We start from the raw sequence: 57,671 nt of genomic DNA, 5'->3' as shown, positions 1-57,671 counted from the left end.
AAAACCCTGGGCGGTGCCCCCCAGATAGCTGCTGTTTTCACGCCCTGAATAACCCGCGAACATGACCTGACGGTTGATGCCCAGCATATCCCATGAATATGTTGCGCCCAGTCGCAGGGCCAGACGTCCCCAATGCGTCCCGGCATAGCCGCCAACCGACACATTGTTGCTGTGGCCTGAAGATGAGCGACTGCCGACATCAAAGCCGGAGTGGCCATAACTGACCAGCCCACCAATGCGCCATGTGCTAAATACGGACGTATCCGCCCCCAGCACGAAGCCGCCGACACTGTGGTGCATGGAACCGGCATTGTCATCGCCCGCATTATGGCCCCAGCCACCATAGGCTTCACCCCACATTGCCGCACCTTCGGACTGGCAGGTGCCATCGGTGCGGCGGCCTTTCATGGTCGCGGTGGACTGGGTGCCCGCACCGGGATCGCATGCAGCCCCGCGCAGGCGGTCAATCGCGGCATTGCGCACATAAAAACTGTCCTGGATCAGTTCCGTGCGGGCGGACGCATGGATTTCACCAGATGTCGCATTGAATGCCTGCCGGGCCTGAGCACTGTTTCCGACAAGGCCGACATCATCCTTCATCGCGCCCGCTGTCATGCTGTCCAGAGCATGTGCCACGGCACTTTCGTTACGGGTGTGGGCAACATCGGCAAAGGAACGGACCTGCTCCAGGCGCAGATATACGTCGTTTGCGTCCGAACCTTCTGTCACGACATCGAAAGCGGATATCTGCGTATTGCCAACCAGTGTGGTATAAGTCCCGCTCAGTCCCTGTGACGCGGTCAGGACCCGGTATATCCCGGCTTCATCTGATTTGCGGAAACCATTGGCTATGCCCGCAGTGGATGCCATGACCAACTGCGTGTTCGATCCGATCTGTGCCTGTCCGCTTACGGATACATGCCCGCCATTCACGATATAGGACGACCCGGCCTGCTGCTGCAGGTTGCCATTTACCTTGAGGGTGCCTGCCTTGGCGGGGGTACCTGCCATCAGGGTGGCGTTGTCCTTAACTATTACGCTTCCGACCGTGCCATTACCATCCAGCATTGTGTTCGACTGGGCCGTTACCGTGGAAGAGGCGATGGAGCCATCAACCGTCAGGGTGCCTGCCTGAATATCGGTAGCGCCGGTAAAGGAACTGCCATTATTGGCCGTCAGGACCAGATCGCCGCTGCCTGATTTGATAATGTCGCCATTGCCTATAATGTGGTTGTCCATATTATAGGTTGAATCAACACTGAAATTTATATTTCCATAATTTTCTATATCACCAATAATCCGGGATCCGCTTGCCATGTAAATGGACGTATTGTAATCGGAAAAGTTCAGGATGGCATCGGTCCCGCCGGATATGGTTCCGTAATTATATAATGATGTGGTCGATGGCCCAATAATCCAGCTTGCCAGGGCGGCATATCCACTCGTTATGGCACCATAATTATATATGGAAGTTTGACCGCTGACACCGACCCCAATATTGTCTCCGTGGACTGTGCCATAGTTATGGAAAGTAAATGGACTGTCAGAGCAGCACATGGTTATCCCACTCTGGACGGACGTGATCAGTGCGCCTTTTTCATTAATGACCGTGCCGCCTCCGGTTAAGGCGAGGCCTTCGGATATGTTTGTCTGGTTTTGTGCATCTACGCCGGAAGCGCCTTCAGCACGGATGGTGCCCCAGTTGTCAATATACGCAGCACCATCAATATCGACCCCATCGCCATCTCCGGTACCGGATCCATTATAGCCGCCTATGATCGTGCCATAATTTACGACCTTGCCGGTGCCATCCGACCCGACGCCTGACCCGTTCCGCCCAATGATCGTAGCGCCCGCAGCATTATAGACATCGACATAGCCACCTGTCGTGATGCCATGGCGTTCACCGGAAATCAGGCCGCCACTCTGATTGATGACCGTGCCGGTGGGGGCTTCCTGAAAATCAATCCCGTCATGCTTGTCCCCGACGGCCCCATCGGCATAGATGGTCCCGGAATTGACAACCGTGGCGTTTGTACCCGGGCGGATGCCATCATCATTATCCGCTTTTATGACGCCACTTGCGGTATTCGTGATGGTTGTTCTGTTGGACGTACCCGTAATGTCGTTCAGATCAATGGCCTGTCCATCAGTAGTGCTTTCAATGGTGCCGCTATTGGTAATGGATACCGTTCCCTTAGTGGCGCTTCCGGCATGGATTGCGTCATCGGAGGAGGTGATGCTCGCGCCCTGATCGACCGTGACAGACAGATTGTCTGGTTTTTTCAGGGAAATACCCTTGTCGTCATCCGCAACCACACTTTCTCCGGATGTTAAGGTAAAGTTGTCGTTTCCTGAAATCGTTGTCGCCATTGCCATGGTGGGAAGGGAGACAGGCGCAACCAACATAAAAAAAGCGTTTAATGAAGTATTGAAAAAGGTATTACTGTTTCCCACAATATATCTGCCTGAATATTTTATATAATTTCAGGTCAAGATTATGAAATTTTTGTTAAGAATAAAAGGCCGATATGGGGCGGAATATATTTCAAAATATGTTTATCTGCGGCATATGGCGCTGCCAGCGATCGTTTTACCTTTTTTTCAACCTATTACCTGTCAGAAAGAATTTTTTCCAGACGATCGTGACGGGTTGCAGGACCTGTTGCAGACAGTTTCTGGTAATGCTGCGGTGTTCCCATCTGGCGCGAATCCATACGATCTTACGGATTCCGGTTGATCGAAAAGGGAAGCTGGGCCAACGACCCGATGCGCATTGGTGATTGTCGGATAACTGACCACTGCGGCACCCGGTATGGCCAGCGCCAGAAAGACGATTTTCTTTATCATGTCTGTCTTCCTCCAGATGAGAGGAATTCTTAACTGTTATGCGTATCAGAATACGTGTCTGGAAAATATCATTTTGTATCAGGGGAATAAGGAAATTTTTAAGGGGCTGTTAAAAATGATACTTTGCTGAAAAGTAATAAAGGTTTTATGGGGGCCGCTTTTTCAAAAAGCTGGCGTCTGGTGAAGCTTCCTGAAAAAAGCTTCATCCAAAACGTCTTTGAAATTTACAGGAAATTTCAAAGTCAGGCCTGTTGCATGCAGTCTTCCGCATATGCCTTCAGGATTGCTTTGCGATGTAAAAGAACGTTCCTTGCATTCATGGGGTCTGTCCATCTCGCGCGCTACGATCCGGTTATGTTGAATGCAGGCAGCCCCTAACGCATCAGGTCGGACAGCGCATCCATCTTGTCGGCCACCATGGCGATGGTGGCGCGGATGTCAGCGGTCACCGTCTGTGCGTTGTCCACTGTTTCGGACAGACGTTCGAGGTCGGCGCGGATCTCGTGCACCAGAACCTTCCGTTCGGTTACGATGCCGTCTTCGTCTTCCATATGCCGTCTCCCGTGTTTTGATATGCCGGTGGCAAGGATGCGGATCTTTTTCCGGTTTTACAAATACAATATGCCCACGCTTTGTCAGGATTCCGTTGATACGGCATGTCGTGAAGGGCCCGCTACGGTTTTGCCTTCGACCCATCTTGCGATACATCCCGCCAGCAGGGGCGTGAACAGGGAGAACACAGGTTGAAGCAGCAGGCTGAACAGTGGATGTGGCGGATTGCAACCGGCCTTGTCGTCCCCATGCCGGTGCTGCTGCTGTATGCGCTGGCACCTGCTGAAATCGTGGTGACGGTGGTGGCGGTGCTGTTCGGGGCCCGTAGCATTGTAACCCGGCACGGGAACTGGTTGCGGCAGCCCTGGGTGATCGTGGCGGGATTGCTATGGGGACAGATCATCCTTTCCTCCATGGTCATGGGGGATGGTCATGGGCGCGCGCAGGCCGTGTGCTTCGGGCGATATTTCCTGTTCATCGCCGCCCTGCAGGTGTGGATACTGCCCGCTGCGCGCATACGTGCCGTGCTGGCGCGGGTGTATGGGAGCGTTGCCATATGGCTGGTTGCGGGATGCTGGCAGCAATACATATGGGGGTACAACATATGGGGTTACGGCCGGTGGGCGGATGGCGCGCTGCTGGGGCCGTTATGGGCGCCGCGCGCGGGATCAGGGCTGTTCATGACGGCGTTGCCGGGACTGTTTCCCGCCGCCATACGGCTGTCACAGCGTGAGGGCGCGCGGGGGCGGGTCATGGCGGCGGCCATGCTGCTGGGACTGGTGCTGACCATGGTGCTGGTGGCGCAGCGCATGCCGCTGTTCCTCATGCTGGGGGGAATGGGCATTGTCGGTGTGCTGGTGCCGCGCCTGCGGGGCGGGCTGGTGGCCGTGGGGCTGCTGGGGGCGGGTAGCGTGGCGCTGTCGCCGGTGCTGGCGCCGCAGGCGTATCACAAGCTGGTCGTGAACTTCATCGCGCACATGCATGCCTTTGCCGACAGCCCGTATGGCATGCTGTTCATCCGCGCGGGCGTGATGATCCAGCAGCACCCGTGGTTCGGGCTGGGGTTTGACGGGTTTCGCCATGCCTGTCCCGATCCGGTGTATTTTCACGGCCTGCCGTGGCTGGGCGTGGCGGAAGGGCCGCATGGCGGTGCGACCGGCTGCAACCTGCATCCGCACAACTATTACCTGCTGATGGGGACCATGGGGGGACTGCCTGCCATGGGACTGTTCATTGCACTGGTTGTCTGCCTGCTGGTGACCATATGGAAGGATGTCGTCCCCACACGCGACCCGCAGCGGCTGATGCTGGCGGTTGTCGTGACACTGGTTTTCTGGCCCGTGGCGTCCACCAGCTCATTACTGACACAGCCCACGGCGGGATGGCTGTGCATGATTGCGGGATGGGCGTTGGCGGCCTCCCCAGTTGCATCCCGGTTGCAATACGTGCATGGCGGGGACTAGCCCCGGCAGGCGTGGCGCATTACAGTGCCCGCCGTGGGATACACGGATGAACGGTGGCAGGGGCCAGTCTGCCGGCCTCCTTCCTCGTCCGTATTCAGTTAGGGGAGCCTGCGCTATCGTTTTCGCCTGTTGTTCCGAGGGCACGTGTCCGGGGCCATCCCGTGCGCGGGTTTTTGTACGTGTGATCACCCATGTCCACTTCTGAACGGGATGCACTCAAGCGCATTTTCGGCAATACCGGTTTCCTGATTGCCGGGCGGGCGACAAATGCGATCTGCAGTTTTGTCTATATCGCATGGGCGGTGCGGGCGCTGGGGCTGTCGCAGTTCGGTGTGCTGATGCTGGTCACGACGTTCGGGGCCGCCGTATCGCAGGCCACGCACCTGCTGTCGTGGCAGCCATTGCTGCATTACGGCACCGAACCGTTTACCAATGGCCGCCAGGCACAGTTTTCGCGTGTGCTGGCGTTCTGCATCCGTGCCGATTACATAAGCGGCGGCGTCGGGTGGCTGGTGGGCACGCTGGGGGTCGCACTGTTCGGTGCCTATATGGGGTGGCCCGCGGCTGACCAGGGGGCGGCCTTTGCCTATATGCTGACCATCGCATTCATGAACACCAGCTGGTCGGCCGGGGTGTTCCGGCTGTGCAATTCCTTCTGGCTGACCATGCTGACCGACCTGTCCGGCGCGCTGGTGCGCACCGTGGGGTCGGGCATCGGGTTCATGTATCACATGGGGCTGGATTACTATCTGCTGGTATGGAGCGTGACACAGCTGGTCATGTTCATAAGCAGCACCATGCTGGGGTGGCTGCAACTGCGCCATACGGGCGCCACGCAGCGTTTCAGCCTGTTTGCCCCGCTGAAGGCGGGTGATGCACCGGGCATATGGCGCTTTACCCTGTCCACCAGTTGCAACCATCTGCTGGGGTCGGTTTTCAACCAGTTCGGCACGTTGCTGGTGGGAGGGATTCTTGGCCCGGCCGATGCGGCGGTCTATCGCGTCTCCCGCCAGATTGGCGAAGGGATCGCCAAGCCGGCACAGCTTATGATGCCCGCGCTGTACCCCGAATTCATCCGCCTGCGTGAAGAACAGGACTGGTATGGCATCAAACGCGTGACGATCAAGCTGTTCCTGATGATCGGCGGGTTTTCCATCCTGCTGATGGGGGTGGCGATGGCGGTGGGCAATATCCTGCTGACATGGATGCTGCATGTCCACTGGCATGGTGGGCGTTCGCTGATCATGCTTATGCTGGGAAGTGCGATACTGGGGCTTGGGGTCGTGCCGCTGGAGCCGCTGCTGACCGTGATCGGGCAGGTGTCGCAGGTGCTGAAAGGGCGGATCATCGTCACCCTGACCTACCTGCCGCTGGTCTATGGCATGACCATGGCGTGGCATCTGGAAGGGGCGGCGGCAGCAGCCGTCGTGGCGGGTCTTATCATGCTGGGTGTCTGCCTGCGTCCGGTCGTGGCATGGTTCCGCCGTATGGCGCCGGGACGCAGGCCGGCAGGAGCGGCGGCAGGAGATGCGTCCCCGGCTACCGTGCCGCCGGTGCCTGAAAAGGGAACATAGCCCCTGTAAATTTAAAGAGGTTTTCGGTGAAGCTTTTTTCAAAAAGCTTCAGGGAACGCCGCCTTTTTCTAAAAAAGGCGGCGTCTGGAAACGTTCTGTTTTTTTATCTGGTCAGAAGTTGGCGGTCAGGCTGACATTGAATGATCGGCCCATGCCCGGCAGCGCACGTAGCACGCCGGTTGCCGCGTTATCGGCCAGCGACCATCCACCCAGCGGCAGTTCGTATTTCTGGTTCAGCACGTTGTCGATGCTGGCATCCAGCGTCATGTAGCGCCAGTGGTACTGTCCCCCCAGTCCCAGCAGGGCATAGCCGGGCGTGCGGGGTTCGTTGCGGACCCAGTCCACGCTGTCCTTGGCCTTCACGAAGGTCATTTCCACCCGGCCGCTCCAGTTCTTCCACCGTTCGTTCAGCGATACGCTGCCATTGGTCGGCATCTGATGGTACAGCCCCGCGCCATTGGTCAGGTCCTGCCCGCGCACCCAGTTGATGTTGGCCACGATTTCCCCACGACCAAAACGGGTGTTCTGCCACAGGCGGTAATTGCCCGAACCGTTTATGCCGTAGCTCTGGGCATTATGGTTGACGAATCCCAGCGTGTAGAACTGCCCGGCCGATGCCAGGCGCTGTGCGTTCACGTAATTGTGGGTATAGGTGTAGTAAGGCTGGACTTTCAGGTCCCACCTGTCGCCGTTCGGGTCATGCCAGTCGGCGGTGATGGAGGCGGTATTGGCGACTTCAGGCTTCAGGTCGGGATTGCCGACATAGCCGTTGCCGTCACCAAACCAGTTGATCATGCTGGTGACCATGGCCGACCGCCCCCAGGCATAGCGTTCGTACAGGTTGGGCGAGCGGGTCTTGCGCGCATAGCCGCCTTCGATCGTAAGGTCACGGCGGGGCTTCCAGCGGACCATGGCCGTGACATCAAAGTTCACGTCCGTCCGGCCCCGGTCGGTGGCATTGAACGCATTGGCCGCGTTGATATTGGCCATGTTCATCATGTTCATGGTTGATGAGTAGCCGGATACCGGCCCCGTATTCATCATGACCAGGTCATTGCGGAAGCCCAGCAGTGTGGTCACGCGCGGAGTCCATGCCGCTTCCCATTCCACAAAATGGCCCAGCCGGTCGCGATGGCCGTCATTGATGCTGTGATAGGTGCCTGGTCCCATCATCATGCTGCCGGCAACAGGCGGCCACCAGTCATTCAGCCCGGAATGGTCGAACGAACTGCCCAGCCGCAGGGTCTGCCCTTCTGCCAGCGGTATCGTGGCCTTGATGCTGTAGCCTGCCATGCGGGCGTTGGTGTTCATGGGCATGTGGGTGGTCTTGTCGCGGTCGGGCAGGAAGTCCATGGCATGGTCCTCGCGCTGCCAGTAGCCGCGCGCCTCCAGTTCGCCCCAGTCAAAGGTGCCGACATACTTGCCGTTCACGAAGGTGGAGCGGTTGTTGGTCATGTCCATGTACTGGTTGGCGAACCCTTCATGCGGGGTGTCCTGCTGCCCGAATGTCAGGGTGAACAGGTGGTTGTCCTTGTGCATGCCAAAGGTCACGGCATGGTTGTAGGTCAGGTAGCTGGTGGAGCGGACCACGCCCGCATCCCCTCCGCCATTGTAATCGCCTGCCTGGCTGTAGGATGCGTTGTAGCGCAGGCTGAACATGTCATTGGCCACCGTCAGGCTGCCCGATGCGCCATAGCCGCCACCATTGCTGCGATAGGTGCCGGTGACATGCCCGGTGACCAGTATTTTGCCATGGCGCGCGAATTGCGGGTCCTTGCGTTCCACATCAATCGTGCCGCCGGTACTGTCGCCCCCCATGCTGACGGGGGTGATCCCGGCAATGGCGGTGGCCGTGTCCACGCTGTCGGGGTCGATGAAGGACAGGGCGGGATTCATGTGGTTGGGGCAGCCTGAGGCAATGCGCACGCCATCGACCACGGTCGCCACGCGGTCATCGGCCATGCCGTTGATGACCGGCAGGGACGCAAGCCCGCCTGCGGAATAGGTGCTGACGCCGGGCTGGTTGCGAAACAGGCTGGCGGTATCAGGGCTGCTCAGGCTGGCTGCCGTGCGGGACGCCTGCGATGGGGAACTGGCCGATAGCAGGCGGTCACCCATGGGGGTGTTCTCGGCCGTGTCCTCGATCGACAGGCCGGGTAGGGTTACGGTGGTTTCGGCCTGCGCCATGACGGGGTACAGGCCGACAGCCAGCATGTAGCCGCCAGCAGCCGCGGCAATGGGCGCGGCCGTTCTTTTTATGGAAGTCACTTTTCATGTCCTGAACAGGGAACGGGAATGCGCACACCCGGTCGGGCATGCGACAGCGCATGGGTTCAGGAAACGGAAGGTGGCCCCCGTGACGGCGGCAAGCCGAGTGGAGAGGATGGGGGCGCGCGGGGCTGTCGCGGCTCATGCCGGGCCTGCCGCCATGCCAGGGATGGCAGCGGCAGGAAGGGCAGGAGTGTCAGCGCAAGGGCGGGCAGGTGCAGAAGCGGGCACAGCGGGCAGCCTTCGGCATGGTCATGGCCCGGATGGGCCGCCATGTCGTGCGGACCGGCAGGCATGCCATCCATCATGGCATGATGATGGGCGGGCCTATGGACCGTGGTGGCCGTATGTCCCGGGGGCGCGATATCGATCCCCGTCAGCCGCATGATGGTGGTCCGGGGCAGTTCCCCCGGCATGCTGCGGCTTTCAATCAGCAACTGTCCCCACAGCCCCATGCACGCGCACAGCACCATGACCCAGCGGATCACAGGCATGTCATGCAGGAAGGGGTGGCGGGCATGGCCCATGATTGAACAGGCTCTTTGTGGTTGTAAGATAAGGCGGTAACAGATTTATGTTCTCGTGGGTGCGTTCCTGTTTGTCAAATGGAACGCAGGCCGCCGTACCGGCTACAATGGATGGAACCGTGCCGCAACAGCAAGACAGAACAGCAGCCCGGCTGCTTGTCCCCGACGGTGCACGGGCGCGTGGGCGCTGGGCGCGCATGGCGGCCGGGTGGGCGGTGCTGCTGGCGGTGCTGGGACACGGCGTGATCGGGGCATGGCTGCTGCCGGGGCACCAGGGCGTGCCTGCATCACCCAGCGAAAAAAATGCCATTCAGGTCTTTTTTGACCGGCCGGAGGTTGCAACGCCCCCCGGACCGGCTACGCCACAGCCACAGCCACAGCCACAGCCACAGCCACAGCCACAGCCACAGCCACAGCCACAGCCACAGCCACAGCCACAGCCACAGCCACAGCCACAGCCACAGCCACAGCCACAGCCACAGCCACAGCCACAGCCACAGCCACAGCCACAGCCACAGCCACAGCCACAGCCACAGCCTCAGTCCACACCCCGTGTGGGGGGCAAGCAGGAAATGCCAGTCATGCGGCATCCCCCCGTCAGCACGCCCGTATCACCGCCGCGGGCATCCGCCCACGCAACGGCCACGCATGCAGAATCTGTCGCGCCGCCTGCACCCCCGCCCGGGTCCCGGACCGATACCGTCCACGCCACGACGGCATCCGGGCATGCGCAACAGGCTGCAACGGCTGCACGGCCTGCCTCCGCATTGCATTGTACGCCACCCGCATGGCGTTATCCCCCCATGGCCCGGCATATGCATGAAGAAGGCAGCGCGCTGGTGGATCTGGTTATTGGCGGACAGGGACAGGTGGTGCAGGCGAACCTGCGCAGCAGTACCGGTTACGACGATCTGGACAGCACGGCCGTTGCCGCCGCGCGCAATGTTCATTGCACTTCTGATGGTGGCACGCTGGAAGGCACGCATCTTACGCTGCCGGTCGTATTCCACCTGAAGGGATAAGGGGACGTGGTACCCTGATTACCTGATGGGGGTAAGGGGGCTGGTACCGGCCCGCACGGCACCAGCCTGCGTGGCGACCAGCTGTTCCGCCCGTTCCATGACTGCCCGGGCCTGAGCCGTTATCGCATTCAGGTTATACGAAGACAGGACCTGCTGCCGGGCAGCGGCCCCCATCCGGGCGCACAGCGCGGGGTTGTCGTACAGCCGCAGCAGCAGGCTGGCGAGGCGTTCCGGCGTCGGAGGATCAAGGAACAGACCGGTTTCCCCATCCCTCACAACGTCCGCCATGGCACCCACGGGCGTGACGATGGATGGCACGCCCGCCTGCATCGCTTCATGCAGGGCGATGCACAGCCCTTCGAACAGCGATGGCTGCACATAGCCATGCAGCCCGGCGCAATATGCGAACGGGTCGGCCTGAAAGCCCGACAGTGTTATATTATCCAGCCCAAGTGCCGTGATCTGCTCCTGTAACTGCGGGGCGAGGGAGCCTTCGCCACCGATATCCAGGTGGATGCGGCAGTGCGGCGCATGATCACGCAGACAGGCCATGGTCTGGATCAGCAGCCCGTAATTTTTCTGGGCTTCCAGTCGGCCCAGCGTACCCAGGCGGAACACCCCGCGTCCGTTACCCGGTCCGGCCCATGGCGCGGCCTGTGGCATGTGGGCCTGTGCGGTGAACAGAGGCCATGTAATCACATCGCGTTCCGGCACATTCAGCTGTCGTGCCGTGCATTTTGCGACAAAGCGGGAATCCGCCACCCACAGATCCGTCAGTCTGTGCGTGGCATGCAGGATGCGTCGATTCCATGGACGAAGATAGGCATTGTGCTGCCAGCTTACCACGGGCCTGCGCAGCACGATGCCCGCCATCTGCCCATACAGGGTCGCGCGTGTCAGGGATGTCCAGATCAGGTCGGGTGCGTGACGACGCACGGCGGCAAGCGTCGTGCGCAAAGAGGCAAATTTTTCGGGATGTGGGGAGAGGATGTCATGGACAATCCCGGCGTCTTTCAGCCAGGCAACCGCATTGCCAGCCTTTCGCGCCAGAGCGAGGACATGGACATCGTGGCCGCGTGCGCGCATTTGCGCCACGATATCGGGCAGCGGACGTTCGGCGCCCCCGCCATTCAGGCTGTTGATGATATAGACAATACGCATGCAAATGATTTTGACACGCAAAAATAAAAAATTAATACAGTTTATAATCGCTGACACATTTTATGTCTCATTTGAAACAAAAAAACGCATATTTGTTACAAACAGATACTTTATTTTCTGTGGCACATATTCTGGTCTTTTTTATGACATGAACTGGAGATTCCGTTTCCTATGCTTTCCCTTCGCAAGGTATCCATTGCGGGTTTGGTCTGACCGGTCGGAGCATGATACCGCGCCAGAGCGCATGCGCCGTCGTGGCGTGATCCAATGGGCTGCATATAAAAACGCCCCCCATCATACGACAGGGGGCGCAATCCGGCAGGGCTGGATCAGGGGGTATGGACCAGTTTGCGGTTCAGGAATTCCTCAATGCCGAATTCCGAAAGTTCACGACCATAGCCGGAGTTCTTGATCCCGCCAAAGGGCAGGTCGGGTGCCGAGCCGGTAATGTTGTTGATGAACACCATGCCCGTATCAATCCGTGCCGCGACGCGACGGCCACGTTCCACATCGCTGGTCTGGATGGATCCACCCAGTCCGTATGGCGAATCATTGGCCATGGCAATGGCTTCGTCATCGCTGCCGACAGAATAGATGATGGCGACGGGGCCAAAGATTTCCTCATAGAAAATGGGGTTGTCCTTGGTGACGCTGGTCAGGATCGCGGCCTTCATGAAAAAGCCTTCGCGGTCGATCTTCTTGCCACCCGCAACCAGTTCCGCCCCGTGGGACACGGCCTTTTCCACCTGGGACACGGCCCGTTCCATGGCGGCCTGGCTGCTCATCGGGCCGTGGGTGACGCCCTGTTCCAGCGGGTCGCCGTACTGGAATTCATTCACTGCCACCTTCAGGCGCGACGTGAATTCATCGACCAGTGACTTGTGCACGATCATCCGCTTGGCTGCAGTGCAGACCTGACCGTTATTGGACATGCGCCCACGAATGGCCATGGGCACGGCCTTGTCCAGATCGGCATCATCCAGCACGATGAAGGCGTCGGACCCACCCAGTTCCATGGTGCTTTTCTTCAGCGCACGCCCGGCCTGTGACGCCACGGCGCTGCCGGCGCGTTCGCTGCCGGTCAGGGCGACACCACGCACTTCGGGGCGTTCGATCAGCTTTTCCGACTGGTCATTGGTAATGAACAGGTTGGTATACGCACCTTCGGGCGCGCCCGCTTCACGGAACAGCTCTTCAAACGCCACGGCGCATTGTGGCACGCTCGGCGCGTGCTTGACCATGACGACGTTGCCCGCCATCAGGTTCGGGGCCGCGACGCGGGCGAGCTGGTAATAGGGGAAGTTCCACGGTTCCACGCAATAGATGATGCCCAGCGGTTCGCTGGTGACGGTTGCATGGCCCTGCGACACCGGCAGTTCGCGCGGTGCAAGGAAGGTTTCGGCCTTTTCCGCGTAATAGGTGAGGATATCGGCCGAAAGTGCGATTTCCCCGATGGCTTCGGGCAGGATCTTGCCCATTTCCATGGAAATCAGGCGGGCATGCTTTTCCTTGTCCCGGCGCAGGATTTCCGCAGCCTTGAGCATGATCGCCTTGCGCTGTGCGATGGAACGGTGCCGCCAGTCGCTTTCCCAGAACTGGTGGGCGGTGGACAGTTTCGCCAGCATTGTCTTGTCGTCATGAAGGTCAAAGACCTTTTCCGTCTTTCCGGTGGCCGGATTGATGGTGCGATAGGGACTGGTCATGTCGTCAGTGTCCTTTGTGGCTGCTTCGTGGGTCATGTTTTCCATAACGGACGAAGGTTTGCGTTGTCTGAACGCACAAACGGGTTGCTAGGCTATGGGATGATCCCGGCTGGCGCGACCCGTCGCGGGAACGCTCTCCCCATCGTGACTATATCCATTGGTATATTGTCAATGCGTGCCAGGAACAGGGCAGGGGCACACTCACTGCGTGGTTTCCGGGCATGGCCAAGGAGGAAAAGCAGTGTGACGGATATGATGCCTGCGTCATCATCACGCGGGTTTGAACAATACGGGACGCTGGCCGGCGGTGCGGGATGCGCTGCCGGTCCGTTCATGTCCCATCACGGCCTCCGGGTCGGTTGTGCGGGGCAATGTCTGGTGTACGATGTGCCCCGTTTTCAGATATTGCAGGAGGTAGGGACCATGCACATTGACCTGACGGGCCGCACGGCCATTGTAACGGGATCAACCGGCGGCATCGGGATGGCCATTGCAAAGGGACTGGTCACCAGCGGGGCGCGGGTGGTGGTGAACGGGCGAAAGGCACCTGCGGTGGACAGGGCGGTGCGGGACCTGTCCGGCCTTGGCGCGGGAAAGGCCGAAGGGTTCACGGGCGATCTGGGCACGGCAGCGGGGTGTGCGGCGCTGGTGGCCGCGTACCCATCATGCGATATCCTGATCAACAATCTGGGGATTTTTGAACCGAAGGATTTTTTTGATACGCCAGACGCGGACTGGAGCCGGTTTTTCGAGGTCAACGTCATGTCCGGCGTGCGGCTGTCGCGTGCCTATCTGCCGGGCATGAAGGAACGGAACTGGGGGCGGATTGTCTTTGTGTCCTCGGAATCCGCGCTGAACATCCCGGTCGAAATGATCCATTATGGTTTCAGCAAGACAGCGCAGCTTTCGGTGGCGCGTGGACTGGCGGAACGGATGGCGGGAACAGGGGTTACGGTGAATTCCGTGCTGCCGGGGCCGACGCTGTCCGAAGGGCTGGCGGATATGCTGAAACCCGAACAGGAAAAGACCGGCAGGCCGCTGGAGGAAGTTGCGGCTGAATTCGTCATGACGCATCGGCCCACATCCATCATCCGCCGTGCGGCAACGGTGGAGGAAGTGGCGAACATGGTGGTTTATCTGTCGTCCCCACAGGCTTCCGCCACTACCGGGGCGTCTGTGCGTGTCGATGGCGGGGTGCTCAGCACAATCTGAAGGTAGCGTCCCGATTGTGGCGACTGTCATGTTTCCGCCTGAGCGCCCGTTTTTCCACAACAGGGGAACGGACGACCAGGCGGGGCGGGATATTTAAATGACTGTCTGAAAAGCCAGTCTGCAAATCATAAAGGAAGTTTTTGGTGAGGCGTTCTTCAAAAAGCTTTGGAGAATGCCGCCTTTTTGAAAAAAGGCGACGCTCGCAAACTTCTGTTTTTTATTTATCAGTGCGCCAACGGAAGCCGGGCAACGTGCCAGGTTACTGGAATGGACTGGCAGTATAGGACGGGGACGTCGTATAGCCTGCGGCTGGTACCGGCATGCTCGGCGTTGGATAGCTGGAGGCACGACTGGTCGGTGCGACATAAGTCGGGCTGGACAATTGCTGTTCGGCGACAGAGGAATGTGCCGTAATGCTGCCTGTGCCTGTGCCTGTGCCTGTGCCTGTGCCTGTGCCTGTGCCTGTGCCTGTGCCTGTGCCTGTGCCTGTGCCCGGATTGACGCCGCTCTGGATATTGCTGCGGGCGGGCATGGTCGTCACCGCCGGGGCAGGACGGTCAGGCAGTATCCTGTCAGGATAGACCGCGCCGGTGCTGTCATAATCTGACGCGTTGTAGCGCCCCACGCAATTCTTGCCGCGTTCGGCCGTATGGACCGCGTCCAGTTCGCCCTTCAGTTGGCCGGGCTGGATATATCGGGTGTGCGCCATGCGCCCTGCATCTGCCGAGGCAAGGGCCTGTGTGTCCGTTTCATCCAGTTGGGCAAGCTGCGCGCAGTTCTGCCGCATGTAAGGTTCGGGGTTCACATATTGCGCATTGATTTCGGCAGGTCTGGTGGCACACCCCGTAACGGCCAGCACGCCCAGACACAGGATCGTTTTTTTCATGGTCTTCCTGTCATGTGATCAATGTCGTTTCACTGTCTTGAATAAAGATGTGAATTCATGGACAAGGTTTTACGTCTGGATTGTTTGTGTATTCATTAATGGAATGAATAATCAGGCTATGGTTTCGGCATGATGAAAAAGTAAATGGTCACATGAATGATCTGTCGTGACCATTATTAATGAAAGCTTTCCATATTCTGGTTGTAATGCGTTCGTAACCATGGATAGGCAACGCATCCCCGCCTGACGGGTTGCGGGCTGGATGCGAATGTAAGACATGACAAAAAACGGCATGCAGTGCAGATGGTATTTGCGGGAGACAAGAGCCTCCCGAAGTTTTTGGAGCCTGTTGGGAATTATCTTGAATTAATGATTGCGCCAACGAGATAGATCATGGCTTCGAATGATCTGTCTGTTTTTTCGCTGCGCATGGCGATGCGCTTGAACTCCTTGAGCTTGCAGAAGAAGTTCTCAATGAGATGGCGTGCTTTGAACAGGGCCCCATCGAACGGGCGTCTGTCGAGGCGGTTTTTGCGCTGGGGGATGGCCACGCAGGCCCCTTGCGCGCGTATGGCGTCCACGATCCAGTGGACATCGAAAGCCTTGTCAGCAAGAATTCCTTTAAAATCAGCTGGTTCGAGAAGAGGCGCAACGCCGACCGTATCGTAATGCTGGCCGGGGATAAGCGTGAAGCGGACCAGATTACCCAAGGCGTCGGTCATGGCGATGATCTTCGTTGACCACCCCGTTACACTCCGCCCTATCGCCTGGCTTCGGGTCCCCCTTTTGCGCCCTGGCCGTGGCGGTGAACCCGGACCACCGTGCCGTCAATCATCGCGTATTCCATGTCGGGATCATCGGAGACAGCCTCGAAAATCTTCTGGAAAACACCGGCTTTCGTCCAGTCGCTGTAGCGCGAATAAACCGAGTTCCAATGTCCGAAATACGTCGGCAGGTCCCGCCACGGACTACCGGTCCGGGCGATCCACAGGACCGCCTCGATGAAGAGGCGGTTATCCTTCCCGCTGCGTCCCTGATCCGTCTTCTTGCCAAGGCACAGCGGTTCCATTTTCGCCCATTGGGCATCCGTCAGTATGAAGCGATCCATATGGTCTTTGAAACACATCATGGCCCTTTAGAAAACTCAATTCCCAACAGCCCCTGGTAAAGATTTTTTTTTAAAGACTTCGAAGAACGCTGCCTTTTTTCGGGGCCGGTTGGAATTATGCTTTTTTCAATCCTCTGAATATAATTCAAAGACCATATGAATCGCGTCATTCTGACCGATGCCCAATGGGCGAAAATAGAGCCGCTGTGCCTTCGCGGCAGATCACTGCATAGGGGATAAGCAGATGGCAGTCGTGTGCCTGACCGGACGAAAGCGTGAATGACAGCGCTCTGTCATGGCCATCTGCAGCTATGCAGTCCCTGATGCCAGAGCCTTCATATGAGCGGTTGAAACTTTCATGCCCGGGACCCGACCAAGAAAAGGCGGACTGCACACCCTGCTCATTACAAACGGACATGCAGTCCGTTCAGTCATTCAGGGCAGTCGATTCCGGCCGTATTGGTTCGAATGCCAGCATTGTAAAGCGGCTGTCACGGCCTATATTCCACGGCTGCCTCGCATAATGTTCATATTCATATTTAAAAGCCGATGCCAGACCCCATCCTATCCGTTGCATGATCAGTATGTATTCCTCGGGGTCACGATTGAATACTGGTGGATTTCCAGAACGGCGCCATCTCCGGTCCATGATCTCTGCGATGATCAGACGTTCGCGGTCCTTTGTGGCTAGCTGGAGAATGTTTTCGATCTCATGATCGGAAACATGCAGAAGGACAGTATAAAACAGTGCTGTTGGACTTTCAGGATATTCGTAACCCTGATCATGAATACGAAACGTATGGTCGGGAAATAACGTCCTGGCCTGTAAAAGTGCGGTTGGATTGATGTCAACGCCAATATATTCGTCCGGCCTGAACAGAGACGCGATCCGACCGACGCCACATCCTATTTCCAGAACAGGAAAATGTCCGTCGACAGATTTTTTCAACGCAGCCTGAACATCAAATCCTTCGGGGAAATTCAGATTGTTTCCCTGATTCGTACCGCTGGTTTCCTCCATGATCCAGAAGAGTTCCTCCGGCTTGCGCCAGAGGCGATTCAACTGACGATCGACCATGCCCTGATCGGTAATCTTAAGGGCAGTGGAATGAGATGTCTTGCGTTCGGCGCGAAGCTGGCGCGAAGCCTGCCAGTGCTTGATGACATCGGCATCTGTTTCCGGCGCGCCTTCGATCTGCAAATAAGCACGTGGCAACCATGCCGTCTTCAGCGGGAGTTTGCTATTTATATCACACCAGGCACTGCATAGATGAACCTGATCCCATGTCATCGGGTCGGCCCGGCATCGCAGCACCCATTGTTCAAGCAGCGCCTTTGTATAAGGAGATTTCCCCAGATAGAGCGTGCCGGAACAGAATTCCCACCCATCATCGGCATGGGCATGATCCCATGTCCATTTATGAAGTGCGATATCAGCATTGATACATGCAAACAGGGAGGGCATGTTTTCAATGGTCGCATCGGCATCGACCCAGACGATCGGGTCGGGGGAGGTAGACCATTCTTCAAGCAGGAACTCTGCTTTCAAGGCGCAATTATGTTCCCATATGCCTTTGCTCCGAATCGGCTTCAAATAGCAATCGAGGCCAAAACGGGCTGCGCTTGTCCGCAGGCGCTCCGCGTATTCTTTGTATATGTTGTCTTCGGTATAATAACAGACGATTTTAAAAGGATGTTCCGGGGAATGACCATCTTTTCCATAAATGGTGACAGGCGGTCGCCCTGTTTCCATATTGCGCCCAAGAAAACCGACCTGTTTTAGTCCGTCAGGTCGAGGATTGAGAGGGGAGGTCAGGACAAAATCCGAAAATTGACCAAGAAATATTTCTTCATCCTGATCGAGTTCTATATTTGTTGCCTCGGACATATATACATTCCATATTCGGATTTCGTATTGAGTATGATATAAAAAACAAAAATCCTGTCAATTGTAATTACAATATATTCCTGTAATGGCTGATATGGAATGTGGTCAAATCCTGCTTTGAATTCACGAAGTTCGGGATCATTACAAGAATAACGGGTGGTTCGGGCTCAATGCCGGAATAGAATATTTCCCAGAACTTACAGGGGGCGGTAAGGCGCCCCTTTCTTCGACCGGTTGCCAGACAGCAGACCCGAAATGCCGACGCGTCAGGTGTTCCGGCCCCGGACGCAAACAGGGGTAATTATCGGAACGTGGTGAATGATTGCGTTATTCTGAGGGAGCAGGGGCGCGGAAAGAGACGCGGAGATCACGCGGCTGAAAGAAAGCGCCCTACCTGATGAAATGACGCCAGACATTGAGGCTGCATTGAGAATTATCTGTTTTCACGCCGCTCCATACGCGCATGCGTTCCGTGTTGCAGGTGTCAATTTCCCCCAAAGCCGAAGCCGGGCAGGCATATGTGATTTTCAAACTGTTACAGGCTATCTTGCGATCGGGGAGCTTTGAAAAGGTCTCCATAGCTTTTCTTGATGAGGCGCACGCAGCATCCGCCGCATCTGGACATCACTTTCCGCTTTCCAGACAGGACGCTTCATGCCGGTCCTTCCGTTCCAGAAGGTCCAGCAGTCCAGCCTGCAGGTTCCATCTGAGATACGGGGCAAGCTGATCCTGACCGGGATGGTTGTTGCGACATGATGCTTCGCGCATTTCCGAACGGGACGGGCGTCTGCGCATAGTCTTGCGGTAATCCAAGACGGGGACGCTGCAGGATGTGCCCGTGGTCTGTTACGTGATCAAATGTGCGTCCGATCGATCAGGAAATGGCAGTCCGGTCGGGCAATGTCGTCGGCCGCATTGGAACCCAGGTCCGCAGCTGCTGGTACCCAGACCGATCGGAAAGAAGTGGGTGCGGCGCAATTTCAGCCGTGCATGGGATCAGGTCATAGCCACAACGCCCCAGATCGCCTTGATCAGCGGCCATGGGATCGATTATTGCCAGCGGATTATCGACACATATCTGCCGCGCCGCACTGATGTCGCGGATATACAGTTGTGGGAGCAGTATCAGCGGCAGGAGACCAGCAAGATGGTCTCGATCGCTGCCGCACGGAGGCTCTGGAGCAGGGCGAAACCGCAATGAGCCATAGTGCACTGCAAACCGTGCAAACTTTTTAGCCGCCAAGTCATTGAAAAGTGGCGCGCCCTGCTGGATTCGAACCAGCGACCCACAGCTTAGAAGGCTGTTGCTCTATCCAACTGAGCTAAGGGCGCGAGCCTGTGGTTGTGCCAGATCGGGCCTAGTGCGTCCAGTTCTGGATCCGGTCATAACGGAAATTATCCGCATAGGCCTTGGGACGACGGATGCGCGGGGTGGGGATTTCGATATCGAAGGTGATCCCTTCGCGCGTGGCGTAAGCAACAGCGCTGTCCTGATCGGGAAACTGCAGGCGCAGTTGCGACGGGGTATCGGCACTGCCGGTCCAGCCCATCAGGGTATCGATATGACGGGGGCGGTTCTGCCCGTAATCCAGCACCCATGTATGGGTGCCTGCCTGCCCTGACTGGGTGGAGGGTTTTGACTGCCTGTAAATCCGGGCTCGCATTGCTATCCGTACTCCCTGGATATGGTCGGGGCGCCCGGACTCGAACCGGGGGCCTCGTGTACCCAAAACACGCGCGCTACCAGGCTGCGCCACGCCCCGCGACCACGAGCGGGAACCTATGTGGCAACTGCTGATCTGGCAAGCACATTCTTGCAAAAAAATACCGCGCCCATCGTCCCTGCGGCAAGCAGTGTGGACGGGCGCGGCGAACAACAAGGCGTGTAATGGGGCGGCGGAAGCCCCGGTCAGGCCTTTTCGACCGATTTGCTGGCCAGCGGCGGGATGAACAGCGGCGCGGTATCCCACGGGAACAGCACCCATGTATCCTGCGGGACCTCGACTACGAAAATATCCGTGATCGGGCGGCCTGCGGGCTTGGCGTACAGGCAGGCGAACACGGCCTTGGGCAGCATCTTGCGTACAAGCTGCGCCGTGACGCCAGAATCGACCAGATCGTCAATGATCAGGAAGCCCTCGCCATCGCCTGCGGCATCGGCGTTCTTGACGACGGAGGGTTCGCCCATCTTTTCTTCGTCATAGGTAACGACGGAAATGGTGTCGATCAGGCGACAGTCCAGTTCACGGGCGATGATCGCGGCAGGGATCATGCCGCCACGCGTGATGGCCACGATTCCCCTGAAGGGACCACGGGCCATCAGCGTGCTGGCCAGTTGGCGGGCATCGCGGTGCAGCTGGTCCCATGTTACGGTTGCGTAGTTTGTGGCCATCAGAAAAGTTTTCCTCCATCGGGGACGCGGCCGTCGGGTCGGATCAGGACGGCCTCTCCATTACTGTCGGGCATGCCCAGCGTCAGCACTTCACTACGCAGCGAACCGACCTGCCGGGGTGGTACGTTGATGACCGCGCAGATCTGACGGCCAACCAGCCGGGCAGGGACATAACGGTGATTGACCTGCACCACCGACGACCGGATCCCGATATGGGGACCGAAATCGATGGTCAGCCGGAAGGTGTGCTGCGGCGTTTCGCGCACGGGGTGCGCATCCACGACGGTACCGGCCCGGATATCAAGCCAGTCGCGGGTCGTCATGTCCCCTTCCGTGCCGGGCACGGCTGCATGCTTTACAGGGTCTGTCATGGAACAGCTTTTGCCTGCGTTGGGGGCGATTTGCAAACACGGGAACGTAATTTTTAAAGGCAAAGGCGTAGGATATTATGCATCGGTGCTGTTAGGATGACGGCATCATGCCTTCCATCCCCGTTTCATCGGCCCCGTCAGGGGGTGAACCGCCGCCGGCCGTCGTGCCCCTGCACCGCCATCCGGGGCTGCCCGCCTTCCTTGTCGCCCGCACGGCTTCGTCTTTTTCCGCCTGCGTGCAGGCTGTCGCGGTGGGCTGGCAGATCTATGCCCTGACCCACAGTACGACGGCGCTGGCGCTGGTGGGGCTGGCGCAGTTCCTGCCCATGGCGGGGCTTTTGCTGCCGGCCGGGCATGCGGCGGACCATTTTAACCGTCGCATGATCGTGGTGACGTGCCAGTGTATCGAGGCGCTGTCGGCCCTGCTTATGGCCATTGGCGCATTGGGCGGCTGGACTACGCCGTGGATGATCTACGCCATGGTCATGGTGTTTGGCGCCGCCCGCGCGTTCGAGATGCCATGCCAGCAGACCTTCCTGCCATCACTTGTACCCGTACATGTGTTTCCGCGTGCGGCGGCGGTTTCGTCCTCGCTGTTCCAGGCGGCGGCGGTAACGGGGCCATCGGTGGGGGGACTGCTGTACGGTGCGGGGGCGGGGGTATGCTACCTTGTCTGCGCCATCGGCTTTGCCTGTGCGTGTGTTGGGACGTTATGCATCCGGCTTGTCTATACACCTCGGCCACGGGTGCCGCTTTCGCTGGCCACGTTTGTGGAGGTCGCACATTTCATGCGCGCCCGGCCCGATATGCTGGGGGCGATCTCGCTGGACCTGTTTGCCGTGCTGCTGGGTGGGGCGACCGCCATGCTGCCGGTCTTTGCCAGTGATATCCTGCATGCGGGGCCGCTGGGGCTGGGGCTGTTGCGGGCCGCACCCGCCATGGGCGCGGTGGTGTGTTCCGTCATACTGGTGTGGCGGCCGCTCAACCGCCGGGCTGGCGCGCGCATGTTCATGGCTGTGGCAATATTTGGCGTGGCGACCTTGGTGTTCGCCCTGTCGCGTTCCATCGCGGTGTCCATCATCGCGCTGGCCGTGCTGGGGGCGGCGGACGTGGTCAGTGTGGTGGTGCGTGGCGCGCTGGTGCAGTTGCGCACGCCCGACAGCATGCGGGGACGGGTTTCGGCGGTGAACATGCTGTTCATCGGGTCATCCAACCAGCTGGGCGAATTCGAAAGCGGGATGGTGGCCAGCCTGATCGGGCCGGTTGGCTCGGTCGCGCTGGGCGGGATCGGCACGCTGGCCATTACGATCGCGTGGATACGGATGTTCCCCGGCCTGTGGCGGCTGGACCGGCTGGATGACATTACCCCGGAATAGGGGGCGCTATTCTCCCGTACGTGGGGCGAACAGCCGGAACAGCGGGCCGGTCAGCGCGGTTGAAATTACCGCCAGCACCATAAGGGAGGCAAAGGCGAAATCTGACAGCATGCCCTGTGCATGCAAAATGGTGGCGGCCACGATTTCCATCAGTCCCTTGCATTGCAGCAGGGCACCCACTCCCAGCGCCTGCCGCCGCGTCAGCCCGGGTGCGGGCGGGAAGACATAGACTGACCCCATCTTGGCCAGAACCGAAATCACCACCAGTAACAGTGATGCGGTGACCGAGGGCCACGTCAGCGCATCGCCATTGATGTGCAGCCCGCTATGGCCAAAGAACATAGGCGCCAGCCAGATCAGGGAAAACCGTCCGACATCTTCCACCGGCAGGCGCGCGACCCAGCGCGGCGGCATGAGCGCACCGGCAAAATACGCCCCGATCAGTTCATGCAGGCCAAGCTGCATGCTGGCCCATGATCCCGCCGCCAGATAGACCGGTACTGCCGCCCAGATGACGAATTGCGGCGGGTTGCGCATGTTGCGGGTCGCCCAGTTACTGGTGATGGCCAGCGCGACGAGCAGGCCGACTGCCACGCCCTCCAGCCCCGTCCAGCCATGCAGGGCCGCAGGGCCGCGGGCCGCGAATTGCAGGATGACCAGCCCGATCCATAATGCCGCGTCATCCACCACCGCCAGCTTGAGCGCAAGCTGCCCGATCGAGCGTTGCAGCGGGGGCAGTTCACGCACAATGCCAATCAGTACCGGCAGGGCGCTGACCGCGATGCACAGCCCGATGGCCAGTGACCCGATCAGCCGGCCGACATGCGGCGGATGCCACCCATGCAGGGGCAGAAAAAAATAATAGACCAGAAAGGAGCCGATAACGAACGGTCCGCCCAATGCCACCAGTGCCCCGCCCAGCAGGCGGCCCAGCGGTGGCGGCGGAATGGTGTGGGCGGATGCATTGGCATCAGGCGGCTGCCACATTTCCAGCCCGGCGGTAAAGGCCAGCACGAGCACGGCCAGCCAGCCGAGATTGTTGCCGTAAATGGACGGGATGCCGATGTCCTGCACAGGCACATGCATGACCGCCAGCATGATCCCGAGCAGGATCGGCAGGACAACAATGGGAATTGCCCTATGTACCAGTCGCCATACCGCCCATGGGAAAATAACAAACAGGGCGGCATCAAGAACAAGTGCCGTAATGTTCGACAACCTCAAACCTTTCTTATCTGGAATTGAAATAGGATATATACAAAAAATTCAAATGTGAACTTTTATTTTTGGTAAGGTTTGGGAATATATGCCGCATCGGGTCGGGTAGCCCTTTTTTGTGTTCTGATGTCCAACTATGCCTATAAAAAATCCAGAAGTTCTTGCGCAGCGGTCAGGCGTCCGCCGTGATGCGACACAAACGTACGGAAACGCTGGTATGAGCCAGGGGTTTGATGATGCGGCGGGGTGAATGCATCACCTTGTTGGCATCATGTTGCGGGTTGTGAGGGTTTCATTACGAAATGATAAGTATATATTATATTCACATGCCGAATGCAACATATTATTCAATAAAATGAATTAATTTCCAAATATAACAGATAAAAAAATCTCATAATTTTATATTTTATATACATATATAGAGAAAATTATTTGATATCTGTCATGGCTGGCCGCGCTTGCGTGCGTGACGGTTGCAGGTAGTGAAGGCGCCCCCACGGGCGGATTCTGATTGGAGAGGACCTGCTGCACCATGCCCAAAAATGTCGTAAATCCCGAGTTCCTGCCGATTCTGGAAAAAATGCCGTCCTTTGATGGCCTGTCCGGTCGTTCACTGCCGGAAGTGCGTGAGATCTTCATGACGTCGGTGCGGCTGATCGAAGGGCGCCCCCTGCCTGATGTCGAAACGCAGGAAGAATACGTGCCAGGCCCCGCCGGGGCGCCGGATGTGCGCGTGCTGATCTATCGCCCCCGTGTGCGGCGGCCCAATGCCCCGGCTATCGTCTATATTCACGGCGGCGGGCTGGTTTCGGGACATCCGGAAGTTGATGATCCGAAATGCCAGGTACTGGCCAGTAAAATGGGGTTTGTCATTGTCTCGGTCGATTATCGGCTGGCGCCAGAGGTAAAATACCCCGGCGCGATCGAGGACTGTTACGCTGTCCTGAAATGGGTGCACGACAATGCGGCCGGACTGGGTATCGACCGTGACAGGGTCGCCGTGGCTGGCGAAAGTGCAGGTGGCGGGCTAAGTGCGGCACTTGCGTTGATGGCGCGCGACCGTAAGGAATACAAGCTGGCGTACCAGTTGCTGATCTATCCCATGCTGGATGACCGCACGGCGACCAGGGTCGATCCTGCGCCTGATTTTGGCGAATATGTCTGGACCCGTTCGGCCAACAAATACGCATGGGAAGCCTATCTGGGGGCTGCGGCAGGGGGGGATGAAACGCCAGCCTATGCCGCAGCCGCGCGGGCAAAGGACCTGTCGGGCCTGCCGCCCACTTTCATCGGGGTGGGGTCGATGGACCTGTTCCTGTGCGAGGATCTGGACTATAGCCGCCGCCTGATGGCCGCAGGGGTCCCGACCGAGGTCGTGGTCGTGCCGGGGGCGTACCATGTCTTTGACATGTTCGTGCCCAACGCGGAACTGTCGCGCCGGTTCATGGATGCTTACTGCGCGGGACTGAAGCGTACGCTTGGCCTGTAATCCCTGAATTGACCTGATCTGGCCCGGTCCTGACGTGACGTCACGGCCGGGTTTCCAAATTCTGGCTGAACCAATGATATGGTGGATTTCCGGGTATTGTAACGGAAAACCCGGCAATCATGGCGCAGGCGGTATATGTTTTGAAATAATTCAAAATGTAAAATCACCCTACTCTATGCCCGGTGATTCTAGGAATTCCCATTTGGAATGATATAACGGTGCAGGTCTGGATGCGACAGTAATCCGGCCAGTAAACGGTATATCTTATGTAGCAGGGGAATTCGGGATAGCTTCCGTAAAGGGATATTTCGATATGGGATGTAGGGAAAAATATTTAAAAAATGTTCAGGAATGCATGGCCTAATATTTTAAATAAAAAAATTCTGTTCATAATTTGTGTTTCGATCATTTTTGGTTTTATTAATTTCTACGTTGCGCGACATGATGCGGATGTCATGAATTCTGTTTCAAAGGAATTCCTGCTGTCCCTCCTGATGCCGCTTCTGGCGTCGCTCGGGTGTTTTCTTTCTCCCATCTTCGTCCCGATCTTGCTGCTGTTCGCGCTGTTTGATTTCTATCTTGCCTACAAATACGGCCTTGTTACCCGGTCGATGCTGCAGGCGATTATGGGTACCAATACCCATCAGGCCATTTCAATGGTCAGTTCCGTCAGCGTTCTGATGCCGGTTGTCCTGCTGCTTGTTCTTGTCGGTATGATGGTGTTCACATGGAAATGCGTACGTTTCCGCCCCGTTGTGCTGTTGGTTGCCGGCGCAGGGGTCACTGTGGCGTTGCATGCGGGCTGGAAGCACAGCCACGGCAGCAACGTGGAACGTCAGAACAGCAATGTTGCTGAAATGGCGGCCAACCTGCGTTTTTTTCTGCCCGGCGTGGTGGGGGATTTCGTGTACATGACCGGTCTGGGGATGAGCGATGACAACAGGCCCGCTATTCCCCATACCCTGATCGATCCCGCCATTACAGGGAAAGCGGAGGGAAAGCGCAAAAATATCATCCTGGTCATAGGAGAGGCCGCGTTTGCCGACCGGCACACCACCTATGGATATACTGCCCAGAACACGACCCCCGATATGAAGGCCATGGCGGATGAAGGGCGTATCTGCGTCATACGGCAGGCCCATTCCTCCGCGAACATGACGCGGGCGGCAGTGCCCATGCTGGTTTCGTTTTATGATCCCGACCATCAGGGCGCGCTGTATGCGGAAAAAAACCTGGTCGAACTGGCGCGGGACAATGGATACAGGACATTCTGGATCGCATCCCAGCCCGGTCGGGGGGAATATTCCCGTACTTTTGGTTATGTGTCCGAATTCAGTGATTATGTGACGCGGCAGGATTACAATAATGCGACCAACCATGTGAACTGGCGTGATGAGTCATTATTGCCTGTCATAAAGGAAAAATTTGCAGATCCTGTTTCACAGAAGTTCTTTGTTATCCACCTTATGGGCAGTCACGAAAGCTATAGTGACGACCGCACGGAAGAAGATATCAAGGCGCTTCCCAATGCAGACCCGTATGACCAGAGCCTGCATCGCACAGACCGTATCCTGCAGCAGATTATCACCATGGCGGATAAGGAGCTGGGGGATTACACCCTGGTTTATATTTCCGACCATGGGGAAATAGTGGGGGAGGGGCATGGAATCCAGTACGGTGGGTATGATCAGTACAAGGTTCCGGTATACATACTGGATAAAGATAAGCATTACTGCAATATGGCAGAAGGGATGCGGAACAATGATAAATACTATACAGCATTAATGACAAAATACCTGCTTCTGGATATGCTTGGATATGATATTGATCAAGATTATATAAAGAGAATTCAGGATAATGACCGCGTATTGCATTCAGATGGCAAGGTGTATGATTATAAGTCCATACCCCGTCGATAGTTTTCATCCAGAGGCATGATAGGTCTGTTATTGCAGGATATGGTGCTTGTTACGGATTGCCGGAAATGTCATAACGCCCCCCTTAAACCTGGGCTGAATTGTATGATGGCATGGGTTTGGTAGGGAAGATTGAGATATAAGCTGTATTTTATGCAAGGACATAAAAAGTGATTAAATGTAAATTATTAATTAGAAAATTTTCTATTTTATTAATGTTTGCATTGTCTTTCTTTTATGTCCTGACTTTCTTTCTTTCGCCTTTTACTGATTGGGATTCCACTTTTTATCCACTGATCGGGAAGGGGATATTCCGTTACCATATACTACCATACGATTATATATTTGATCACAAGCCATACCTTGTTTACGTTTTTTATTACATATGGACGCAGGTTGAACCCATCCTGAATGGGCGTTTCGCCATCCTGGCAATGGTCAGTATGGTTTCCGTGGCGTTTATGTTCAGTTCTGCATATCGAACAGACAAATGGCAGACGTTATTCTATCTGTCCATCGGAGGCATTATCGGGGACTATCTGGGGGGTAATACGGAAGTATTACAGATCCCTCTGGAACTTTCCGTCATTCTCATGCTGTGCAAAGGCGTGCAGGAGCATAAAATCCCCCTGTTTTTTCTGGCGGGGATTGTATCGGCAATCGCCGTCAACATAAATTATCTGGCGGGTTGTGTCCTGTCCCCCATCATTCTTTACCTGTTTCTGGGGCGGGTCTGCACCGTGGTGGAATTCCTGACCTGCGTCGCAGGTGGAATGATTGGGCTGACAGGTATTTTCCTGCCATTCCTGATTGCGGGACATGGGAAACTGGCTGCGTATTTCGACATGCAGCATCATTTCCTCCAGCATTATGGAGGCGCTTCAGACGAGCGTATGTATACGTTCGCGCTGGTTGCGCTGTATATCGTTCCCCTTTGTCCCATGCTTGTCCTGTGGTTTGGCAGAAGGGATGTCTGTTGGGGGAACCTGCGCGAACGCCTGCTTTCGCTCTGGTTTGTCTTTTCAGTAGTGGCCGCGATATTGTCCGGTCATGGATTCTACCACTATTTTTCATTGTTTCTTATTCCCGGCATGTTGATATGCCTGCTTGTGCACCGTGATGCTGGGGGTGCCCTTTCGTGGCGCATGATGCCCTTATATCTTTACGCCGCGTTTTTGATGGTCAGCGGCATTGTCTCAAATATAAATGACATGAAGCGTGCACAACTGACTGACCCCGCACGGGTTTCCCAGATTGTAGGTCATCAGAAGGTGCTGAATATCAATTCGGATCATTCCCTGTACTATCTGTCTGACATGGAGACATTTGATCCGATACTATTCTGTGGTCAGATCGAGATATATTTTGGTCCGCAGGCTGCAGATCATTATCTGGATGACCTGAGACAGCGCCCGCCTTTTGTTCTGATGCCCCATGCCGGCTGCATTAACCATACGGTGGCCCCACAGGTCTGTTCGTGGGTGAAGGATCACTATCACCCTGTATATGAAGCGTATAAGGGAAAAGATCCAAACAGAAATAATGCAAGGTATTATAATCTGTATAAAATAAACTGAATTGATATTTTATATAAATATCAGTTTCATGTTTTTATGGCTGGATGGGCTGCCAGAATGGGTGTTTTTTTAGTAAATTTATCCATAATAAATAATTATAAATGTTTATTTTTAATAATGCGGAGGTTTTTTTTGTGGATATTTAATAAAAATTCTGAATACATCATCTTTCAGGAAAGGCAGCACCTAAAAAGTTTTGTTTTTCTTGTCAGTGATTTGTTTGTAAACAACCTTTCATTTATGTCAGGTCCAGTCTTTATTATCTGTCAATTATCCAGATTGAAGACGTTTTCAGGTGTAGCCTGAATACGGCCAGTGATGGATCAGCTCCGACTATGTCCCGAACGTGCGGCGATAGGTTTTGGCCATGACATCATCAAGGCGCGCGCCTGGTTGAAAATCGGCCATTTCCTTCGGATAGGGTAAGTCAGGAGCCTGGCGGGGGCACAGGGAGGGTTCGCCCAGTATCTGGGTAACCGGGTAGAGTGCCGACCAGGCCGGAACATTGGCGTAATCTTCCTCGTCGTCAGACACATGCGTATCCCGGATCTTGGCGGAGGCAGTCTCGATCTCCATGCGCATCATGGTGGTCGCCTTGAACTCGGCGGTGTTAGGCGGGCGGATGATCCCGGAGCGACCGGGATAGATACGGTCAATCAGCCGTTCCATCAGCGCGAGTTTCTGCGTCGGGTCTTCGACGGCATGCGCCTGTCCGAAGATCATTGCAGAGCGGTAGTTGACCGAGTGATGAAAGCCCGAGCGTGCCATGACCAGTGCATCAAGATGGGTTACGGTCAGGCATAGCGCGATGCCCTGCGCCTGTGCGCGGATCATCCGGCTGGCTGACGAGCCATGCCAGTACAGATAATCCCCCTCGCGCCAGAAGCTGGTTGGCGTGCAATAGGGCCGACCCTCAATAGTATAGGCGATATGGCACAGCAGGGCGGCATCCAGTATGGCGTGGATCGTGGTCCTGTCATAACGGCCACGGGTTGATGCGCGTCTGACCCGGTTGGCGGGGGTTACAGGAAAATCGCCAGTCGCCTGATCCTGGGGCAATGGTGTCCGTACATTCATTGTTGCTGATTCCGGGATGTGGTTACACCCCCAAGGATCGTGCTGGAATGGTCTGGGAAAAAGTGCCAGATAGCGAAAAACAGAATGGACCAGTTATGGGGCGACAGACGCGCGCGGCGGTGCCGCTGGGCATTACGCTGGACGGGAGCGGACCGGATACCCTGTACCAGCAGATCCGCGATCAGATTCGCAGTGCGATCCTGCAGGGGCGGCTTGCCTGTGGGGCAAGGCTGCCGTCTTCACGATTGATGGCAGCTGAACTTGGCTGCTCCCGGGGCACCGTAATGGCAGCACTCGACCAACTCGTGGCGGAAGGCTATCTGGTGGCGCGGGCGGCGTCGGGTCTGTCTGTGGCCCAGGACCTGCCTGATGAAATGCTCGCCCCTACGCCGGTGAACGCGCCACCGGCCGCCATGGGCCCCAGTCCCCCGATGCTGCCGGATCGCACCATGGCAATGCTTGGACCGGCAACCGACCTGGATATGCCGGGGTTCGGCGTGCAGCCTGTTGCATTTCCGATCGGGCAACCGGACCGGGACTCATTTCCGTTTCCGTTATGGGCAAAATTCCTGGAACGTGACTGGCGCAGGCCTGCCTGGGACAGGGCAGGCGCATGCCATCCCTTCGGGCATCCGGGTCTGAGGCAGGCCATCGCATCCTATCTTGGGACTGCGCGTGGTTTCGGCTGTGAACCGGATGCCATCGTCATCACGTCCGGTGTGCGCCATAGTGTATCGCTATTTGCCCGTATCGCGCTGGCAGCGGGGGATCGGGTCTGGATCGAGGAGCCGGGCTATCCCGGCATAGCCGAAGCCCTCCTTGCAGCCGCGGTACAACCCGTTGCGGTTCGTGTTGATGAATCGGGTTTTGCGCTCGAGGATGCACTGGCGGCCGCACCGGATGCCCGGCTGGCGATTGTTACGCCATCCCATCACTTTCCGTTCGGTATGGTGCAGGGACTGCCGCGCCGGCTGGCCCTGTTGGCCTGGGCGCAACGGATGCGCGGCTGGATCATCGAAGATGATTTTGATGGCGAATATCGCTATACCGGTCGCCCCCTGGCCCCACTGCGCGCCCTGGACCGGGCGGGGCGGGTTGCCTATCTGGGCAGTTTTTCCAAACTGCTTTTTCCGGCCCTGCGTCTAAGCTATATCGTTCTTCCTACCTCCCTTATACCGGTGGCGGAGACGGTCATGTCACGAATTTCCACGCCTGCTCCGCTTCTGGGGCAGGGGGCGCTGGCGCGTTTCATTGCTGAGGGGCATCTGATCTCGCACCTGCGCCGGACGCGGCTGCTTTATGCCGGGCGACAGCAGGCGTTGATGGAAGCAGTCGATCGTCACCTTGCCGGTCTGATGACCGTGATACCGGATTCTGGCGGCATGCATGTGGTTGTCCGACCTGCCAGTGATCTGGCTCCGGTATTCGATGACGGTATCGGCATGGTTGCAGCGGCGACCGCAGGCGTGCGGGTCTCGCCCCTGTCTCGATGTTATCGGGGGGCAGACAGGCAGCATGGCTTCCTGCTGGGATACGCAGGCACGCCGGACCATGAGATCGATCCGGCTGTAAGGGTGCTTGCCCGGGTTCTGGAACATCTGATGCCCCGCGCCGGAGCAGCAGGGAAGACTGTCATGAGTAGATGATCGACTGCAGGGCAGGACTGAACCGAGGGGACAGATCTGCGCATTACCGGAAAGGACATTGCCTGTTATGGTTTCAATCGCAGGCCAGATTGCATGCAATCTTCAACCATATGATTTCTAGTGCTAATTTTTAAGGAAAGGTGGCTCCCGAAGTAGGACTCGAACCTACGACCCAGCGATTAACAGTCGCTTGCTCTACCAACTGAGCTATTCGGGATCAGCGTTGAGCAGCTTATAGCCACACTGGTGGGGGGGCGTAAACCCCCCTTTTGAACTTTTTTTCAAAAAGGGGAAAAAGGGAACCTGGACCGGCTAAAAGCGCGGTAATCCCTTCGTGTAGCAGGAGAAACGCTAACCAATGGTCGATGATAACAGGGAAGGGCAGCCGCCACGGCTGCTGCGCCGTGCGGTTATGCCGCTGCTGGTCGGGGCAGGGTGCGCCGTGGTGGGCGCACAGTGGCTGCAAAGTCGGCAGCAGGCCCGTATCGTGCGGCATGATGATGCGCTGCTGGATGGGGAGCCGCATGACCTGACGCTTTCCTGGCCCTTTGCCCAGGTATCGATCCTGTACAATGTCGCACTCCGGCAGGACTTCTTTTCCCAGTTTCGGCTGGATGTGCATCTGCGGTCCGGCGCGGTAACGGGACGTGACGCCATTGCCGACCTGCGGGCGGGACGCAGCATGGCAGCCGTGGCTCCCGTCCTGTCATGGCTGCAGGCATATCAGGCGGATGCGGCCCTGCCTGCGCGGCTGGTCATGGGATTGCAGGCGGGGACATTCCGCCTGCTGGTGCGCCGACGGTTGCGGATTGCCAAGATCGAGGATCTGGTGGGGCGCAGGATCGCCGTGCTGAATGCGGATATGGCAGACCGGCTGTTCTTTTCCGTCATCCTGCGCCGCAAGGGACTGAACCCGGATACGGCGCCCGACTGGGTGATCATGCCGCCAGACCAGATTGATGATGCCCTGGCTGCAGGCACGGTGGATGCCGTGGCCCTGCATGATCCGCTGGCGTGGCAGCTGCTGAACAGCCGGGCGCTGGATCTGGTGGAACTGGTCAATAGTGTGAAGGGGTTGTACGCGGAACGCACCAACCTGGCGCTGGGCATATCAACGGACCTGCTGGCGCGGACGCCGGGTGCCGCCGTGGCCCTTGTGCTGGCGCTGTCGCATGCCGCGCACTGGCTGCCGAAACATATGGCGGAAGCCGCCGCCCTGCTGGATGGACGTGTGGACGGCATGGATCAGGACACGATCCTGCAGATGATGCGCCACGAAGTGCTGGGGGTCAGTCCCGTGGGCAACGACCTGAAAATACAGATCGCGCGGTATGTGGATGAACTTAAACTGCTGGGTGTTTTTCCCGATAGCCTTGATTCGGCTGGTTACGCCCGCACTATTTCAGCCGATATCCTGCATCATGGCCAAAGGGGAGGTCACGGTGCAGGACAGTCGGGATGAACATTTTGATAAATAAAAGTTTTGGGTGTCGCCTTTTTTAAAGGCGACGTTTTCTACAGCTTTTTGAAAAAAGCTTCACCAAAACCATGCGGAATTCGGCCCCCCCCACAAACGCGCGTGCGGTTGTCAGGGACAGAAGATTTACCAGCTAAAGCCAAGGCTTGCCTGCGCGTTCCGGCGTTCGCCGTAATAGCACCATTCCTGATTATAGGATGCGTAGCTCATACAGTTCGCGACATAATTCTTGTCAAACAGATTGCGGGCACTGGCTGCGACCGTCCATCCATGCAGCGAGGAGGAAAGATTCGACAGGTCATAGCGGACTGACGCATCGAACACGGCGTATTGCGGCACCCAGACGCTGCCATAGCTGGCCTCGCCACCATAGGATTTGTTCGAATAACGCATGCCACCACCAAAGCCGAGGCCTTTTACCGGCCCTGAAGGCATGGTGTAGAACGCAAACAGCGATGCATTGCCTGTCCCGGATTGCATCAGGGGCTTGCCCGTTGAATCATCATGGACTTTCTGCACGCTGACCGCAGCCGTGATCATCAGGTTTTTGTACGGCTCGGCATGGGCTTCGAATTCAAAGCCGTCCGAATGCACCAGCCCACTCTGCGTGTTGTAGCCCAGGCCGTTAACAGCCACCAGCACATTGGTCTGTTCGATATGGAAGCCTGCCGCCGTAAACAGCAGCGACGTGCCCGGAAGCTGGTATTTCAGGCCACCTTCAAGCTGCTTGCCAAGGGATGGATCGGCCTGGCGGAATGTCTTGCCGCCATCACTGGACACGGTGCCCGACTGCGGCTGGAACGATGTCGAGTAGCTGATATAGGGCGAAAGACCGAAATCGAAGTGGTACAGGGCCGAAGCACGCCATGTGATCTGGCGGGGACTTTCATGCGTGGACGTATGGTAGATGTATTCGTTCTGCTGTGAACGATACCAGTCATTACGCAGGCTGCCGGTCACGATCAGACCCTTCCAGCGCATTTCATCCTGTGCGTACATGCCGATCTGGTGTGAATTCGTCTGGTAGTGCAGGTACGGGCTCATGGCCGGAATAGCCATGTGATAGTCCGGGTGCAGGACATTCAGATCCGGCGCGCTGCCGTAAAACCCTTCTTCTGATGCGCTCTGCTGCATGTAGTCAAAACCGAACATCATCGTATGCTGCAGGGGGCCGGTGCGGACATGGCCCTTGAACTGGCTGTCAAACGCCAGATTGTGCGTATGTTCGTTCGTGCCGAAGGCAGAGCGGCTGAGCATGTCGTTGCTGGTGTAATAACCGTTGTCATACACACTGCGATAGATGGTCTTTATGTCATCGTATCGCCCGCGACTGCTGAAGCTCCAGTCATTGTTGAAACGGTGGTTGAAGATATAGGTGATCCCGCCCTGCCGGCGGTTGAATTTCTCGAACGATTCGTCACCGTCATAGAAATTCCGGGGCAGGTATCCATAAGATGCGGGCCTGAGTGACCCCACCAGTGGTTCGCCGCCATAGGTGCCATTTTCGGGATCATACTGATAGTTGCCCAGAATGGTCAGCGTGGTCGGTCCGTTACCACCGAATGTGAAGGACGGGCTGATGGAAAAGCGTCGGCTTCCTGTCCGGCTCATCTGGCTGTGCTGGCCGTTGACGGTGCCATACAGACGGTAGCGGACAAGGCCGTTCTTTGTCGCATAACCGCCAACATCGGCATCCACGCGATACAGATCGAACATGCCGCCGGTTGTATTGACACCACCATAGAATTTCTGGTCGGTCGGCAGCTTGCTGGACAGGGCGACAAGGCCACCGGGGCTGGACTGGCCATACAGTGCGGATGCCGGTCCCTTCAGGATCTCGACCCGTTCCAGCCGTGACGTATCGGTCTGCGCCGTGGCATAGCCTGTGGGGCTGTCCTGCAGTTTCAGGCCGTCAAGGAAGGTCGGAACCGTGAAGCCGCGCAGGGCGAACTGGTCATAGCGCGTACCTTCGCCACCACCGCGCAGGTCCGGGGTAATGCCCGCCGTATAGCGCACGGCCTGATTGAGGCTAAGCACGCCGCGCACGTCCATTTCGTTACGGCTGACAACCGTAACCGACTGGGCGGTTTCAATCAGCGGCGTATCGGATTTCGTGGCCGAGGACGCGACAGTCGCCGGCCTGTGCGCATGGACTTCCAGCTTTTCGGCCCGTACGGCATTCGCATCGGGCTGGGTGGCTGTCTTTTTCGCACGTGACGTCCCGGCAGGATGGGGATGGTCCGATTTTTCAACCGGTTCCGCAGCAAGGGCATTCCCTGCCACCAGAAGTGAAAGGGGAAACACATAAAAAACCCTGCTGCGATGCATGTCCGACCTCATTCTTGACGTTTTTCGCCGTGTGGAGATGGGGTCGTATAGTAACTGAGAATCATTTGCAACATGTATCAAAACATGTCCGGATGGACATTCCGGTCGGCTGTAAACGCGCCTTTCCACTGCGCCCGGCATGCCTCAGGTTAAAATGTCACGGGGGAGGAGCGTCTCGGAAACATTGCGTGCGCTCAAGCGGATCAGGTTGTTGCAGAGGCTTTGTATGATCCACATATTATGGATGCATTTTTCCACTGCAGGGTATTATGGATCATATAAATGATCGTTACTGACACGGCAGTCATTCACATGCCGTACATACCATGCACAGGGTAATAATGACTGCAGAACCTTCATCTGTCCGCGGCTCGGCATCGGCAATCAGGCCATTTCAGTTTTCATGAAAAACTGAAATTAAATTAGGACTTCTAAGTAAAAATTGATGATTCCAGTTTGGTGTGGTGCATATATATTTATATATAAATTAATTTATGAAAAAAATAATTAAATATTACTATATTTATTTCATGGTAATTAGTATAATTTTTTTATTTTAAAATATATTCCAGATGTTTGCGCATAAATTGAATCAAGATTTCCGCACCCGGGCAGGAAACCGGAATGGCTGACGTTTAACTGCTACGGAACGTTAATTCAGTGGGATGAAGGGTTGATGGCTGCGGTTGATCAGATCCTGAAACATAAAGCACGTGCAATCGATCCCCATATATTCATCAAGCTTTACGATCAGTATGAACACCAGCTTGAACAGCAGTCTCTGCACCGGTCTTTTCGTGCGATTTCGGCATGGGTCATGCAACTTGCATTGGAGTAATATGACCTTGAAAGCAGCCGTGATGATGTGGGAATCCTGACATCATCCATTGGACGGATGCCTCCTTTTCCTGAAGTGATTGCGACATTGGGAAAAATACGGGAAGCAGATTTCAGGCTCGCGATCATTTCGAACACTGATGATGCAGGCATTGCCGGGAATATTGCCCAGCTTGGGGGCTATATTGACCGTGTTATAATGGCTGAGCAGGCACAGGTCGACAAGCCTGCGCCCCAACTGTTTCAGTATGCATGGAAAACATTGGGTGTTGAGCGTCAGCAGACCGTTTATATTTGTGCCAGTCCGCAACTTGATCTTGTTGCTGCACACGATCTGGATTGACCGCGGTACCGGTCGCAGGCCGTTACCCGATGATATGCCAGCAGCCGTAGTGCCGACGCTTGATTGCGTTTTTGGTCTTCTGGCAACTGCTGGATGGATGAAAGTATAAACAGATCATTCTCGGATCCGGATTTCATCAATGGCGGGGCGCCTGCTGAAAAAGGGAGATCAGATACCGCGTCGCAAAGCATGCACAATGCAGATTACCCGTGGGGGACGGGCAGGAGGCAGATGATTCAGTTATGATCGTGCCCGAAAAACGCTCCCGACCCGCAAGCCTGACCCGGTTTTATGGGGGGCTGGCCGATCCCATACGTCTTATCGATATCGCACAGGAAGATGCCGATACGTTTCTTGTAAATTATCATTACGCAACAAAGTCATGTTTTTACAAGGGATAAGGCATCCATGACGGCAACCATGCGCAACAGTCAAAATTTTATACACGGCATTCGGGTACTGAATGGCTGCTGAGGCGTGTCATAAGCTGATACCGTCTTTTATTTAAAGAAGGCGGCATCCTTCAGCCTCGGAAACATCCTGCAATCATGAGGACGTTTCTGGTAAAACTTTTGCAACATGCTTCAGAATACACCGTCTTTTTTTAAAAGGCGGCACCTAAAAACTGTAACGGAAACGTCTTGTATTTCGTGGAGCATGGCCGGAAATATCTATGCGGTAACAGGGGGACGTCGTGTGTCCAGCAGCATGGCCATCACGACCCGGGAGGCGGTTCTTTATCCGCTTCCCCTGACGATCGCTCGGCCCATGCCGCCCTGTTCATATATCGCCCTGTAAAAACATGGAAAAAACAACGTAGGGGGGATTCCCTGATCCCCCGCACGCCAGCTAGCGCACGTCGCGGTAATAGGGCAGGGCCAGTGCCGCAGGGGCGGCCATGACCCGGCGCATGCGGTGCCAGACCACGACCGGCACGATGATGAAGGCCATGGTGCCCAGATACGGCAGCATGTTCAGGAATGCGGGATCAATCGGCCAGTTATGCGCCTGCCCGACAAAGGACAGGGCGGTAACCAGCCCGAACAGCAGCGCGGACAGGGTGACGATAACCGGGCGGTACCCGGCAAAGATCACCAGTGCCAGAGCAATCCACCCGCGGCCCGCCACCATCCCTTCCGACCATACCGGCACATAGGTCAGCGTCAGGTATCCACCCGCCAGACCCGCCATCGCACCGCCAAGGGTCACATACCAGAACCGCATGGCCATGACCGGAATGCCTGCCGCATCCGCCGCTGCCGGGTTTTCCCCCACCGCACGCATGTTCAGCCCGTGGCGGGTGCGGAACATGACAAAATGCACCAGCGCGGGCAGCAGCACGTAAATCGGCACGATCAGGATATTCTGCCCGAACAGCGCGGGACCAATTACCGGAATGGATGACAGCAGCGGTACGGTGACATGGCCGAACGTCGTCGCCACCGGCTGGCCTGCATAGTTATGGCCAAGTGCCGTGGACAGCCCCAGCCCCATGAAGGTTGTGGCCAGCCCGCACAGCACCTGATTCGCCCGCATCACCACGGCGCCAAAGGCGAACACCATGCCGCCCGCAGCCCCCACCAGTCCTGCCACCAGCAGCCCGATCCATGGCGAGGGAATGGACGACACGGTCATGACCGCCGTCACCGCCCCCAGCGCCATAAGCCCCTCCACGCCAAGGTTGGTAACACCAGCGCGTTCGGCCAGCACTTCACCAAGGGCGGCCAGTGCCAGCACGCCACCCGCCAGCACGGCGGTGGCCAGCATACCCGTCAGTAGCGCGATCATGATGCTTTCCCCTTTGGCGTGGTACTGGCCACGGGCCGGTAATGGGCCAGTTCATCGCCAATGGCGATCATGAACAGGATCAGCCCCGTAATGGCGAGGACAACCGACGCCGAAAGCTGCTGCGTCTGCATGACAATGCCCGAATCAAGGATCAGCGCCATAAGCAGGGCGGCGGGAATGACATTCAGGCACGACCCGCGCGCCAGCACGGCGACTACGATCCCAAGATAGCCGAAATTGTTGGCCATGCCGCCCTGCAGCCGGTGGACCGTGCCCGCGACTTCAAACATGCCTGCAAGGCCCGCAAGTCCGCCCGACAGCAGCATGACCGAAATAATGCGCAGCCGCACCGGAATTCCGGCGTAGCGCGCGGCTTCGGGGTTGGCCCCGCCAATACGTATTTCATAGCCCCACCGCGTGCGCGACAGCACCAGCGCCAGCCCGATGACGATGACGATGGCCACGGGGAAGCCCCAGTGCACGATGCCCCACATTTCGGGAATGGCGACCGGCAGGCGCTGGGTTGAAACCTGTGCCCCGCTGATCCGGTCCCGCCATGGCCCGGTGGTCAGGTAATAGGTCAGCAGCGAGGCAATGAAGTTGAGCAGTAGCGTGGTGATGATTTCATTCACCCCGGCATAGGCGCGCGCCAGTGTCGGTACCGTAATCCACGCCATGCCGCCAAGGATACCGGCAATGGTCATGACCGGCAGCACGGCAGGTGCCGGGCCATGCATGCCAAGGGCGACGCCGGTCGCGGCAATGGCTCCGGCATAGAACTGGCCTTCGGCACCGATATTCCATAACCCGATCGTGCCGCATACGGTCACCGCCGCCCCGGTCAGCAGCAGCGGGCACATGAACAGGGCCAGATCCTCCAGCCCGAAGCGCGAGCCAAGGGTGGAGCGCAGGATCAGTTCCGCCAGCGTGACTGGACTGTGCCCCGACAGCGCCAGTACACCAGCGATGATGAACAGCGACAGCACGATCGCCGCCAGTCGTAGCACAAGGATGCGTCCTGCCGGTGCGCTGGGCAGGCGCTGGAATGCACGTGCGGCCATTACTGCGTTGCTCCCGGTTGGGTACCGGCGGCATCCCGGCCGCCCATCAGCAGGCCGATGGTGGCCATGTCGGCTGCTTCAGCATCGATTATGGACATGAGCCGCCCATGGAACATGACCCCGATCCGGTCCGATACATTCAGCAGGTCTTCCAGATCTTCGGATATGAACACGACCGCCACCCCCTGATCGCGCAGGTCGGTCAGATACCCCAGCATGGTGGCGATCGCCCCGATATCCAGCCCGCGTGCAGGGTAGGCGGCGACCAGCACCCGGCTGGCGATGCGGATTTCACGCCGCGCCACCAGCCGTTGCTGGTTGCCGCCCGACAGGTTGCGGATGGGCATGGCGAAATCGGGAATGTTGACCTGCGCCAGATCCGCAATGCCCTGTGCCAGCGCGCCTGCCGCCTGCGCGTCATACAGCCCGTGCGTCCCGATGGGCGGGTAGGGGTATTCACGCAGCGCCATGTTGGCGGTCACTGACAGCGATGGCGCCAGCGCGCTGCGCAGCCGGTCCTCGGGGATGTGCCCGACACCCGCCTGCACGAACAGGGCCGGGTCCGTACGCGCCACCAGGCTGCCGTCCAGCAGGATTTCGCCTGACGTGCGGGCCATAAGCCCCGTCAGCACATGCGTCAGTTCCCGCTGTCCGTTGCCCGCGACCCCGGCAATACCAAGGATCTCGCCACCATACAGGTCAAGGCTGACATCGCGCAGCGTATCCACCCCACGGTCGTCGCGCACGCTGACATTGCGCAGCTGCATGACGGGGGTGGTTGCGATGGGCGCTGCCCCTTCGGGGCGGGCACGCATGTTGCGCCGGACGATGTCGCGTCCCACCATGGTCGCCGCCAGCATGGACGGGTTGCAATCCGCCGTGTTGAACGTGCCGACCTTGCATCCGCCGCGCAGGATGCTGACGCGGTCCGAAATTTCCATCACCTCATCCAGCTTGTGGCTGATGATGATGACGGCGTTGCCCTGCGCGCGGAATGCCCTCAGCGCGCGGAACAGTTCGCCTGTTTCCTCCGGTGTCAGCACGGCGGTGGGTTCGTCCATGATCAGCAGCCGGGCCCTGCGCGCCAGCACGCGCAGGATCTCGACACGCTGCTGTTCACCTGCCGACAGGTCGCATACCCGCGCATCGGCCCGGACAGGAAAGCCGAAGCGTTCCGAAATTTCATGCGTGCGGGCTTCCATCACGGCGGGCGATGCGCGGCGCGGCGCTTCATCCCAGCCCAGGTGGATGTTTTCCGCCACAGTAAAGGCCTGTACCAGCTTGAAATGCTGGTGCACCATGCCGATGCCCGCGCGGATCGCTTCCTGTGGAGAGGTAAAGGTCTGGCCGTAGCCATCAAGGATGATCTCGCCTTCCTCCGGCTGGTAAATGCCGGTTACGACATTCATCAACGTGGATTTCCCGGCTCCGTTTTCACCCAGCAGGGCATGGATCTCACCCGGCCAGACATCAAGGTCCACGTCCTTGTTGGCAATCACGCCGGGAAAGAATTTGCCAATCCCGCGCAACTGCAGGACCGGCGGCGTGCCCGGCGCCACACCGGGGGGGGCGGACTGCTTATTCAAGGCCGGATACTCCCGCGACAGCCCAGTCGCTGTGATAGATTTCCAGATCGCTCAGCGTCACACCTGCGGGCACGCGCAGGCGACCATGGTTGTCATGGATCGGGCCACGGAACGGGTTGTAGCCCGCCAGCAGGCGCGTGCGCATGGCGTCGGCCTGACGTGCGACCTCGACCGGCACGCCCGGTCCCCACGCATCACGGTCCACGCCGTGGCCCAGTGTCAGGAAACGGCCCTGTGGCTGCCATGTCCCCGCCAGCAGGTCGCGTACCTGCGAGACATAGAAATCATTGAAATCCAGATCCACCGAACTGACATAGGCTTCCGGCCCGTAATCCAGCATGCCGGTATTCCACATTGCGGCCTTCAGCCCGCGCTGCACCGCCACGCGCAGATAGGCCGGTTCATCCATGATCCCGCACAGGAAGTCACATCCATTATCCGCCAGCGCGGTTGCAGCCTGTGTCGCGGCCTGCGGGTCGAACCATGCATTGATGGTGATGCTCTGCAACGTGACCGACGGGTTGACCGACTGCGCGCCCAGCAGCGTTGCATTGGCCGAAGCATAGACCGACGGTATCGGAAACGCGCCCAGAAACCCGATCTTGCCCGTGCGCGTCATAAGACCCGCCGCAATCCCGATGATGTAACTGGCGTACCAGTGCGCCACGTAATACCAGCCCAGATTGCCGGTCACGTTGGTGCCGTCACATTCCATGAAGGCCACGTCCGGCGCGCGGTCCGACACGTCCTTGATGAAGTCACCGTATTCGGAGGTCGCGAAGACCATCTGCGCGCCTTCAGCCACGAACTGCCGGAAAATGCGCGTGGCATCGGCGGAATAGGGCACGCTTTCAACATAGATTGTGCGGATTTTCGGGAACGCGCGGCGCACGGCCTGCACGCCCCGGTCATGCACCATGGACCACCCGCCATCAGTAATCGGTCCGGTATGGCCAAAGCCGATTACGGCATCAGCTTCCGGCAGTGGCCTGCGCCATGCAGGTGTCGTCGCCGCACGGGCGGGGCGCAGCAGGCCAGAACCCGCAGCCCCTGCCATGCCCAGCAGCGCCCGGCGCGTTGTCAGCAGCCGCCCCCGCGGCCCTGAAACTGTCATAAGATGTTATCCCCCTGAAAATCCATGCCGTATCCCATTGCGGCAAGATGGCGTGCTGGCCCGTTCGGATGCTCCTGTGACTGCGTTATGGGTGCGTTGGATACAGTAAACGTTACGCGGCGGGGACATGCAAGGCCATCGCGCGGGCCATGTTCCAGACCGTTGCGTCAGGCGGTCTGGTCCCCCGCCGGTGGCATGCCTGCCAGCGTGCGCCAGCTTGCTTCATCCATGGTGGCGACACCCAGCTCGGCAGCCTTGCGCGCCTTGGACCCGGCCTTTTCGCCCAGCACCACAAGGTCGGTTTTTTTTGAAACACTGTCGGATACCCGCGCGCCCAGCCGTTCGGCCACGGCGCGGGCTTCGGGGCGGGTCATGGTGGTCAGCGTGCCGGTAAACACGATGGTCTTTCCCGACAGTGCGCCTTCGGCCACCATTTCTTCATCCGTGACCCGCGTCAGAACGGAAGTCAGGTCGTCCAGTGTCGCGCGGTTATGGGATTCGGCAAAGAACGACACCAGTTCATCGGCAATGGCCGAACCGATTCCGGTGATTGATCCCAGTTCCAGCCGTTCGTCCGATCCGATGACCGCCGCCTTTTCCATCTGCTGCCGCCAGTTGGCCATCGACCCGTAATGCCGGGCCAGCAGGCGGGCGTTGTTGATGCCGATGCGGCGGATGCCCAGTGCGTAGATCAGGCGCGACAGTTCAATCGTGTGCCGTGCCTCGATGGCGCGGACCAGATTGCGGGCCGATATCTTGCCCCAGCCGTCGCGGCTGGCGATTTCGGTTTCGTGTTCGGGCAGGCGGAAAATATCGGCAGGCGTTCGCAGCCAGCCCAGTTCGTGGAATTCAACGATCGTGCGATCGCCTAGCCCGTCAATGTCGAAGGCGTCACGCGATACGAAATGGATCAGCCGTTCCACCACCTGCGCCGGACACGTCAGCCCACCGGAACATCGCCATACGACCTCACCCTCCGGCCGTTCGGCATGCGCGCCGCAGACCGGGCAGGTATGGGGAAAGTGAAACGGCGGGCGGTCATGGTCACGCGGCAGGACCACGCCGGTCACCTGCGGGATCACGTCGCCTGCGCGCTGTACATGCACAAGGTCGCCCTCGCGTATGTCCTTGCGCGTGATTTCGTCTTCATTATGCAGGCTGGCGCGGGTGACGATCACACCGCCCACATTGACCGCCTCCAGAAACGCCACCGGCGTCAGCGCGCCGGTGCGCCCTACCTGTATGTCAATCTTTTCAAGGCGGGTGATGGCCTGCTCGGCGGGGAATTTCCATGCTACCGCCCAGCGCGGCGCACGCCCCGCAAAGCCAAGGCGGTCCTGCAGCGCACGGTCATCCAGTTTGTACACAACGCCGTCGATGTCGTAATCCAGCGCCGAGCGTTCCAGCGTCAGCCGCTCCATGAAGGCTTCGGCCTCGGCTGCGTTCTTTACCCGCGTGCTGAGCGGATTGACCACAAATCCCCATGCCGCAAGCTGTTCAAGGTAGCCGTGGTGGGTTGAAGCCAGCGGCGCGTCGCAGAAGCCCGCGGCATACGCGAACAGCGACAGCGGACGGCGGGCTGTTACCTTCGGGTCAAGCTGACGCAGCGATCCGGCTGCGGCGTTGCGCGGATTGGCGAAAGGTTTTTCGCCCGCGCGTTCCTGTGCCGCGTTCAGTTCAAGGAATGCCTGCTTGGACAGGAAGACCTCGCCCCGGATTTCGATCATGTCGGGGAAGGGGGCGGGCAGGTGTTCGGGAATGTCCTTCAGCGTGCGCAGATTGGCGGTCACGTCCTCGCCTTCGGTACCGTCGCCGCGCGTGGTGCCGCGTACGAAATGCCCATGTTCGTAGGTCAGGCTTATGGACAGGCCATCAATCTTGGGTTCCGCGACAAAGGACAGGGCGCGCGCCTGATCTTCCCCCAGCCCCAGGAAGCGGGCGATGCGGCTGATGAAGCCCTCGAATTCGTCCCGCGAAAATACATTGTCCAGCGACAGCATTGGCACCATGTGCCGGTGGCGGTGAAAGGGACCATTGGCCGGGGCACCGACCTTTTCCGTAGGGCTGTCGGCGCGGCGCAGGTCAGGGAAGCGTTTTTCCAGTTCGGTATTCAGACGGCGCAGGCTGTCATAGGTCGCATCATCAACCAGCGGCGCGTCATTCTGGTGATACGCGGCATCCAGTGCGGGCAGCAGTGCTGCAAGATGCGCCAGCGTGGTCTCTGCGTGAGTTTTGTCCTGTTCCATCGTGGCGTAATCCGCCAGCAGGCGGCGGGCCTGTTCAGCCACGGATTCGGATAGGGCAGCATGGGGCATGTCAGACCCCTTTCAGCAGGCTGTCGGCTGCGGCGCGGGCAGCAGGCGTAATGGTGTCACCAGACAGCATGCGGGCGATTTCCTCCCGCCGTGCCTGTGTATCCAGCGGGGCGGCGTGGGTTTCGGTGCGGCCTCTGTTCACGCTCTTGCTTATGCGCAGGTGCGCATCCCCCCTGGCCGCCACCTGCGGACTGTGGGTGACAACCAGCACCTGCACGCTGCGGCCTACGGTATAAAGCCGTTCCCCGATGGCCGAAGCCGTGGCCCCGCCTACGCCGGAATCCACTTCGTCAAACACCAGCGTGGGAATGGCCGACCGACCGGCCAGCACGACCTTCAGCGCCAGCATGAGGCGGGAGAGTTCCCCCCCCGACGCGACCTTGGCCAGCGGCCCCGGCGGCTGGCCGGGGTTGGCGGCGATCAGGAATGACGCCTGTTCCTTGCCGCGTGCGTTCCATGCCTCCGCTTCCAGCGGGATAAGGGAGACAATAAAGCGCGCGCGTTCCAGTTTCAGCGGTTTCAGTTCCGCCATCACCGCCTGTTCCAGCCTGCGTGCCGCCTTTTCACGCGCGGCGGTCAGGTCAAGGGCGACTTCTTCAAACTTTGCACGGTTTTCGGCCACGGTTGCTTCCAGTCCCTCGATCCGGGCATTGCCCGAATCAAGTGCGGCCAGCCGCTCGGTAAAGGCTGTGAGCAGACCCGGCAGTTCGGGGACCGACACGCCGTGCTTGCGGGCTTCGGCACGCAGCGCGAACAGGCGTTCTTCCGTCTGTTCCAGAAGGCGCGGGTCGGCCTGCGCGTCGGATGCAAGGCGCGAGAGCATGCTTTCTGCTTCCGCCAGCGCTTCTTCCGCGCGTTCCAGCGCGTTCAGCGCTTCCTGTGCGGCTTCCTGCTCGGCGGCGCCGACGGCTTCGGGGTTCAGGTCTGTGGGGGCGGGCAGCAGACGCTGCAATGCGCGGCTGGCATTGCGCAGCGCCGATGCCGGACCGGGGGAGCGTCGGTCGCGCGGGGCAAGGTCGGCCAGGGCCGCCGCAATTGCTTCCGCCCGGCGTTCGCCCTGCTGCAAGGCCTGGCGCAGGCCGGCCAGCTGCGTTTCCTCATCTTCCTGCGGGGCGAGTGTGGACAGGTCTTCCACCGCCTGTCGCAGCCAGTCTTCCTCGCGCGCGGCATTTTCCATTTCTGCGCGGGCTGCGGCCAGTTCGGCCGTGGCTTCGATCCATTTGCGATAGGCGCCAGCGGTCCGGGTGCGCAGCGCGCCGGGTACGCCAAACACATCCAGCAGGTCCAGATGCGTTGACTGGTCCGCCAGCCCCATCTGTTCATGCTGGCCCTGTATTTCCACCAGCAGGGTCGCGGCCCGGCGCAGCAGGCTGACAGCCACGGGCTGGTCATTGATATAGGCGCGCGACCGCCCGTCCGTTGTCACGACCCGGCGCAGCAGCACGGGTTCGCGCACGTCATCCAGTACGATGCCCTGTTCACTGAACAACTGGTGCAGGGGATGGTCCGGCGCGATTTCGAAGCTCGCGCTGACACTGGCCTGTTCACATCCGGCCCGTACCAGCGACGCGCTGGCCCGTTCCCCCAGCGCCAGCCCCAGGCTGTCCAGCAGGATGGACTTGCCAGCCCCGGTTTCCCCCGTCAGCACCGTCAGGCCAGGGGGAAAGGCCAGATCCAGTTTTTCGATCAGGACCACATCCCGTATCGAGAGCTGTGTCAGCATGCAGGATTCCCGTTCAGCACAGATGATCGTTGGCGGAAATCAGAAAACCGAATGCCATGCCCGCGAAAAGACGTTTCGTCCCTGTTTGTGGTCCTTGCTTTCCACGCCCTTTATCAGGTGATGCGCGCGCAGGTGATCGTACGCATCCGTGTACCATTTGCTGCTGGGGTAGTTGTAGGCCAGTACCGTTCCGGTCTTGCGCGCCTGTTCCAGCAGGCCCATGTCCAGATACACTTCCACCAGCCGTTCCAGTGCCTCGGGCACATGATTGGTGGTCTGGAAATCCTGCACCACGCGCTGGTAGCGCCCGGCAGCGGCCAGATAGTCGTTCTGCTGCTGGTACCACCGGCCCACCAGCATTTCCTTGCCCGCCAGATGGTCGCGGCACAGATCGATCTTCAACTGCGCATCACGGGCATACGGGCTTTGGGGAAAGCGGGTGATGACTTCTTCCAGGGCGTCCATGGCCTCGATCGTGCCCTGCTGGTCACGCTGCACATCGGCTACCTGTTCGTAATAACACAGGGCGCGCAGGTAGAAGGCATAGGCTGCGTCAGTACTGGTGGGATGCAGTTCCAGAAAGCGGTCAAGCTGCTGCACTGCTTCGGGATATTTGTTCAGCAGGTAGTTCGCATACCCTTCCATCAGCTGCGCATTGGCGGTGTACTGGGAATAGGGATAGTTGCGCTGCAATGTGTCGAACTGGTTGACCGACAGCAGGTACCGGTCCGAACGCAGGGCGTCCACGCCGTTGTTGTACAACGTCTCTGCTGACCCGACGCGCGGCGCACGTTCGCTGATGCTGCTGGCGCTCTGCCCACATGCCGCCAGCAGGCCCGCAAGCGGCAGAAGCATCAGCCTGCGCGCCATCTGGCGCGTGGTGGGCAGGGGTTGCGGAATATGGTGTGATGTGCGTACGGACATACCGGCTCTTCCAGTTATGGAAGCTTTATATCATGTGCCGGGGGCGGGTGAAGTCTCCACGTGCGGATTTCGCATCCCCACATCAGGCAGCTCTGGGCTGCGGGGTGGAAAGGGACGCCTCCAGCGGGGCGCGACGCCAGTTCGCCTGTTCGGCAAAGACCTTGCGTAACAGGCGGTTGTTCAGCGTATGCCCTGATTTATGTCCCCGGAAATGGCCGCTGATCATGCCACCGGCCAGATACAGGTCGCCAATCGCATCCAGCACCTTGTGGCGCACGAATTCATCCGGGTGGCGCAGTCCGGACGGGTTCACCACGCTGTCACCGTTGACGACAACGGCGTTGTCCAGCGATCCGCCACGGGCCAGCCCCACGGAATGCAGGTAATCGATTTCGGGCTGCAGCACGAACGTCCGCGCGGTGCTGAGATGCTGGCGGAACGCCCCCGGTTCCACCAGTGTCACATACCGCTGCTGGCCGATGGCGGCGGCCGGGAAATCAATGGAGATATCGATTGTCAGGCCGGGCTGTGTTGCGGGTGACAGTTCGGCAAAGGCATCGCCATCTTCCACCCGCACGGTCCGGTCCATGTGGATATGCAGGCGTGGGGCTGACTGCGCCGTGATGCCGGCACATTCCAGCAGGAACACGAATTCCGCCGCAGAACCATCGAAAACCGGGATTTCCGGACCATTTACATCAATGAAGATGTTATCGACGCCACATCCGGCCAGCGCGGCCATAAGGTGTTCGATGGTGGCGATGCGTTCGGCATGCCCGTCCCCGGCATCGCAGCCCAGTACCGTGCTCAGCCGCGTATCCACCACCGTGTCATACCGTGCTGCAAGGGGCGGCAGGGCGACGTCATTGCGGCGAAAGACAATCCCGGTGTTTTCCGGGGCGGGAGACAGCTGCAGGTTGATGCGCCTGCCGGTATGCAGGCCGGTGCCGATGCTGCTGATCGGCTGGCGTATGGTGTGCTGCATCTGTCCTTCATGTCGGGACGCAGACCCGATGGGGCCGGATGCTTGCGGCAGCATGCCGTTCATTGCCTGTATCCTTGACGGAAGTGTGGGAGAACTCACAGTAACTGGCATGCTATCATGTTACTGCCTTGTCTCTCCCCATGACAGTCAAGGATTATTGCCTATTGTTACCTGTCAGAAAGGGTAAGGCATGGCCTGCCCACAGGGGAAACGGGCCATGCATCTGACTGCAATCAGGGCGAACGGCGGCGCAGGAAGGCGGGGATGTCCAGCCCGCCGTCATCCGGCGTCGGGTTGCCGCCCGTGGGCTGGGCCTGCGGCTGAGGCTGCTGGGTCTGCGGCGGCTGCATGGCGGGTTCCGTACGGGGCGCGGGGTCGGGCTGCGGCGGGGTGGAATGACGGCGCAGCGCACCTGTCACGATACCGAACAGGCTGCGGGGCGCGGACTGGGGCTCCGGTGCGGGCGGCTTGGCGCTTTCGGTAAACAGCGGCGAACGCGGCGATCCCGCGCGCTGTGCCTGCGCGATATGCGGCGGCACGGCGTTGGGAGATGGCGCCTGCGGTGCGGCAGGACGCGGCGGCTGGGGGGCTGTCGCCGCAGGCTGGCCCATGGGGGCGGCAGGCTGCTGCGGTGCGGCTGGCGTCCCCTGCTGTGGTGCGCCGGCAACCGGTGCGCCCTGCTGTGATGCTTCGGCGGGGGCGGGCTGTGCCGGGGTGGATTCGGCCTGCGGGGCTGCCGGACGTGCGGCGGGATGGCCACCGGGCGGGTTGTCGATACCCGTCGCCACGACGGAGACGCGAATGCGTCCGTTCAGTGATGTATCGATGGCGGAGCCGAAGATGATGTTGGCGTCTTCCGCCACTTCTTCGCGGATGCGGTTTGCGGCCTGATCCACTTCGAACAGGGTCAGGTCCTCGCCACCCGTGATGTTAATGAGCAGGCCCTGCGCGCCGGACATGGAGGTGTCTTCCAGCAGCGGGTTGGAAATGGCGTCCTCGGCTGCGGCGATGGCGCGGTTTTCGCCCTCGGCCTCGCCCGTGCCCATCATTGCTTTGCCCATTTCCGCCATGATGGTGCGGATATCGGCGAAGTCGAGGTTGACCAGCCCTGGCGCCATCATAAGGTCGGTGACACCACGCACGCCCATGTACAGGACATTGTCCGCCATCTTGAACGCGTCTTTCCAGCTTGTGCGCTCATTGGCCAGACGGAACAGGTTCTGGTTGGGGATGATGATCAGCGTATCGACAAACTGCTGCAGTTCGGCAATGCCCGCTTCCGCTGATTTCGCGCGGCGGTGGCCTTCGAACGTGAACGGCTTGGTGACGACGCCCACGGTCAGGATGCCGCGTTCGCGTGCCATGCGGGCAATGACGGGGGCAGCCCCCGTGCCGGTGCCGCCGCCCATGCCCGCGGTGATGAACACCATGTGCGCGCCATCAAGATGGCGGGACAGTTCATCGCACGCTTCTTCCGCAGCCGCGCGGCCGATTTCGGGCTTCGCACCCGCGCCAAGTCCCTGCGTCAGGTGGGGCCCGAGCTGGATGCGGCGGTCGGCGCTGCTGTGGGACAGCTGCTGGGCATCGGTGTTGGCGACAACGAATTCCACGCCCTGCAACTGCGAATGGATCATGTTGTCCACCGCATTCGTACCACCGCCGCCAACCCCGATTACTGTGATGCGGGGCGTGAAATCGGAATGATTCTGTTGCGGGATGGTCAGGTTGAGGGTCATGCTTGGCTCCCGATGGATTGGGGTAGGCGTGCTGGCATACTAACGGCAAAAGTACAATAAAGGGTTTTCATGCAAGATCATACCCTGTCACGTATGAAATCCACGAAACGTCTGACAAGGCTGCCGGGACGCGTATCACGCGTGTCAGGCTCACCCATTTCGTCCGCGGCCCCCGCCGCCCAGGCCAGAAGCCCTGCGGATGTGGAGAACATCGGCCACGTCGCCGCGTTTTCGGGCAGGCCGACAATGCGGCGCGGGCGGCCCAGGCGCACCTGACGGTTCAGGATCCGGGCTGCCATCGGCCCGATTCCCTCCAGCAGCGACCCCCCGCCGGTCAGGATCACACGCCCGTCGGACGCGGGGCCGACAGCGGCCATTTCCAGCCTGTCACGTACCATCTCCAGGGTTTCCTCCACGCGCGGGTGTATGATCGAGACAATCCTTGCGCGTGGAATTCTGACATAATGATGGTCGTTGTCACCAATCAGCTGCACAAGAATGGGATCGTGATCATCGCCGGCCAGCAGTTCGGCCGATCCGTGCATGGTTTTCAGCCGCTCGGCATTGTCGATGGAGGTCGAAAGCCCATGGGCGATATCGCGCGTGATGTGCAGGCCGCCCACGGGAATCGTGGCGGTATGCAGCAGCCGGCCTTCGCCAAACACTCCGATCGAGGTAGTGCCCCCGCCCATGTCCACCACGGTGGCGCCCAGGTTGCGCTCGTCCTCGTTCATGACCGCAAGCCCTGAGGCAAGGGGGGACGACACCATCCCCTCGATCTTCAGTTCCACGCGTGACAGCACGGCTTCCAGATTGCGCAGCGCGGTCGTGTTGGCGTCGATCACATGCAGGCGCGCGGACAGCAGGTCACACAGGTGCCCGCGCGGGTCCAGCACTTCCTGCGTGTCATCCACCGCGTAATCCAGCGGCAGGGTATGGATGGCCGACCGCCCTTCGGACACGGCGCGGACCCGACCCTCGCTTATGATCCGGTTGACGTCGTTATCCGTGATTTCCCGCCCGCCTACGGACCAGCGCGCGTTGATGTGGCGGCTTTCGGGGTGGCCGCAGGACAGGTTGACGAAAATGGAATCCCGGCGTTCCGTCGCCATGTCTTCCGCCTGCGCCACGGCGGCGCGGATCGCACTTTCCGCCTCGCGCAGGTCCACGATCCCGCCCGACCGCACGCCATGCGAGCGTCGCCACCCATGGCCAAGGATGCGGATGGTATTGTCAGGCTCGCCACGCCCGATCAGGCATACGATCTTGGTGGATCCGATATCCAGCACGCTGAACGGTCCCGTGCGCAGCTTGCGCGTGGGCATACGCTCGCCCGCGGGGACAAGCGATGTCGCGGGTCGCGGGCGGGGCAGGCGGGCCGGTGTCCCGGGGCCACGGATGGCAGGTACCGGGGCGGCTGGTGTGGTGGTCTTTGTTGCAGGTAGGGTCGTTCTGACCGCTCCCGGCACTGGATAGTTCATGCCCGCCTCCGTCTTGGGCCGGTATCGGGGGAAGAAAGCCATGGTGCGACAGGGGCCTGATCCCCGGTGGGGGCAGCCTGTGGCGGTGTGTCGTCCCGGTCCCGGTCACTGTCGTTCGGGGCAACGGGGTTTTCACGCACGATCAGGCGGTCAGGCAGGCGCATGTCGATGGCGATTACCGGCCTGTCCAGTATTTTTATGTTTTCCTGCAATTGCGCAAGACGCTTCAGTGCCGCGACTTCCTGCCCTTCGGGCAACAGGATGGTCGTGCCGTTGCGCAGGGTCAGGTTCCACCGCCGCTGGCCCACGCGGGATGCGGCCACGACATGGCTGCGTACCTCCGGCTGGGCGGACAGTTCATCAATCAGGGCGGCTGCTGCGGTGTTGGCGTCGGGGCCGACCACCAGCGGCAACTGCATGAAGGCCTCGGCATCCTTGCCGGTCATGCCCTGGTCACGCACCTGGTTGCCGTCCCGGTCGATCAGCATGAAATGTCCGTGATTTTGCCATACGGCAAAGGGGCGGCGTTCAAACAGGTGGATGATGATGGTGCCGGGCAGGTGGCGTTCGACCACGGAATGATCGACAAACGGCAGCGCGTCGATGCGTTCACGCGTGCCAGCCACGGAAAAGCCCAGTATGAAGTCCCCCGTGCGCACGCCCAGCGCCTGCTGCAGCGCGGCCTCGCTGGTCAGCACGCAGCCGGTTACGTCAATTTCGGTAATGCGCAGGGGCAGCATGTTGATGATCCGCCCGCGCAGCGGCGCGAAATGCGGGTCCGACCCGAAATGCCGCAATGCCGTGACACAGCCCGCCCCGACCACCAGCAGTATCACCACCAGCAGTACCGGACGCAGCAGGCGTTTCTGGCGGCGCAGGAATATCGAAAGCCTGGAAGGGCGGTCGCTGCTGTCGGTCGGTCGCCTCATGTACGGCAGGTCGCGTGGTCGATCATCCACTGGCACAACGTGGCGTAGTCCATGCCGCAGGCAGTCTGCGCCTGTTCAGGCAGCAGGGAGGTCGGCGTCATGCCCGGCTGGGTATTGGTTTCCAGAATGACAAGGCGACCGGGCGCATCCGGCCCCGCGCTGTCGTCATAACGGAAATCCGTGCGGCTGGCCCCGCGGCAGCCCAGCGCGCGGTGGGCGGCCAGTGCAAGTGCGCGTGCCTGTTCAAAGGCGGCGGGGTGGATGTTTGCAGGCAGTTCGTGTCGCGAACCGCCGGATGCGTATTTGGCCTGATAGTCATAAAAGCTGGGGCCACTGCCCATCGGCGTGATGTCGGTCACCGTCAGGGCGCGGTCTTCCAGCACGCCAACCGTCAGTTCCCGGCCGGGGATGTATTCTTCCACCAGCATCTGGTCACCAAACGTCCATTCCGATGCCACCGTGGAGCGGCGATTGCTGCCGGGCAGGATGATTTCCACCCCCACGGATGATCCCTCGTTCAACGGCTTGATCACATAGGGGGCGGGCATCGGGTCCGCCGGTTCCAGCTGCGCGGGTGTCATGACCAGTCCATCTGCGACAGGCAGGCCAGCTGCCATGAACACGGTCCGGGCCGCATCCTTGTCCATGGCTGTGGCGGATGCCCGCACGCCGGAATGGGTGTAGGCGATGCCCATCCAGTCCAGCACGCCCTGGATCGACCCGTCCTCACCAAATCTGCCGTGCATGGCGTTGAACACCACGTCCGGGCGGTGGGCCTGCAGGTCGGATACGATGGCCAGCAGGTCGGGGCCTGCGTCAATGCAGCGGACGTCGTGCCCAAGTCCGCGCAGGGCCTCGGCCACGCTGCGGGCACTGGCCAGGCTGACCTCGCGTTCGGCGGACATGCCGCCCATCAGGACGGAAACCCTGCGGGCCGTCATGCGCTTTCTCCCGTAATGTGCATGGCCGGACGGCCAATCCGTTTGATTTCCCAGCGCAATGTGACCGCCGTGTGGTCATGCACGCGCTGGCGTACGGTATCGCCAAGCAATTCCAGGTCGGACGCGGTGGCGTTGCCGGTGTTCAGCATGAAATTGCAGTGTTTTTCACTGATCTGCGCACCACCGACCGTAAGCCCCCGACAGCCCGCCGCATCAATCAGTTCCCATGCCTTGCGCTGCGATTCGTCGGGATCGGGATTGCGGAAGGTCGATCCCCCCGTCCGCGCGCGCACCGGCTGTGCGGCTTCGCGCGCCGTACGGATTTCATCAATTCGCTGACGGATGATGGCGGGCGGAGCGACCATGCCGTTCAGTCGCACCCGGACCACGACCGACTGTGGCGGCAGGGTGGCATGGCGGTAGCCGAAATCCAGCGACGCGGCGGGCAGGCGTAGCAGCCTGCCGTCGCGCGTCACCACTTCCACCCAGTCCAGCACCGCCGACATGTCCGACCCGTAGGCCCCGGCATTCATGGCCACGGCCCCACCAATCGAGCCGGGAATGCCCGCAAGAAATTCCAGCCCCGACAGCCCCGCTTCGGCCGCGTGTTCGGCAACCGTCATGTCAAGGCACGCGGCCCCCACAACCAGCCCGTCCCCATCGCGCACAATGGTGGAAAAACCGCGTGCAAGGCGGATGACCAGCCCGTCGATCCCGCCATCGCGCACGATTACGTTCGAACACGCGCCCAGCGGCATGACGGGAACCTCCAGCGGCAGGTGGCGCAGGACATGGGCCAGGTCATCGGCGCTGGCGGGCTGGAACAGCAGTTCCGCAGGACCGCCGACGCGAAACCACGTGCGCGGGCCAAGGGCGGCCTGCGGTGTCAGGCGACCACGCGGGCGGCAATCATCCGTGTCCAGGGCCTGTGCCCATTGCGGCAGGGTGGCGGCGGGGGCAGAGGTCATGAATGGGCGTCCGCCTTCTGTGCCGGGGCGTGGGCGATGCCCTGCAGGTCAGCAAGCTGGGCCGGTAGCGCCTGCGCCCAGTTGGTGATGCTGCCCGCACCCAGACAGACAACAAAATCACCCGGACGGGCAATGGCGTTGATCATTTCCGCAAGGTGTTCCGGCCCTGGCAGCGGCACGACCGAACGGTGTCCGCGTTCGCGCAGCCCCTCGACCAGCGCATCGCGGTCCATGCCCTCGATCGGCTGTTCGCCCGCGGCATACACATCGGCGATGATGACGGTACCCGCGTCGTTCATGCAGGTGCAGAATTCGTTGAACAGGGTCTTCAGCCGCGAATACCGGTGCGGCTGCATGACCGCGATCACGTTGCCCGCGCCCGCCTGTCGCGCGGCCTTCAGCACGGCGGCGATTTCCACCGGGTGGTGGCCATAGTCGTCAATGATGGTGATGCCGCCGGTTTCACCCGTGCGGGTGAAACGGCGTTTGACCCCACGGAAGGCGGCAAAGGCGGAGCGGATGGTGGCGTCGTCTATTTCCATCTCGGTGCCCACCGCAATGGCCGCCAGCGCGTTCTGCACGTTGTGGTGGCCCAGCATGGGCAGGCGGAACGGACCGGCCCGGCGCGAACGGTTGCGGTTGCGGTTGGTGATCACGACCTCGAACGTGGCGCCCAGCTTGTCGGTAATCACCTTTTCCGCGCGCACGTCCGCCTGTGGCGAGAAACCGTAGGTAATGATCCGGTGGTCCGACAGGCGCGGGATCATCTGCTGGACTGCGGGGTGGTCAATGCACAGCACGGCAAAGCCGTAGAACGGAATGTTGGAGACGAACTGGTCATACGCCGCCTGCATGGCCTCTTCCGTGCCCCAGTGGTCCAGATGCTCGGGATCCATGTTGGTCACGACCGTAATGACGGAGGGCAGACGCAGGAACGACCCGTCGCTTTCATCGGCCTCGACCACCATCCAGTCGCCCGATCCCATGCGGGTGTTGGTGCCGTAGGCTTCGATAATGCCACCATTGATGACCGTGGGGTCCAGCCTGGCGGCTTCCAGGACTGCGGCGACAAGGCTGGTGGTGGTGGTCTTGCCATGCGTTCCGCCCACCGCCACCGACCAGCGCAGGCGCATGAGTTCGGCCAGCATTTCCGCCCGCCGCACAACCGGGATCAACCGCGCGCGCGCGGCCACGACCTCGGGGTTGTCACGCTTGACGGCGGTGGAGGTCACAACCACCTGCGCACCACCCAGATTGGCGGCATCATGGCCGATGGTCACGGGAATGCCGGCGGCGCGCAGGCGCGCGACATTCGCACTTTCGGCAATGTCGGAGCCCTGCACCGCATAGCCAAGCATGTGCAGCACTTCGGCAATGCCGGACATGCCAATTCCGCCAATGCCGACGAAGTGGATGGTGCCAATGGAAAGGGGCAGGGCTCTCATGTAATCAGGTCTCCGTATTCGCGCAGGCGGACTTAAGCGGTGCGGGGCAGGTCGGGCAAGCGGGCTTCTATCATATCCGCCAGACGGGCGGCGGCGTCGGGGCGGCCAAGGGTGCTGGCTGCCTGCGCCGTGCGGGCCAGCAGGTCACGGTCGGCCAGCAGTTCCGTCAGACGCTGTGTCAGGGCAGGGGCAGTGAAATCGGGCTGGCGGAGCATCCATGCGGCATGGGCGTCACACAATGCCTGTGCATTGGCGCCCTGCTCATCGCGTGCCGCGATGGGCAGCGGCACCAGCAGCGACGGGCGGCCCGCAACCGTCAGTTCCGCAACTGATGATCCGCCCGCACGCCCGATGACCAGATGGGCCGCGCGCAGGCGCTCGGGCACGTTGTCAAGAAAAGGGGCTATGGTGGCGGGAATGCCGGCTGCGCGATAGGCGCCTGCCACGCGGTCCACGTCTTCCGCGCGGGCCTGCTGTGTCACCTGAATGCGTGCGCGCAATGCCGGGGCAAGGGCGGCAAGGGCGGGCGGCACCACGTCGCTGAACACCCGTGCGCCCAGAGATCCACCCCATACCAGCAGGTTGATGACCCCGTTCGATGGCACGTAACCTTCCCCCGCAAGGGTCGCGATATCAGGACGCACCGGCATGCCGGTCAGCGTGGTGGGCACGCCATCGGGCACGCCCGCCACGACGGGAAACGATGTCGCGATCGCATCCATGCGCGCGGCAAGGAAGCCGTTGGCCTTGCCCAGCACGGCATTGCCTTCATGGATGAACAGAAGCGGCCGCTTCTTTTGCGGCAGCAGGCTGCCGCCCAGCAGCGGCGGCACGGACGGATATCCGCCAAACCCGATGATGGCCGAAGGCCGGATGCGTGACAGGATGCCGCGCGCCTGCACCGTCCCGCGTCCCAGCGCGGCGGCGGCGCGTGCGGCCCGGATGATGCCGCGCCCCGCGATCCCGGCGCCAGGCAGGACAAACTGCTGCCGTCCGGCAAAGACACCGTTTTCACGCAGGCCCGCGCGCCGGTCGGTCATGAGGACAATGTCATGTCCCCGGCGTACCAGTTCGCAGGCCAGTGCCTCGGCTGGGAAAAAATGGCCGCCGGTGCCTCCGGCCGCGACAGCAATGCAGTGACGGGTCATGACGGTGCTTTCAGCGATGAAGAAGACGGTGGCCCGAACTGCCCGTAACGGCCTTCCCCCGGCCGGTTGCGGGTCAGCGCCAGCACCAGGCCGATTGTAAGCGCAACCGACATGGCGGAGGAACCACCATAGGAAATAAAGGGCAGCGTCATGCCCTTGGTCGGGATCAGGTGCAGCGTGGACCCCATGTTGACAAAGGCCTGAAGCCCGAAGCCCGTCACCAGCCCCGCTGTCGCCACCGTGATGAACGGGTCGTTTTCATGCAGCAGCTTTAGCAGCGTGCGGATGACGATGGTGGCGAAAACGCCCACGATGAACAGGCAGACCAGCATGCCGAATTCTTCCCCCGCCACGGCGAAGACGAAATCGGCATGTGCATCGGGCAGCAGATCCTTTACCCGGCCTTCACCGGGGCCACGGCCCAGCAGGCCGCCATTGCCAAAGGCCCGCAGGGCCGTGTCGATCTGGTAATGGTCGCCCACGGCGGGGTGCAGGAAGCGTTCCACGCGCGACCGCACGTGCGGGAACACCATATACGCGCCGACAAAGGCCGCGACCATGGCCGCGACCCCCGCGCCAACCAGAAACAGGCTTAGCCCGTCAATGAAAAGCTGGGTCAGGAAAACCGTGGTGATGACGCTGAGCATCCCGATATCGGGTTGTGATTTCAGTAATAGAAGCACCAGCGCAAACAGTCCGATGGCCACCAGCATGCCGGGGAAATACCGTCGCCTCTGGCGCTCGGTCAGCAGCCACGCCGTGACCACGGCAAAGAACGGCTTGAGGAATTCCGACGGCTGCACCGACATCATCGGCAGCGCGATCCACCGTCGCGCCCCCTTGATCTCGATTCCGTGCACCAGCGTCATGAATGTCGCAGCCAGCGCCAGCACGAACCCGATCCATCCCGCCAGCCGTACCGAACGCAGCGACATCATGGACGTGGAAACGACGATCACCGCCGCCAGGATCAGGAAGCACACCTGCTTGAAAATGAACATGTCGCGCGATGCGCCGATACGCACGGCCACGGCGGGGCTGGCGGCCAGCATCAGGATATAGCCGAACCCGATCAGGATCCCCACGCAGATCAGCGTGACCCGGTCTATGCTGCGCCACCATCGTGCCGCCCATGACGTGTTTATGCGCGATATGCCGCTCATGCAGGGGCGGTTCCATCCCTGTTGGTGGCAAGGGCATGCACCAGATCCGCGAAATGCGCGCCACGTGCCTCGAACCCGCTGAACTGGTCGAAACTGGCGCAGG

General features: G+C 59.5%; 45 protein-coding genes and 3 tRNA genes (2 of these 48 only partly in view). 12 read left to right on the top strand and 36 right to left on the bottom strand.

Annotated elements, in window-relative coordinates; genetic code table 11:
• Positions 1–2,319, bottom strand: partial view of an autotransporter domain-containing protein gene (locus ACE2AA_RS06745; RefSeq protein ID WP_395371822.1) — the 5' portion only. The gene continues 459 nt to the left of window position 1, outside the view; only the first 2,319 of its 2,778 coding nucleotides appear in the window; its start codon is at positions 2,317–2,319; the stop codon falls past the left edge of the window.
• A gap of 181 nt (positions 2,320–2,500) precedes the next feature.
• Here ACE2AA_RS06745 and ACE2AA_RS06740 point away from each other — a divergent pair, with 181 nt between their 5' ends.
• Positions 2,501–2,740 carry a hypothetical protein gene (locus tag ACE2AA_RS06740; RefSeq protein WP_395371820.1) on the top strand — a complete coding sequence of 80 codons (240 nt, stop codon included), beginning with the start codon at positions 2,501–2,503 and terminating at the stop codon, positions 2,738–2,740.
• Between the two features lie 484 nt (positions 2,741–3,224).
• On the opposite strand, the gene ACE2AA_RS06735 is transcribed toward ACE2AA_RS06740, so the two are convergent.
• Complete coding sequence (locus ACE2AA_RS06735) at positions 3,225–3,401, bottom strand: hypothetical protein (protein WP_162851926.1); 177 nt, start codon at positions 3,399–3,401, stop codon at positions 3,225–3,227.
• Between the two features lie 192 nt (positions 3,402–3,593).
• On the opposite strand from ACE2AA_RS06735, the gene ACE2AA_RS06730 reads away from it, so the two are divergent.
• Together ACE2AA_RS06730 and ACE2AA_RS06725 are read left to right on the top strand one after the other, a co-directional pair.
• Positions 3,594–4,865, top strand: a complete 1,272-nt coding sequence (locus ACE2AA_RS06730) for an O-antigen ligase family protein (RefSeq protein ID WP_395371819.1) — start codon at positions 3,594–3,596, stop codon at positions 4,863–4,865.
• Positions 4,866–5,056: 191 nt separating this feature from the next.
• Positions 5,057–6,439 (top strand): lipopolysaccharide biosynthesis protein, encoded by a 1,383-nt coding sequence (locus tag ACE2AA_RS06725; protein WP_141300481.1) that lies wholly within the window; start codon positions 5,057–5,059, stop codon positions 6,437–6,439.
• A 111-nt stretch (positions 6,440–6,550) separates the two neighbouring features.
• Here ACE2AA_RS06725 and ACE2AA_RS06720 read toward each other — a convergent pair whose 3' ends face one another.
• Positions 6,551–8,707 carry a TonB-dependent receptor gene (locus tag ACE2AA_RS06720; protein WP_395371817.1) on the bottom strand — a complete coding sequence of 719 codons (2,157 nt, stop codon included), beginning with the start codon at positions 8,705–8,707 and terminating at the stop codon, positions 6,551–6,553.
• 65 nt (positions 8,708–8,772) lie between these two features.
• The gene (locus ACE2AA_RS06715) at positions 8,773–9,234 is read right to left on the bottom strand and encodes a DUF2946 family protein (RefSeq protein WP_193557646.1); all 462 of its coding nucleotides are present in this window, start codon (positions 9,232–9,234) and stop codon (positions 8,773–8,775) included.
• A gap of 107 nt (positions 9,235–9,341) precedes the next feature.
• On the opposite strand from ACE2AA_RS06715, the gene ACE2AA_RS06710 reads away from it, so the two are divergent.
• Complete coding sequence (locus tag ACE2AA_RS06710) at positions 9,342–10,256, top strand: TonB family protein (RefSeq protein ID WP_395372148.1); 915 nt, start codon at positions 9,342–9,344, stop codon at positions 10,254–10,256.
• Positions 10,257–10,274: 18 nt separating this feature from the next.
• Here the strand turns inward: ACE2AA_RS06710 and ACE2AA_RS06705 are convergent, their stop codons facing one another.
• Together ACE2AA_RS06705 and ACE2AA_RS06700 are read right to left on the bottom strand one after the other, a co-directional pair.
• Complete coding sequence (locus ACE2AA_RS06705; RefSeq protein WP_395371815.1) at positions 10,275–11,417, bottom strand: glycosyltransferase family 4 protein; 1,143 nt, start codon at positions 11,415–11,417, stop codon at positions 10,275–10,277.
• Positions 11,418–11,746: 329 nt separating this feature from the next.
• A complete protein-coding gene (locus tag ACE2AA_RS06700; protein WP_395371814.1) occupies positions 11,747–13,156 on the bottom strand; it encodes an NAD-dependent succinate-semialdehyde dehydrogenase in 1,410 nt (469 codons plus the stop codon).
• Between the two features lie 387 nt (positions 13,157–13,543).
• Here ACE2AA_RS06700 and ACE2AA_RS06695 point away from each other — a divergent pair, with 387 nt between their 5' ends.
• The gene (locus ACE2AA_RS06695) at positions 13,544–14,332 is read left to right on the top strand and encodes an SDR family NAD(P)-dependent oxidoreductase (RefSeq protein ID WP_141260478.1); all 789 of its coding nucleotides are present in this window, start codon (positions 13,544–13,546) and stop codon (positions 14,330–14,332) included.
• 259 nt (positions 14,333–14,591) lie between these two features.
• On the opposite strand, the gene ACE2AA_RS06690 is transcribed toward ACE2AA_RS06695, so the two are convergent.
• The 9 genes from ACE2AA_RS06690 to ACE2AA_RS06650 form a co-directional block, all read right to left on the bottom strand.
• On the bottom strand, positions 14,592–15,218 hold the full coding sequence (locus ACE2AA_RS06690; protein ID WP_395371812.1) for a hypothetical protein: 627 nt from the start codon (positions 15,216–15,218) through the stop codon (positions 14,592–14,594).
• A gap of 356 nt (positions 15,219–15,574) precedes the next feature.
• Positions 15,575–16,326, bottom strand: a protein-coding gene (locus ACE2AA_RS06685; protein ID WP_395372112.1) for an IS5 family transposase whose coding sequence is annotated in 2 segments (ribosomal slippage) — positions 15,575–15,996 and positions 15,996–16,326 — 753 coding nt in all. Because the reading frame shifts where the segments join, the coding sequence is not laid out codon by codon here.
• Between the two features lie 427 nt (positions 16,327–16,753).
• A complete protein-coding gene (locus ACE2AA_RS06680) occupies positions 16,754–18,214 on the bottom strand; it encodes a class I SAM-dependent methyltransferase (protein ID WP_395371810.1) in 1,461 nt (486 codons plus the stop codon).
• Between the two features lie 624 nt (positions 18,215–18,838).
• Positions 18,839–19,009, bottom strand: a complete 171-nt coding sequence (locus ACE2AA_RS06675) for a hypothetical protein (RefSeq protein WP_395371808.1) — start codon at positions 19,007–19,009, stop codon at positions 18,839–18,841.
• A gap of 460 nt (positions 19,010–19,469) precedes the next feature.
• Positions 19,470–19,546: transfer RNA gene (locus ACE2AA_RS06670), tRNA-Arg, on the bottom strand.
• 26 nt (positions 19,547–19,572) lie between these two features.
• Positions 19,573–19,878: an ETC complex I subunit gene (locus ACE2AA_RS06665; RefSeq protein ID WP_395371806.1), complete on the bottom strand. Its 306-nt coding sequence runs from the start codon at positions 19,876–19,878 to the stop codon at positions 19,573–19,575.
• 22 nt (positions 19,879–19,900) lie between these two features.
• Positions 19,901–19,977 (bottom strand) — tRNA-Pro (locus ACE2AA_RS06660).
• Positions 19,978–20,123: 146 nt separating this feature from the next.
• The gene (gene gpt / locus ACE2AA_RS06655; protein ID WP_141260412.1) at positions 20,124–20,606 is read right to left on the bottom strand and encodes a xanthine phosphoribosyltransferase; all 483 of its coding nucleotides are present in this window, start codon (positions 20,604–20,606) and stop codon (positions 20,124–20,126) included.
• Positions 20,606–20,977, bottom strand: a complete 372-nt coding sequence (locus ACE2AA_RS06650) for a tRNA-binding protein (protein WP_141300469.1) — start codon at positions 20,975–20,977, stop codon at positions 20,606–20,608. Before ACE2AA_RS06650 ends, gpt begins: the two co-directional genes overlap by 1 nt.
• 107 nt (positions 20,978–21,084) lie before the next feature.
• On the opposite strand from ACE2AA_RS06650, the gene ACE2AA_RS06645 reads away from it, so the two are divergent.
• A complete protein-coding gene (locus ACE2AA_RS06645) occupies positions 21,085–22,353 on the top strand; it encodes an MFS transporter (RefSeq protein WP_141260410.1) in 1,269 nt (422 codons plus the stop codon).
• 6 nt (positions 22,354–22,359) lie between these two features.
• Here the strand turns inward: ACE2AA_RS06645 and ACE2AA_RS06640 are convergent, their stop codons facing one another.
• The gene (locus ACE2AA_RS06640; RefSeq protein WP_141260409.1) at positions 22,360–23,571 is read right to left on the bottom strand and encodes a cation:proton antiporter; all 1,212 of its coding nucleotides are present in this window, start codon (positions 23,569–23,571) and stop codon (positions 22,360–22,362) included.
• A gap of 532 nt (positions 23,572–24,103) precedes the next feature.
• On the opposite strand from ACE2AA_RS06640, the gene ACE2AA_RS06635 reads away from it, so the two are divergent.
• From ACE2AA_RS06635 to ACE2AA_RS06625, 3 genes are all read left to right on the top strand, one after another.
• The gene (locus ACE2AA_RS06635) at positions 24,104–25,060 is read left to right on the top strand and encodes an alpha/beta hydrolase (protein ID WP_141260408.1); all 957 of its coding nucleotides are present in this window, start codon (positions 24,104–24,106) and stop codon (positions 25,058–25,060) included.
• 455 nt (positions 25,061–25,515) lie between these two features.
• A complete protein-coding gene (locus tag ACE2AA_RS06630; protein ID WP_395371804.1) occupies positions 25,516–26,979 on the top strand; it encodes a phosphoethanolamine transferase in 1,464 nt (487 codons plus the stop codon).
• Positions 26,980–27,146: 167 nt separating this feature from the next.
• Positions 27,147–28,553 carry a hypothetical protein gene (locus tag ACE2AA_RS06625; protein WP_395371803.1) on the top strand — a complete coding sequence of 469 codons (1,407 nt, stop codon included), beginning with the start codon at positions 27,147–27,149 and terminating at the stop codon, positions 28,551–28,553.
• A 333-nt stretch (positions 28,554–28,886) separates the two neighbouring features.
• On the opposite strand, the gene ACE2AA_RS06620 is transcribed toward ACE2AA_RS06625, so the two are convergent.
• Positions 28,887–29,630 (bottom strand): pyridoxamine 5'-phosphate oxidase family protein, encoded by a 744-nt coding sequence (locus ACE2AA_RS06620; protein WP_395371801.1) that lies wholly within the window; start codon positions 29,628–29,630, stop codon positions 28,887–28,889.
• A gap of 95 nt (positions 29,631–29,725) precedes the next feature.
• Between ACE2AA_RS06620 and ACE2AA_RS06615 the strand changes: the two genes are divergently transcribed.
• Positions 29,726–31,276 (top strand): PLP-dependent aminotransferase family protein, encoded by a 1,551-nt coding sequence (locus ACE2AA_RS06615; protein WP_395371799.1) that lies wholly within the window; start codon positions 29,726–29,728, stop codon positions 31,274–31,276.
• Positions 31,277–31,417: 141 nt separating this feature from the next.
• On the opposite strand, the gene ACE2AA_RS06610 is transcribed toward ACE2AA_RS06615, so the two are convergent.
• Positions 31,418–31,493 (bottom strand) — tRNA-Asn (locus ACE2AA_RS06610).
• Between the two features lie 141 nt (positions 31,494–31,634).
• Here ACE2AA_RS06610 and ACE2AA_RS06605 point away from each other — a divergent pair.
• Complete coding sequence (locus ACE2AA_RS06605) at positions 31,635–32,738, top strand: ABC transporter substrate-binding protein (protein WP_141260403.1); 1,104 nt, start codon at positions 31,635–31,637, stop codon at positions 32,736–32,738.
• 141 nt (positions 32,739–32,879) lie between these two features.
• On the opposite strand, the gene ACE2AA_RS06600 is transcribed toward ACE2AA_RS06605, so the two are convergent.
• Positions 32,880–35,081, bottom strand: a complete 2,202-nt coding sequence (locus tag ACE2AA_RS06600; protein ID WP_395371797.1) for a TonB-dependent siderophore receptor — start codon at positions 35,079–35,081, stop codon at positions 32,880–32,882.
• An 865-nt stretch (positions 35,082–35,946) separates the two neighbouring features.
• Between ACE2AA_RS06600 and ACE2AA_RS06595 the strand changes: the two genes are divergently transcribed.
• Positions 35,947–36,261, top strand: a complete 315-nt coding sequence (locus tag ACE2AA_RS06595) for an HAD hydrolase-like protein (RefSeq protein ID WP_395371796.1) — start codon at positions 35,947–35,949, stop codon at positions 36,259–36,261.
• 849 nt (positions 36,262–37,110) lie between these two features.
• Here the strand turns inward: ACE2AA_RS06595 and ACE2AA_RS06590 are convergent.
• From ACE2AA_RS06590 to murD, 17 genes are all read right to left on the bottom strand, one after another.
• The gene (locus tag ACE2AA_RS06590) at positions 37,111–38,049 is read right to left on the bottom strand and encodes an ABC transporter permease (RefSeq protein WP_141260400.1); all 939 of its coding nucleotides are present in this window, start codon (positions 38,047–38,049) and stop codon (positions 37,111–37,113) included.
• Complete coding sequence (locus ACE2AA_RS06585) at positions 38,046–39,110, bottom strand: ABC transporter permease (protein ID WP_141260399.1); 1,065 nt, start codon at positions 39,108–39,110, stop codon at positions 38,046–38,048. The genes ACE2AA_RS06590 and ACE2AA_RS06585 overlap by 4 nt, the downstream gene beginning before the upstream one ends.
• Positions 39,110–40,669, bottom strand: a complete 1,560-nt coding sequence (locus ACE2AA_RS06580) for an ABC transporter ATP-binding protein (protein WP_141260402.1) — start codon at positions 40,667–40,669, stop codon at positions 39,110–39,112. Before ACE2AA_RS06580 ends, ACE2AA_RS06585 begins: the two co-directional genes overlap by 1 nt.
• Positions 40,670–40,688: 19 nt before the next feature.
• Positions 40,689–41,810, bottom strand: a complete 1,122-nt coding sequence (locus ACE2AA_RS06575; RefSeq protein ID WP_141260398.1) for a BMP family ABC transporter substrate-binding protein — start codon at positions 41,808–41,810, stop codon at positions 40,689–40,691.
• A 167-nt stretch (positions 41,811–41,977) separates the two neighbouring features.
• Complete coding sequence (gene ligA / locus ACE2AA_RS06570; RefSeq protein ID WP_395371794.1) at positions 41,978–44,125, bottom strand: NAD-dependent DNA ligase LigA; 2,148 nt, start codon at positions 44,123–44,125, stop codon at positions 41,978–41,980.
• A gap of 1 nt (position 44,126) precedes the next feature.
• A complete protein-coding gene (gene recN, locus ACE2AA_RS06565; RefSeq protein WP_141300388.1) occupies positions 44,127–45,848 on the bottom strand; it encodes a DNA repair protein RecN in 1,722 nt (573 codons plus the stop codon).
• Between the two features lie 39 nt (positions 45,849–45,887).
• On the bottom strand, positions 45,888–46,772 hold the full coding sequence (locus ACE2AA_RS06560; RefSeq protein WP_141260395.1) for an outer membrane protein assembly factor BamD: 885 nt from the start codon (positions 46,770–46,772) through the stop codon (positions 45,888–45,890).
• A gap of 82 nt (positions 46,773–46,854) precedes the next feature.
• Positions 46,855–47,820 carry a UDP-3-O-acyl-N-acetylglucosamine deacetylase gene (gene lpxC, locus ACE2AA_RS06555; protein ID WP_227000842.1) on the bottom strand — a complete coding sequence of 322 codons (966 nt, stop codon included), beginning with the start codon at positions 47,818–47,820 and terminating at the stop codon, positions 46,855–46,857.
• A 170-nt stretch (positions 47,821–47,990) separates the two neighbouring features.
• The gene (gene ftsZ, locus ACE2AA_RS06550) at positions 47,991–49,493 is read right to left on the bottom strand and encodes a cell division protein FtsZ (protein WP_395371793.1); all 1,503 of its coding nucleotides are present in this window, start codon (positions 49,491–49,493) and stop codon (positions 47,991–47,993) included.
• A gap of 77 nt (positions 49,494–49,570) precedes the next feature.
• Positions 49,571–50,974 carry a cell division protein FtsA gene (gene ftsA, locus ACE2AA_RS06545; RefSeq protein WP_227000840.1) on the bottom strand — a complete coding sequence of 468 codons (1,404 nt, stop codon included), beginning with the start codon at positions 50,972–50,974 and terminating at the stop codon, positions 49,571–49,573.
• Positions 50,971–51,903, bottom strand: coding sequence for a cell division protein FtsQ/DivIB (locus ACE2AA_RS06540; protein ID WP_395371791.1), 933 nt, complete (start codon positions 51,901–51,903; stop codon positions 50,971–50,973). The genes ftsA and ACE2AA_RS06540 overlap by 4 nt, the downstream gene beginning before the upstream one ends.
• On the bottom strand, positions 51,900–52,844 hold the full coding sequence (locus tag ACE2AA_RS06535) for a D-alanine--D-alanine ligase (protein WP_395371789.1): 945 nt from the start codon (positions 52,842–52,844) through the stop codon (positions 51,900–51,902). The genes ACE2AA_RS06540 and ACE2AA_RS06535 overlap by 4 nt, the downstream gene beginning before the upstream one ends.
• Positions 52,841–53,812: a UDP-N-acetylmuramate dehydrogenase gene (gene murB / locus ACE2AA_RS06530; RefSeq protein ID WP_141300378.1), complete on the bottom strand. Its 972-nt coding sequence runs from the start codon at positions 53,810–53,812 to the stop codon at positions 52,841–52,843. The genes ACE2AA_RS06535 and murB overlap by 4 nt, the downstream gene beginning before the upstream one ends.
• The gene (gene murC, locus ACE2AA_RS06525; RefSeq protein ID WP_141260388.1) at positions 53,809–55,257 is read right to left on the bottom strand and encodes a UDP-N-acetylmuramate--L-alanine ligase; all 1,449 of its coding nucleotides are present in this window, start codon (positions 55,255–55,257) and stop codon (positions 53,809–53,811) included. Before murC ends, murB begins: the two co-directional genes overlap by 4 nt.
• Positions 55,258–55,289: 32 nt before the next feature.
• Positions 55,290–56,405: a UDP-N-acetylglucosamine--N-acetylmuramyl-(pentapeptide) pyrophosphoryl-undecaprenol N-acetylglucosamine transferase gene (locus ACE2AA_RS06520; protein WP_395371787.1), complete on the bottom strand. Its 1,116-nt coding sequence runs from the start codon at positions 56,403–56,405 to the stop codon at positions 55,290–55,292.
• Positions 56,402–57,568, bottom strand: coding sequence for an FtsW/RodA/SpoVE family cell cycle protein (locus ACE2AA_RS06515; protein WP_141260386.1), 1,167 nt, complete (start codon positions 57,566–57,568; stop codon positions 56,402–56,404). The genes ACE2AA_RS06520 and ACE2AA_RS06515 overlap by 4 nt, the downstream gene beginning before the upstream one ends.
• A protein-coding gene (gene murD, locus ACE2AA_RS06510) for a UDP-N-acetylmuramoyl-L-alanine--D-glutamate ligase (protein ID WP_395371785.1) crosses the window boundary here: on the bottom strand, positions 57,565–57,671 show its end. Its footprint extends 1,294 nt past the window's final position; the window shows 107 of its 1,401 coding nt (coding positions 1,295–1,401); its start codon lies off the right edge, out of view — the gene reads right to left on this strand; its stop codon occupies positions 57,565–57,567. Before murD ends, ACE2AA_RS06515 begins: the two co-directional genes overlap by 4 nt.

This window comes from Komagataeibacter diospyri (genome assembly GCF_043995075.1).
In the GTDB taxonomy this organism is placed as follows: domain Bacteria; phylum Pseudomonadota; class Alphaproteobacteria; order Acetobacterales; family Acetobacteraceae; genus Komagataeibacter; species Komagataeibacter diospyri.
The sequence above is the reverse complement of the archived record's forward strand: the minus strand, read 5'-3'. Positions and strand labels throughout refer to the sequence as shown.

What these genes read in the sequence shown, in the direction of transcription:
- ACE2AA_RS06560 (WP_141260395.1), bottom strand. Translation starts at nt 46,772, where the DNA reads ATGTCCGTACGCACATCACACCATATTCCGCAACCCCTGCCCACCACG.
- murB (WP_141300378.1), bottom strand. Translation starts at nt 53,812, where the DNA reads ATGACCTCTGCCCCCGCCGCCACCCTGCCGCAATGGGCACAGGCCCTG.
- ACE2AA_RS06540 (WP_395371791.1), bottom strand. Translation starts at nt 51,903, where the DNA reads ATGAGGCGACCGACCGACAGCAGCGACCGCCCTTCCAGGCTTTCGATA.
- lpxC (WP_227000842.1), bottom strand. Translation starts at nt 47,820, where the DNA reads ATGAACGGCATGCTGCCGCAAGCATCCGGCCCCATCGGGTCTGCGTCC.
- gpt (WP_141260412.1), bottom strand. Translation starts at nt 20,606, where the DNA reads ATGGCCACAAACTACGCAACCGTAACATGGGACCAGCTGCACCGCGAT.
- ACE2AA_RS06740 (WP_395371820.1), top strand. Translation starts at nt 2,501, where the DNA reads ATGAAATTTTTGTTAAGAATAAAAGGCCGATATGGGGCGGAATATATT.
- ACE2AA_RS06690 (WP_395371812.1), bottom strand. Translation starts at nt 15,218, where the DNA reads ATGAAAAAAACGATCCTGTGTCTGGGCGTGCTGGCCGTTACGGGGTGT.
- ACE2AA_RS06700 (WP_395371814.1), bottom strand. Translation starts at nt 13,156, where the DNA reads ATGACCCACGAAGCAGCCACAAAGGACACTGACGACATGACCAGTCCC.
- ftsA (WP_227000840.1), bottom strand. Translation starts at nt 50,974, where the DNA reads ATGAACTATCCAGTGCCGGGAGCGGTCAGAACGACCCTACCTGCAACA.
- ACE2AA_RS06735 (WP_162851926.1), bottom strand. Translation starts at nt 3,401, where the DNA reads ATGGAAGACGAAGACGGCATCGTAACCGAACGGAAGGTTCTGGTGCAC.
- ACE2AA_RS06725 (WP_141300481.1), top strand. Translation starts at nt 5,057, where the DNA reads ATGTCCACTTCTGAACGGGATGCACTCAAGCGCATTTTCGGCAATACC.
- ACE2AA_RS06650 (WP_141300469.1), bottom strand. Translation starts at nt 20,977, where the DNA reads ATGACAGACCCTGTAAAGCATGCAGCCGTGCCCGGCACGGAAGGGGAC.
- ligA (WP_395371794.1), bottom strand. Translation starts at nt 44,125, where the DNA reads ATGCCCCATGCTGCCCTATCCGAATCCGTGGCTGAACAGGCCCGCCGC.
- ACE2AA_RS06630 (WP_395371804.1), top strand. Translation starts at nt 25,516, where the DNA reads ATGAATTCTGTTTCAAAGGAATTCCTGCTGTCCCTCCTGATGCCGCTT.
- ACE2AA_RS06575 (WP_141260398.1), bottom strand. Translation starts at nt 41,810, where the DNA reads ATGACAGTTTCAGGGCCGCGGGGGCGGCTGCTGACAACGCGCCGGGCG.
- murC (WP_141260388.1), bottom strand. Translation starts at nt 55,257, where the DNA reads ATGAGAGCCCTGCCCCTTTCCATTGGCACCATCCACTTCGTCGGCATT.
- ACE2AA_RS06675 (WP_395371808.1), bottom strand. Translation starts at nt 19,009, where the DNA reads ATGCGCAGACGCCCGTCCCGTTCGGAAATGCGCGAAGCATCATGTCGC.
- ACE2AA_RS06615 (WP_395371799.1), top strand. Translation starts at nt 29,726, where the DNA reads ATGGGGCGACAGACGCGCGCGGCGGTGCCGCTGGGCATTACGCTGGAC.
- ACE2AA_RS06715 (WP_193557646.1), bottom strand. Translation starts at nt 9,234, where the DNA reads ATGGGCCATGCCCGCCACCCCTTCCTGCATGACATGCCTGTGATCCGC.
- ACE2AA_RS06585 (WP_141260399.1), bottom strand. Translation starts at nt 39,110, where the DNA reads ATGGCCGCACGTGCATTCCAGCGCCTGCCCAGCGCACCGGCAGGACGC.
- ACE2AA_RS06695 (WP_141260478.1), top strand. Translation starts at nt 13,544, where the DNA reads ATGCACATTGACCTGACGGGCCGCACGGCCATTGTAACGGGATCAACC.
- ACE2AA_RS06665 (WP_395371806.1), bottom strand. Translation starts at nt 19,878, where the DNA reads ATGCGAGCCCGGATTTACAGGCAGTCAAAACCCTCCACCCAGTCAGGG.
- ACE2AA_RS06600 (WP_395371797.1), bottom strand. Translation starts at nt 35,081, where the DNA reads ATGCATCGCAGCAGGGTTTTTTATGTGTTTCCCCTTTCACTTCTGGTG.
- ACE2AA_RS06620 (WP_395371801.1), bottom strand. Translation starts at nt 29,630, where the DNA reads ATGAATGTACGGACACCATTGCCCCAGGATCAGGCGACTGGCGATTTT.
- ACE2AA_RS06590 (WP_141260400.1), bottom strand. Translation starts at nt 38,049, where the DNA reads ATGATCGCGCTACTGACGGGTATGCTGGCCACCGCCGTGCTGGCGGGT.
- ACE2AA_RS06515 (WP_141260386.1), bottom strand. Translation starts at nt 57,568, where the DNA reads ATGAGCGGCATATCGCGCATAAACACGTCATGGGCGGCACGATGGTGG.
- ACE2AA_RS06520 (WP_395371787.1), bottom strand. Translation starts at nt 56,405, where the DNA reads ATGACCCGTCACTGCATTGCTGTCGCGGCCGGAGGCACCGGCGGCCAT.
- ACE2AA_RS06680 (WP_395371810.1), bottom strand. Translation starts at nt 18,214, where the DNA reads ATGTCCGAGGCAACAAATATAGAACTCGATCAGGATGAAGAAATATTT.
- recN (WP_141300388.1), bottom strand. Translation starts at nt 45,848, where the DNA reads ATGCTGACACAGCTCTCGATACGGGATGTGGTCCTGATCGAAAAACTG.
- ACE2AA_RS06535 (WP_395371789.1), bottom strand. Translation starts at nt 52,844, where the DNA reads ATGACGGCCCGCAGGGTTTCCGTCCTGATGGGCGGCATGTCCGCCGAA.
- ACE2AA_RS06710 (WP_395372148.1), top strand. Translation starts at nt 9,342, where the DNA reads ATGGATGGAACCGTGCCGCAACAGCAAGACAGAACAGCAGCCCGGCTG.
- ACE2AA_RS06635 (WP_141260408.1), top strand. Translation starts at nt 24,104, where the DNA reads ATGCCCAAAAATGTCGTAAATCCCGAGTTCCTGCCGATTCTGGAAAAA.
- ACE2AA_RS06605 (WP_141260403.1), top strand. Translation starts at nt 31,635, where the DNA reads ATGGTCGATGATAACAGGGAAGGGCAGCCGCCACGGCTGCTGCGCCGT.
- ftsZ (WP_395371793.1), bottom strand. Translation starts at nt 49,493, where the DNA reads ATGACCCTCAACCTGACCATCCCGCAACAGAATCATTCCGATTTCACG.
- ACE2AA_RS06645 (WP_141260410.1), top strand. Translation starts at nt 21,085, where the DNA reads ATGCCTTCCATCCCCGTTTCATCGGCCCCGTCAGGGGGTGAACCGCCG.
- ACE2AA_RS06705 (WP_395371815.1), bottom strand. Translation starts at nt 11,417, where the DNA reads ATGCGTATTGTCTATATCATCAACAGCCTGAATGGCGGGGGCGCCGAA.